Source organism: Sphingobacterium tabacisoli, from assembly GCF_017908035.1.
In the GTDB taxonomy this organism is placed as follows: Bacteria; Bacteroidota; Bacteroidia; order Sphingobacteriales; family Sphingobacteriaceae; genus Sphingobacterium; species Sphingobacterium tabacisoli.
In genome coordinates, this window is record NZ_JAEQMU010000004.1 from 403699 (window position 1) to 461369 (window position 57671).

The following is a 57671-nucleotide window of genomic DNA, read 5'->3' on the forward strand; positions in this document are numbered from 1 at the left end:
CAATACGTAATCTCACGATTGGTCTAAGTAAAATTGCGGCATGGTGGGACAAACATATCGTAGATGGTATTGTTAATACTATTGCAGGCCTGGCTTACTACTTAGGCCATCTCCTGCGCTGGGTACAGAATGGGCGTATCCAAAACTACCTAGGATTTGCGTTTACTATTGTTTTAATTGGAATACTTTATTTGATATTGCGATAGCATGGGATTACTATCATTACTCATATTTTTGCCCTTGGCAGCCACATTATTGATATTGTTGCTCCCTGCCAACCTACAAAAGTCTTACAGATACATTGCTCTTGGCATTACTTTGATCCAGTTTTTTATCACAGGATCACTCTACCTACAATTCGACCAATCGGCAGCAGGTATCAACACGGTGCAGGGCTATCAATTTGTCGAGCAGATTCCATGGATAAGATTAGGTCTCGGTAATCTGGGACAATTGGAAATTGATTATTTCCTTGGTGTGGACGGCGTATCCCTCCCACTGCTTCTGCTGTGTGCCTTTGTGATGTTGATGGCGATAGGTGCTTCATGGAATACCAGTAAAAGCCCTAAAGGTTATTTTGCATTGATTATGCTTCTCAATATGGCTGTAATGGGAATATTCACAGCTTTGGATTTCTTCTTATTCTATATATTCTACGAAGTAATGCTCCTTCCGCTCTACTTCCTGATTGGTATATGGGGAGGAGCCAATCGCGAGTATGCCGCGATTAAATTCTTCATCTATACGCTATTTGGCTCGGTATTCATGCTTTTGATTATTGTAGGGCTCTACTTTTCGGTCATCAATCCGGACACCGGAGCCCACACGTTCAACATGTTGCACATGATGAACCCCGACAACTATGTCGATGGGTCATTCTTTGCGTATTTAAATAATTACAATGAGGTATTGGGAATTCCAGCACGTATGATTGGCTTTATAGTCTTATTTATCGCATTTGCCATCAAAATCCCTATTGTACCACTACATACCTGGCTACCCGATGCACACGTCGAAGCGCCGACCCCAGTATCTATTATCCTTGCAGGGATATTGTTAAAAATCGGAGGATATGGCATCATCAGGGTATGTTATAGTATATTTCCGGACGCGGCGGTCGATGCCAATTGGTGGCTAGGCCTCATCGGGATTATCTCCATTTTATATGGCGCATTAAATGCCTTGGCACAAACAGATTTAAAACGCTTGATAGCTTATTCTTCTGTATCCCATATGGGCTTTGTCCTGCTGGGGCTCGCATCTATGACTGCTGAAGGTATGGCTGGTGCTGTATTTCAAATGATAAGCCACGGATTCCTATCTGCAGCACTATTCTTTTTGGTAGGGGTGATTTATGACCGTGTTCACGACCGCTATATTTATAATTTTAGGGGACTTGCGAGCCTAATGCCTGCTTACACGGGCTTTGTAGCTGTAGCTTTCTTCGCTTCGCTGGGCTTGCCCGGATTTTCCGCATTTATTGGGGAAGCCTTTGTGATCATAGGTACGTTTAATGCTGAAAGTGTAGGAACAGGTATCCCACGCTGGATGGCAATCGCTGGCTCTTTAGGCATATTGCTTAGTGCAGTCTATTTTTTATGGACGCTACAACGGATGTTCTTTGGACAGACACGGGTGAAAGGTGGTGAAGAATGGCTTACTGCGCTGAAAGATGTAACGATAAGAGAACGGATTGTCTTATTCCCGACACTGACATTGGCTCTATTGCTTGGTGTCATGCCCTCGTTGGTATTTGATACGGTAAATAGCAGTGTGCTGAATCTAGTTTCTTTATTGTCGCCCTACTTTTAATAAACATGGAAGGATTGACAACACAGATTAGCACACTATTGGACCACATCATGGTCTCTATACCGGTATTCAAGCCGGAGCTTATCTTGATAACGGCTTTTATCGCAAGCATCTTCTCAAGCCTGTTTATCGACCAGCGGTGGAAACAGGGTTCTTTAAGTTTTGCCTTAGTGGGAATTATGCTTTCAGCCTATTATGTGCATGCGCAGTTAGGCCAAACACAGACTGGCTTCTTTGGCATGCTACAGATAGATGCGCTCTCGGTCTATGCACGGTTGATTATCCTTGGGCTACTATTACCTATTCTGTTTTTAATCCAGCAATATGCCAAAGATAATGGTATAAAAAATCTCGGGGAAATCTATAGCATCCTATTGGCCGCAACAGTAGGCATGAATCTATTGACGATCAGCACAAACTGGCTCATGGTATTTATCGCGATAGAGACGCTTTCGATAAGTTCCTACATTCTGGTAGGCTATTTTTCGGAAAACAAAAAAGGCACAGAAACAGCTAAAATACAATCCGAAGCAACGATGAAGTATGTATTGTTCGGCTCAGTATGTGCCGCAGTCATGCTTTATGGGCTTTCACTAATTTATGGTTTCACGGGAAATCTTGATTTCATCAGCATTGCCCATATCCAAGGGCTCATAGCCGCACCAAAGGTGATGAGCAGTATTGCGATTTTATTTGTCTTCGTAGGGATTGGTTTTAAACTGGGCTTTGTTCCTTTTCACCTGTGGACACCAGATGTCTATCAGGGCGCACCAACACCTATTACGACCTTTCTTTCGACAGTCCCGAAAGTGGCAGCACTGATATTATTCCAACGTCTATTCGAATCCTGGACATCGACCTTATTTTATTTCAGCGAACTGACGATGCTTTTCATTACGGTAGTCGGCATCGTAACTATGCTGGTGGGTAATCTAATCGCTCTCCGCCAATCGGATACCAAGCGCATGATGGCCTATTCCTCGATTGGACACACAGGATTCCTCCTGATGGCTATCATCAGTAGTGCTAGCGCAGATTATACCACGCTACTCTTTTACGTGACAGTCTACGCCATAATGACTATTGGGGTATTTGCCATTATACAGTTTTTAGAGAAGAACATTGGCTCAACAGAGCTAGCCGCCTATAGCGGGCTTGGGAAAAGCAATCCTTTGTTGTTTACCGTTTTCACACTGCTCGGTATCGCACTAATAGGCCTCCCCCCGACAGCAGGCTTTATCGGTAAGCTTTTGGTTTTTACAGCGACCTTCGACCTCTATCAGCACACCAAAGATATCCCAATTCTCCTACTCTTAATAACAGGGGCACTCACTTCGGTGATATCACTGTTTTATTATTTCAAGATCCCCCTATTTGCTTTTTTACGAAAAGGAGAATCTACAGCACCAGTCCTACCTGTGAACTCTGTAGCCTATTTTATCGCAGTAGGATGCGGAATTGCAATGCTTCTTTATGGACTATTCCCTAACTTATTGTCGGGATTATTCTCCTGATAAACCTATAATTGACCAGAGGCTAGGATAGACGATTGAAAAAGTACGGCTTAATATAATTTATGTACCTAATTGGTGAATATAAACCATTTTATCTAAGTTTGTAATATGATTAGTGCAATTGCAAATGCTATTTTCCAACGTGTAATCAATGATTATCACGTTCAGGATGAGATTGACCATCCGATTGAAAATCCATACGAAGGGAGCTCCTTAGAGCACCTGTTGTATTTGAAATGTTGGATAGATACCGCCCAATGGCATATGGAAGATGTCGTACGAAATCCAGATATCGACCCTAAAGATGGGCTCTATTGGAAACGACGGATTGATAAACAAAATCAAGTGCGTACAGATACGGTTGAATATATAGACAGCTACTACCTGACGAAATACGCGGATGTAATACCAGCGACTGATGCACGTATCAATACGGAAAGTCCGGCTTGGGCAATTGATCGACTCTCGATATTGGCCTTGAAAATCTACCATATGGAGCAGGAAACATTGCGTACAGACGTTGACAAAAACCATATCGACACCTGTCAGCAAAAACTGGACATCTTATTGGAACAGCGCAAAGACCTATCAAAAAGCATCGATGAGCTACTGGAAGATGTAGCATCAGGGCAAAAATACATGAAGGCATACAAGCAAATGAAGATGTACAATGATCCTTCATTAAATCCCGTTCTTTACGGAGCTCAGAAATAAAACTTAGATGAAGCGTATTATAGTTACTCGTTTTTCTGCGATGGGTGATGTGGCTATGGTCGCTTCAGTACTCTCCGAATTCCAGCAACAGCATATGGACACCGAAATCATTATGGTGTCCAGAAAGCTATTTGCTGCATTTTTCGAACATATTCCTCGATTGGTATTTCATCCAATGGACCCCATGGGAAAACACAAGGGCCTGATTGGACTATTTAAGCTATTCAAGGAATTAAAAAAATATAACGCCGACTTTGTAGCGGACCTACATAACAATATCAGGTCACGAATATTAGGAAGCCTATTCCGTCTATCCGGAACAACAACAGATACGTTGGACAAAGGCCGCGCAGAAAAGAAGGCATTAACCCGTCCCAATAATAAGGTAAAACGTCAGTTAAAACTAACGACGGAACGTTATGCAGATGTATTCCGTAAGCTCGGTTTTAAAATCCAATTAAGCCACGCCTTAAAAAAAACAGAGCGATTACTTCCGGAAGGACTATCTGCAGACTTTCCTAAGGCAAAAAAGAGGATTGGAATCGCCCCATTTGCACAACATAGCTTTAAGGTGTTGTCACTCTCTAAAATGAACGAAGTGATCGCCCGTCTATCCCAGCTCGACTACGCCGTCTATATTTTTGGAGGAGGCCCCCAAGAAAAGGCAATAGCTGAAAAATGGGCCAAGGAGTATACCAACGTAAAAAGCCTTATTGGCCAATTCAGCGTAAGTCAGGAACTCGATATCATCGCCAATCTAAATCTGATGATCAGTATGGACAGTTCCGGTATGCATATGGCCTCGTTGGTAGGCACACGATGTGTATCTGTTTGGGGAGCAACACACCCATTTGCCGGATTTTTGGGATATGGACAACAGTATGATGATATAATACAGATAGAACATCCCAATCGCCCAAGTTCTGTCTATGGCAACAAACCCTGCGATTGTGATGGTACCGAAGCCATAGATTTAGTATCTTCGCAGATGATAATAGACCATATCACCAATATATGCGAATAGGATTTGATGCCAAACGTTATTTTTTGAACCAAACAGGCTTAGGCAACTATAGCCGGGACTTGGTACGTATCCTCGAACATTATTACCCCAAAAACGATTATATCAAATACACGCCAAAGCTTCGTGGAGCATGGTTGGATTCAGAAGAATTCAGAAAGACAACCAAACTTCCTGAAGGGAGATTCAATAACTTTTTCCCTAGCCTATGGAGAAACAGTGGCGTTGTTAAAGATCTAAAACGAGATAATATTGATATATTCCATGGGCTCTCCGGTGAAATCCCAATGGGTCTAAAAGAGAACCATATCAAATCGGTAGTGACAATCCACGACTTGATTTTTTTGAAATACCCTAAGCTTTATAAAGGTATCGACCGATACATCTATAACAAAAAGTTCAAATATGCGGTCAATAATGCCGATAAGGTCGTAGCAATAAGTGAACAGACGAAGCGTGATATCGCGGAGTTTTATGGTATCCCGGCAGAAAGAATCGAGGTAATCTATCAAGGATGCCATCCAGCGTTTAAAACAATAAAAACGGAAGTACAAAAAGAAAATCTCCGCAAAAAGTACAATCTCCCGAACCAATTCATATTGAATGTAGGTTCGATAGAACCCCGTAAAAACGCCTTTCAGATTGTTAAAGCGGTAGAAAACTTAGATATCCCGTTAATAATTATTGGAAAGACAACGGAATATGCAAAACAAATCAAAGCTTATATTGCACAAAAAGGCCTCGAAAACAGAATTTTTCTAATGCAGGGATTCACAATGGAGGAGCTTTCCGTAATTTATGCAATGGCGGATGTTTTTGTTTACCCTTCCCTATACGAAGGTTTTGGGATTCCGATTATAGAAGCTCTCTACTCGGGAACTCCAGTGGTAAGCACAAACTCGGGGGTATTTCCAGAAGCAGGAGGGCCATTTTCTTACTATATCAACCCTCAAGATATAGGAGAAATCCAATACGCAATATCATCTATACTTAATAGCTCTAATATGCGGGATGAAATGGTGGCAGAGGGGATAACGTATGTACAGCGATTTAACGACCAGACCATTGCTGAAGAATGGGACAGTTTATATAATAGTTTGCTTAGGTAAATTGATTACTTCTTATATAAATAAAAGTCTCCTTCTTTTTTAAACATATAGGCAATACGTGATTTCAATATCAATGGAGTACGTTGTATCTTTCTAGATATCGATGTCCAATAATGTGCTAGGTTTCTTTTTCGTGCACCCCAAGAATCTTCCCACCAATGAATTGCGATAGTATTGTCCGTGAGACAACTCTCATGGTAAGACTCCATCCAAGAAAAAGGATAGAAATAGTCTTTGGTCAACACCAGCACATCTTCTAGCTGTTGGGTCTCATAAGTACTGACACCATATTTCCCCAACAAAATGTCACTCGATACATTGGGCGCAGCCATCGGATGGTATTTCATACGCTGAAGCTTCTCCGTCTCTCTCAAGCAATCTTCGACAAAAGCATTCCCTTTTTCACATCCAATTACAGCAGTATTAAAAGGAAATTTAGATACACCTATTTCTGTTTGAAAAGCAATAAACGACTTCGCCCCCAAGAGATGATCAAAAGTTTTAATAACTTCTACATCTGTATCTAAATAAATTCCTCCATGCTTAAAAATGGCGTAAAGCCGCATATAATCAGCGATAAAAGCCCACCTTTTCTGCTTATACAGTATTTTTAAAAAGGGCATTTCATCAAAAGGAGTATTGGATTCATCCCACCGTCTGATCTCGTAACCTGGTAAATTTGCTTCCCAAGAATTTATACACTTTCTTATAGTCTCACTATATCCTGCTCCTCCATACCAACAAAAATGAATAATTTTAGGAATCATCGTTTTACTTTATTATTTATTTATCTTTGCTCAAAGATAGATAAATTGTAACATATTATATGGGAATAAGCGGACTTGTTATTACATTTAATGAAGAGAAAAACATCAGAAAGTGTATTTTAAGTTTACAAGAAGTTTGCGACGAAGTTATTATTATCGATTCCAATAGTAAGGACAATACGGTTGCCATCGCCGAGTCTCTAGGTGCAGTAGTTATTTCTCAAGATTTTCTTGGCGATGGCCCTCAACGCATTTTTGGACTACAATTCTGTAAAAACGACTGGATATTAAACCTAGATACAGATGAGTTTCTTGATAAAGATTGTTTTTCATTCTTTAAAAACAAAGAATACGAAAATCAATCCTACGACGCTTATAACTTTCGAAGAAGAAATTTCCTAAAAGACAAGGAGATACGTTTTACAGAATGTTATCCTGATTATACATGTCGGTTCTTTAACAAAAAAACAGCTATCCCCTCGGCACAAAAAGTACATCAACACGTTATAGCTACGAATATGTATAAATCAAAAATGCATATTTTGCACTATGCGTGGGCCGATTTTCATCAACTGATAGCAAAAAAAAACCAATATACAGACTGGCAAGTTGAAGAACTCCTTAAGAACGGTAAGCGTATTAATGCATTCTCTCCTATAATACATGGAACAGCAACGTTCTTTAAGGCTTACTTTTTAAAAAAAGGTGTATTTAATGGCATCGATGGTGTAACGTTTTCACTTATTCAATCGTTCTTCTCTTATATGAAATATGCAAAACTGTTAGAAGCACTACGAAATAAAAAAAAAGGCAGTACTAGTGTCGGCATGTAATTTGCAGTTTTAAAGCTTTGAAAGAAATATAATACGTTAATGATGTACACCGTTCCTACAATTACGAAAAATTCTCGCCCTTCACACTATAAAAAAGCAGTTGCATTCTGCGTAGACAAGGCTTATCTGCCTTATGCGTCGTTTGTTGCCAATCAAATTTTAGAAAAAGAAAAAAATAGGGACTTTGATGTTATCATCTGCGTGCCGGAAAGGGATTTATTATTTCCGATTCCCGACTCTGAGATTCGCTATTGCTCCATAGATTACTCATGTATGTTAAATCTTCCTGTGGGAAGACTTTCTATGGCAACCTATCACAAGATCTTTTTACCGGCAATTTTTAAAGAGGAATACGAACAAATCCTTTACCTAGACGCTGACGTCTATTTAAACAGTTCCTGCATATCTTCTTTAATGAGTAGCTATAAAGAAAATAAAGGTCTGGCGATGGCCGTAGATATATCGGAAATCGAACGTAAGTCTGGTCTAAATTTCCACAATAACTACTTGAACCGATATGCCAACTTAAATCATCAATATCGCAATGCAGGTGTTATACTTTTCAATACTAAGAGATTAGCAGAAATTAACTACTTAGAGCAATTGATGAACTATGCGGAAAAGAATAAACAAAAGCTCTTACGACATGACCAAACGCTTATCAATACAGTGCTGAGCAATGAAATTAGTTCTTTATCCTTTTTATTTAACTACCAGCTTATCGACACAACTATACCTCTCTTAGACGAATTCAAGCCAAAAATCCTTCACTTCGTTGGCGAACTGAAGCCTTGGAATACAGAATTTGGTTTTATCGGTTCTTTTCATGCCGAATACGATAGTTTTATCCGTACTCACTTTCCACATCATCAACTTCATTCCAAATCTGAGTTTGAATTGAAATATGAAAGCCGCAAGAAAAAACGTAAATACAAGAATCCTGTACGTGAAAAATTGTCGCTAAACGTTTTTGTAGGGAAAGAAAGATTAAAAGGTATTATTGCTTATTTTAGCAAACCTCGAAATTCCGAAACTGTTGAAAAACGCAAAATAAGAAGGATAATTTCTCGCTTTCGTGCGAGCATTGATAGGTCGATTTGTGAATCTGACGTGCAACCTGCAAGAAGCTAACTATTCATTAAGTCGATTAGAAGGATGTTTCAAGGAAAGAAAATACTACTTGCTGTCCCTGACCATGTTGGTTTTCCAGAAGTTTTTAAAAGAAATTTAGAACATATAGGTCTTGAAGTTTTTACTCTTGCAGCACCACCTATTGACCATTTTAAATATAAAAACATTTTCCAGCGAGCACACAATTTCATACGTAAAAAATTTTTCAAGGATAGAGATTTTAAACGGAAGTTATTCCTTGAACAAAACAAACACGAACTTATACAGAAACTTAATGGAGTAGAAAAGATTGATTATACTCTATTTATTCGTCCCGATCAGTATGCTCTTGAAGTTGTAAAAATGGTAAGACAAAAGAGTGAAAAAATGCTCTGTTATCAGTGGGACGGATTAGAGCGATACCCAAACATCTATGAATATATACCTTTCATGGATAGGTTTTTCGTGTTTGACACGAAAGATTTATCTGTAGAAAACACCTTACCATTAACAAATTTCTTTTTTGACTTTTTCGAAACAAATAGTATAGTAAACAAAAATGAAGTATATTATATAGGGAGCTATTTGGAAGATCGTCTCGAATTAATAGGAGACATAGATCAAAAACTAGACATACTGGGCATTGACAGAACTATAAAAATTGTCTCTAATAGAAACCGTGTTATCGAACTCATTAATTCGAAGGGTCTTATCCCATATCCGAACACGATTTCTTACATGGAAAACCTAAAAGCCGTAGTCAACGCAACCGTGCTTATCGATATACAGAATCCTATACACAACGGACTTTCTTTCAGAATCTTTGAAGGGCTAGGATATGATAAAAAAATTATCACGACAAATACTGATGTTATTAAATATGATTTCTACCACCCTAACAATATTTTAGTATGGGACAATCAAACTAAAGAAGACCTTAGTTCATTTTTATCACTTCCATATCAGGTCTTACCTAAGCATGTCAAAAACAAATATAGTTTCACGAATTGGTTTTCCTATATCACTGAAGAAAAGCCTTATGAAGCAATTGACTTGCCATCTTAGATCAATGGTTACTAATCATTATGCTTAACCTAAATACCGTGTTATGAGTAAAAGAATCAAAAAGATCTGTCACTATCTCCAATATAAATATATTACTATTTTTGATAGTCTTGTAAAAAAGCAACGAAAGGATCCCCGTCATATCCCCATTATTATTATAAATTTCAATCAACTTGAAACGCTAAAGCAGCTAGTTTCATTTCTTTTAGAAAAAGAATTTCGGAAAATTGTAATTATAGATAATAACTCTACCTACCCTCCTCTAATGGATTACTATAAATCAATTAACGGGAAAGTAACAGTGGAAAGAATGCATGAAAATCACGGTCACATGGTATTCTTTAAAAATCGGAGTTTGTTAGAAAAATATGCAAAAGGCTACTATGTCGTCACAGATGCAGACATATCTCTTAACCCAGCGATGCCAAAAGACTTTATGAACAGTTTGCTGAAACTCATGGATAGGTATCATTATCACATTTTAAAGGCTGGTCTAGCCTTAGATCTAGAAACAATACCAGACTATTACCCGTTAAAAGAAAAAGTCAAAAATTGGGAAGCAAAGTTCTGGTCAGATCAATTAGAAGAGCACGTATTCAAAGCCGATATCGATACTACATTTGCACTCTACAAGCCCAACTATCCGTTAAGATTTAATATAAATAATCAGTTCTATAAAGCGGTGAGAATCGCTGGGAAATTCACTTGCAAACACATGGGTTGGTATCTTGATCCGGAGAATTTAACAGCCGAACAATTATACTATATGTCAACATCATCAATATCCAATTCTTGGAAGTTTGATGAAGAGGGGAAACTAAAATCTAATGAAGACTATTAAGCACTAATGCTTCAGGATATAATTTAACCAATTTGCAAAACTGTATTTCATCCTTATATTTTCATCAATCTTATAATATGGACGTTCAATGAAATCCATAATTTCAATTTTATCATAGTCACCTTCTTTTAGAATAAAGAAATTATCTGGATGATAAAAATCATAATTCCGAACATTAGAATTCGTTGTTATGACTTTCTTTCCATACTTTAAACCTTCAAAAATTCTAAATGAAAGACCATTATGCTCGCCTATTAAAAAATCTACTATAATTTTTGACTTCTTTATATACCCCAAGTATTCTTCAAATGGAATCGAACCGTCCCTACAATGAATACCTATTTCTCTATAATTAGGCTGAAAATGTTTATTAAGAGGTGTAAACGCTATTTCAAAATGAATCTTAGCTAGAATTTCTTTTACAAATTTATAAAAACTCAGAAGGGCTTCCTCTCTTCCTTCATTGTAATAGCCTAAGAAGAACATATCATAAATAGGTTCTTCCATCCAATCCTTTAATTCAAAGTCATAATCAAAGAAGAAATTATAAGCCAAATGAGTTTTAAACCTATCATTACTTACCAGGTCAACTTTATCAAAAACAAAGAACCTATCAAAATAGGGTATCAATGCCTTTACTTCTGGATTTCTCTCGATACCATCATAGTGATAGGACACGAAATGATCACTCTTCACTTTTGCCAACTTTAGCACCTCTTGACTAAAAAAATCTGCTCGAAAAACAAGTCCATAATCGAATGCTTTCTCTTGATTAATAACAGTGAGATTATGTTCCAGATTATATATATCGATAAGACTACGTTTATAGCTGTTATCCCTGTCAACAATTTTCCGCCACCTACTATAAATACGTTGAAAAAAACTCTTGTATTGAAACCCAGCTGGTTTGTTGATAATGGTTACAACTTCATAGCCTAAGTGCAACAAATTTCTTTCAACTAAAACAAATAACTGATAATCATCTGGAGCCAATAACAAGATTCTCTTTCCCATATATAATTTACAAATTAACAAGTCTATCCAACTATACTTAATTACTACCGTGCGTAGCTCCCGATTTGACTACTCATTACTCGCAAGATATTCCTAAAAATACAGTAAAACATCTGGACTTTTTAATAAGATTATTTCTGCAATATAAGTATATTTTATTACCAAAGGATTTGTGTCCGACAAAAGATTGATAAACATTTTTTTCAAGAATCCAGAAAGGAAATCGCCGATATACTGTAATCAGAAATACTTATCTTTACAATTCTGACTAACGGTTTATTTACAATAAATAAAGCATTTGCAATGAGCAAAAAGTCGGAACTTACTCACTAAAAAGTATGAATACACCCAAAATAGCTATCATCATTCCGTGTTATCTTCAAAGCGAATATTTAGACACATGCTTAGATTCTATTTACAAGCAAAAATATGACAACTGGGAATGTATAATTATTAATGATGGTTCTCCTGATAAGACAGGAGAAATAGCCCAAAACTGGACTTTAAAAGACTCTAGATTCAAATATTATGAAAAAGAAAATGGAGGATTAAGTTCAGCCAGAAATTATGGGCTTCAAAAAACCCAAGCAGAATACATTCAATTTTTAGATTGTGACGATTTTATTCATCCCGACAAATTTGAGCATTTTGCCAATGAACTTAATACAGGATCACACGATATCTTGTTGTCAAATTTTCAAATGTATGCAAACAATAAATACTCACCTGCTTTCTGTGAATTAAAAGAACACCACTTTAGCTATAATGCCATCCTGCTTCAGTGGGACATAGACTTCTCAATACCAATACATTGCGCTATTTTCAAGAAAAGATTTATTTCGGCTGGAGGTTTCAACACAGAATTAAAAGCCAAAGAAGATTGGTTGTTTTGGATACAGTTTTTTGAAAATAGACCTAAAGTAGTTTGGAAGGATGACGTATTTAATTACTATAGGCTCCATCAAAGTAGCATGACTCGAGATCGCTTACTCATGATGGAAAACACTAAAAAAATCAATCAGTTTCTAGTAAAATACATTAAAGAAGATCAGCTTGAAGATTTCATGTCTGCTACTCATGAAAGATATATGGTCCTTTTAAAAAGTATGAATGATGAAATACTAAGTTTGAAAAAATCATTTGAATCTCCAAACTTCAAAAAGGTTTCAAGAGTATTTAAACAATACATAAAACGCCGTTGGAGAAAAATAACAAATTCACATTCAACAGCATGATATTATCTGGTATATTTTCTTCAAGAATTTTATCAGGATATATTAACAAATCAATATAAATGAAACTATCTATAATAACAATAAACCTCAATAACAAACTTGGCCTAGCCAATACAATAGAATCTGTAGCAAACCAAACTTTTCAAGCATTTGAATATATTGTGATAGACGGTCAGTCTAAAGATGGTAGTGTATCCTTATTAGATTCAGCAAATAAACGAATTGATAAGTGGATTTCTGAAAAAGATTCAGGAGTTTATGAGGCTATGAACAAAGGTATACAACTAGCTGACGGGGAATATTTATTATTCTTAAATAGTGGAGACCTTTTGCATTCGGCAAAAAGTATAGAAAATATGATCTCCAATTTAACAGCTGATATTGTGTATGGAGACCTTGTATTTGCTAACGAGGGATCCTCATCTACTTACTATTATCCAGAAAAGCTCACTATCGAATTTCTTTTCGAATCGACTTTAGGGCACCCTTCAACATTTATTCGACGCGACTTATTTAAGCAATTTGGAAACTATAACACAAACTACAAAATAGCTTCCGACTGGATGTTCTTCTTAACTTGCATCTTAAAAGGACATGTCAGCACGCGACATGTCAACCAAGTTGTATCTGTCTTTGACACAAATGGAATTAGTTCAGACCCTAAAAACCAACCAATGATAAGGGAAGAAAGAACGGGCTTCTTAAAGGAAGAATTCCCACTATTTTACGAAGAACATCTAAAGCATATGAAATGCAAAAACACGCTAGGACGAATACAATCTTCGAAGGGTTTTCGTATATTAAAAAAACTTGGTGTTAAAAAATTTCAGTAAAAAAATAGGCCCAACCAAATTACAATCTTTAATCTTTCCTGGTCAATGAACAAGATAATATACCTACTTATGGTACACAAAAACCCTAAACAGGTCAAGCGACTGATTGCAAGGTTAAAGTCTGATCATTCGTTTTTCTATGTACATGTAGACCTTAAATCTTCAATCCAGGAATTTAAAGCCGCAATAAACGATAGCCGTGTGTCTTTTATTGAATCAAGAGAAGATTGCATTTGGGGAGACTTCAGTCAGGTGAAAGCAACATTAAACCTCATTGACGCTGCATTAGCAGATCATCAATCAGGTTGTTTTGTTTTGCTGAGCGGAGAAGATTATCCTGTAAAATCGACAAATTATATTGAGGACTTTTATACAGAAAACGCATTAAAGAATTTTATAGAATTAGATCCAATAAAAAAGGTCTGGAATGAAAATGAACGGACTAGCAGAACTGATTATTACAAAATAAACTATTCAAACAAAAGAGGTAATTTTATACTACTAAAACCTCAAAGTTATAAGAAGGCATTGAGACTCTTACTAAAACGAAAAATCAATTTCTCAACCTTTTTTGATATCATACGGAAAAGGCATATTCCATTCCCATTATATGGGGGATCAAACTGGTGGTCATTAAACTATGAAATATTAAAGGCCATTCAAAGTTTTGTAAAAGAAAATAGGACAGTACTCTTCACCTATTTTAAATATGTTAAATGCTGCGACGAACTATTTTTTCAAACCATCATTAAGTTATTAGAGAAAAATAATTCTAACATTAACTACCAGCCTATACTTACCTATGTGAACTGGACAAGAGAAAACTACGACAATCTACCCGTCATATTTAATCAGGATGACTTTGCAGAACTCACTAGCCAAGGCGACAACAAACTTTTTGCTCGAAAATTTGACTGTACTTATGACGAAAAGATATTGGATCTACTAGATGAGAAATTTCACAATGTAAACTCTCTAAAATAGATTACAAAAGTTACACTGCAAAAAACTAGGCCAGCATCTTGTAAACAGCCGCAGTACGATCAATACAAGATTCCATAGGATATTCCTGTATCTTTTCCTTTCCCAACTGTATCAGTTGATTTCTATAGGTAGAATTTTCTAACAACAAATCCATTTGTTCTACAAGAGATTCTACCGAAAAGGTTTCAAAATAGGCGGCGGCTTCGCCTGCAATCTCAGGGAAACAACTTGCATTACTTAATAAAACAGGACATTCATTTTTATAAGCTTCCAAAATTGGAAGACCGAACCCCTCATACGTAGAAGGATAAACGAAAAAAAGTGCATTTGTATATAGCGTATTTAGCTGTCCATCACTAGCCACAAAAGAAAGCACTTTGTCTTGAATACTATTTCTCCATAACAGTTCTTCTTCCGCTATCCCAAGAGGACTTCCCGCAACAACAAGTTTTAGACCATCATATTTTTTAGAAATACTGGAAAAAGCCTGCACTAAAAGATCGAAATTTTTATACCCACTGCGGCTACCCACATACAAGATATATTCTTTAGGTAGATCTTCTACACCTTCATAAGATAATGGTACGTATTGATCTATACCATGATGTACAACAGTAATTTTATCATCATCGACATCATAATACTTCAAAATATCGTCCTTAGTCCTATGAGAAACGGCAATAATCTGATCTGCTCTATCAATATGTAACCGTTTTTGATGGGCAGTTGGTTCATTGGGAGAAAACAGGCTGGAAAAATTTTCATAGATCATATCATGAATAGTAATAACTAAAGGCTTTTTGATCTGATCAATAAAATAAGAATCATAATACGTCGGATGAAATACATCTATATCTGCGCCATCAAGCATCTCTAACGTAGTACGTTGGTTTTTCACAAAGGCTTTATGCTCTTTCCTTGGATATTTCTTTAGCTTTTCAACTAAAGAAAACTCTTTAAAATAACGCTCCGGCAGATAGTAATTTTTATTCCCCACAACTTCCAAGTGGGTAGAAAATCCGGGTAGATCCTCTATTCCAGCCATCAGGTCCACAAAATACCGAGATATTCCACCGAACTTTTGAGCCACGAAAATCTGATAATCATACAAAATATTCATCCAAAGAAATTTATAAAGCTTACCTTTTTACTAAAGAAGAGCAAAGGTAAGCATTACAAATAACTTAGAACTTATTCAATATATCGATTACTTGAAGGATCTCGTCTTGTGTATGAGCAAACGAAATGGGTAAACTTAAAACGGTATTCTGGATTTCTTCTGCAATTGGAAATATCCCTCCCGTAAATACTCCCTTCACAGCCTTCTGTTGATGCGGAGAAATAGGGTAATGAACCTCCGTTTTCACTCCATTATCTAACAAATATCCCCGCAGGCGATCTCTATCATGATGCCTAATTGCAAAAATATGATAGACATCTTCATACCCGTTGCTGACTACGGGTAGAATAAACCGCTCTTTTAGCTCGCTCAGATAAATACTTGCCAACATCCTCTTATGTGCATTAATAGCATCGAGATATTTTAGCTTTACTCCCAGAAAAGCGGCCTGAACTTCATCCAGTCTCGAGTTATACCCCACCTCGTCGTTTACATACTTGACAGAAGATCCATAGTTACGTAACACCTTAATCTGTTGAGCCGCTGGGGTACTATTGGTAATCAATGCACCTCCATCTCCTAATGCGCCTAAATTTTTCGTGGGATAAAAGCTGTAAGCCCCAAAATCACCGATTGTACCGGCCATTTCTCCCCGATACTTGGCGCCGTGGGATTGCGCACAGTCCTCAATAACGCGTAGGTTATACTTAGCCGCCACAGCCATAATAGCATTCATATCACACATCTTGCCATACAGATGGACGACCAATATCGCTTTGGTTTTCGTTGTGATAGCCGCCTCGATCAAGGTAGGATCTATATTATAACTATGTATATCGGGCTCTACCAATACAGGCTTTAATCCCGCATGTAGCACGGACAACACGGAAGCGATATAGGAATTAGATGGCATAATAACTTCATCGCCTGCTGAAAAGGAAAACTGCTTCAGCGCCAATACCAAAGCATCGAGTCCAGACGCAACACCTACACAATGCTTTACCTTACAATAATGGGCAAAATCAAGCTCAAACTGAGTTACCTCTTGCCCCAGAATGTACCAGCCACTATGCAAAACCCGCTTGAATACATCAGAATACTCGTCAAAAAAACGGGAATTTACTTTTTTAAGATCTTCGTAGGCTATCATTTACTATAAGGCTCATATATGTAATCACTGGGGTCAAAATACTCCGAAGCCAGTACCATTAATATCGCGTCGGCAGAGAAATTGTACATTTGATGCCAGTCATTGGTTTCCAAGATAAGACAATTGTGAGGCTGATCTAGTTCAAAAACCTGTTCATTTATACCATCACAATTGTAAATACTGCATCGACCGCGAATACTGATCGCTGCCTGACGGGTCAAATGATGCCGATGTCCACCCCGTATGGCTTCATTCACTCCATATATATAAAAAATGCGTTTTACATCGAAAGGGATGACTTTTTCAATAACAGTCAAATTTCCACGATCATCAGTAAAGGTTTTTAAATCGATCTGATGTGCCATAACCCTAAAAAATAAGACTGATGATAAAATTTCTTGAACCTCCCCCTAAAATACAAATTGAACTTTCGCCTTAAGGACACTCTCATACGGGGAATGACTAAACGCTCATGAAAAACCTGTATGAATCCAGCCTTTTTTATTTCTTGAGCGGCTCTATATAATGCTGTAACATAGGGCTTATAGATATAGCGCATGTCATTTTCAGAAAGATGATAAGCCTCAGAAGGGAGATAAGCATTGGACACGGCATACTTAAAACCATGATAATGATAAAATACCAACTTAAAAATTGTTGAGGTCTCAACTTCTCGGCCAGATACAGCATCTGCATTTCCTTCAAAATCGTACTGTTGCACATTCCAAGGGGCCACCCCTCCACCAAGATGAATCAATTCATGTACACCAGAGAACTTCGTACACCAATCATCTAAATACTTCTGATCTCCAAACCGTCCTTCCTCGAGCCTATTGTAACACCAATCAAGGCAAGCTGACCGCCACCACTTTAACACCTCCATTCCTTCGTCTGTATTTTTAAAACACACAAACTGCACACAATATATCCCACTAGCAGCGGATTGGTCATACTCTGGTGTATAACGATGTGGGGTAATCAATACTGAAGCATCTCCCATCTCGTCCAACAAAACATCGGGATTGCTAAAAAATAACAAATCAGCATCCAAGTAAGTACAACCTTCTAACCTATAAGTCTCAATCGCATGCAAAATAACTGCTGGAGTACATGTCCAACAATACTCAGCCGAAGTACGTATACATTTGACAGCCAAAAGATCCTGGTCCTCAAATTCGTCAAGTCTTAGTACAGTAGCTTTAGATAGCCCCATTGCCGATAACACGGTATAGCATGTATCATCAAAAGCATAGATATAAAGATGAAAATCCGGACAATACCGCTCCAGTGATCGATACATGGCTATCCCTCGAGTGAGATATACCGAATTAAATAGCGTACAGAAATTATTTTTCATACTTCCTACACAGTAAAAAACCCTTATCATAACCTGCCAGTTTTCCATCGATTTGTAAATCGGACTCTCCTTCGACATAAGACATAAAGTCTGCCATCACATAATAGTCTGAAAAATGATGGAAAAACATTTCTTCATTAAAAAACCAAGAAGGATAAGATGCCTCATAAATAGATGGGGGCACTTTCTGAACGGTCAATCGATCTGGTCCCGATTTAATAAATGCAGTTCTATCAAACAAGATATAATCTACATTCAAAGAAGAGAGAGACGCTAGAAACTCATGGGGGTTAGGTAAATATTGCACGACGCTAGAAAGAAGAATAACATGAGGACGAACCTTCTCCATACTATCGGCTATTGTATAAAAAAAACCGAGTTGTTGATTTTCAAACTCATGCTTCCCTATCTCTACATATCTAGACTGCTCAACAATATGCCAAGTCAATGCGTCCAAAGGTTTCATGAAATCCGTTACCTGGAAATAAGTACTTCCAAAGGCCCCTCCAAAATCTAAAACGTGTAACCTATTATTGTGTTGAGCTGCGACATACAGTAATGACGCTATTAACGGAAAAGGGTATTGCTTCTTATCAAAAAGGACGGAATCACGCTCGTATACTGCCTCACCGTCTCTTACCTGCGCTAAAGCTGCTCGGGTTTTTTGCAAAATATTGTCTCGATCATAACCTGTTGTCTCCTGACAGGCAGATTCCCAACTATCATAGTCCCCAAACCAACCGTAGGAAGGAGGTGCAATAATAGCCTTTTTTTTAGAAAAAAAATGCATAAAATAATTCTAAACGGATAATAAAACATCTTACCAACACCCCTTACCAGGGATGTTATTATTCTATGGTTAATAGTTTATATTGGTTTCATTGCTATCGAAGTCTATCGCTTTTATCTAAGCAAGCCTGCTACCCAATCATGAGAAGACTTTCTTTTAACGCAGCTGATGGTTAATCCATAATTTAAAACAATTGAAAAATGTGTTACCATTTTTAAACTTTGCTTACATCAATTGCAACAAATATAATACAACAATCGATTTAAAAAATATTTAATTTACATTTATTTACATTAATTAACACTTCTCGGCAAACTCCGTGTTTAAATACTTCCTTTCCTATCTTATAGATGCTATCCTATTGGATATAACATACCTAAGGTTAAATAAGACTTCTAAAAAATTCAGATGCAATATATACCTTAACACATTAAGCAAGAGAAAACTACTCGTAGATTGTTAATAGAAAAGAAAATCCGTAAAAACTAAAAATTTATTAACTATATTTGGTAGAATAACTTTAAACTATGAAATTTCTGATACCAACTTTCCTCCTCTTCTTTGCGATATCGTGGGTATCTTGCCAGAAAGATGGCGAAGAAATTTCAACGGAAGAAGAAAACCTAGCACTCGACCCAATAAATAGAGATAGTATTTCGTTTACGTTGAACGAAAAAAACTACAGTTCTAAAGAGATGGATGGTTTTGGATTTGCAAATAAACAAACTAATATTAAGCCATATGCTGATCCAATGAGCGCTAGAGTACCAGCCTACATTACAGGCGGGCATTGGTGGTATGGCGAAAAAGATTCGCTCTTATTCGAGCAGACATTCTCATTCAAATCTTCTGAATTCACGAACATCACGATTGGTGTAAGTCAAAAATATGCTAGCGCCGACCTCATAAAGAAAGACAACCTATTGGTTCCCTATAAAAATGACACAACTTTTCTAGTAGGGCCAAAAGACTTTGCAACAGACAATAACTTAGAAAACAAAACACATGGTGTCAGCTTAGAGTTAAACCCAATACTGACTACAGAGAGATTGACAACATCAATACCTGCTTTGTCTATATTAGTGAGGTCACAACTCGACAACCATCTACAAGATGACTCTTACTTTCATATTATTAACATTGACACCTTAACAAATGATGCTTTACGAGTGGAAGCGAGATTCGAGGTCAATGTCTATGCTGAAGATGGCACAGCTTATCGGATTAAAGATGGATTCGTTCGCTTTAAAACAAAACTCAAACAGTTAGATGTCAAATAAAAAACTCTATATCATTCGGCACGCTAAAGCTGAAATACCAACTTGGGAGAAAAAAGATTTTGACCGGAATATAATGGACAAAGGAGCCGTCCGTGCACAATATATCGCCAACAAATTAAAAGGTATACTCACCGTTGATGATAAGACTGCTGTAATCTCGTCGACAGCCAATAGAGCAATACAGACCGCACACATTTTCTGTGCATCGTTAGGCTTCCCTTTACAGGATATAATACAGACCAAAGCCATATACGAGGCATACTATCAGGATATATTGTACATTATCAATCAAATACCTGAACATATTAATACTGTTCTCGTTTTTGGTCATAACCCTGGCCTATCCGATCTGACAAACTATATCTGTAACAGCTATATAGAGCTAAAAACATCCCATGTCGCTGTTGTAACACTAGAGGAGGGAATTGATTTCCCTAGCTTATCCGGAGGAACAGGAAATCTTACGCAAACAGTTACAGAATAAATCTAAACAGATTCATCCCATCTTCTTTCCTCCCTCTAGGAAATCCAAAAAGGAACAACCTAACGATTCTTGGCGCAAACTTTTCAGTATCTTTGTAGTATGGCAAATCAACTCCAAAACGAGACATCTCCCTATCTTAAGCAACACATGCACAACCCAGTACATTGGATGCCCTGGGGAGAAGAAGCACTGACAAAAGCGAAACAGGAAAATAAATTAATCATCATCAGTATCGGTTATTCGGCCTGCCATTGGTGCCATGTCATGGAACGCGAAAGCTTCGAAAACGAAGCTATTGCTCAAACAATGAACAAATTTTACGTATCCATCAAAATAGATAGAGAAGAGCGTCCGGACATCGACCAGATTTATATGATTGCAGTACAACTGATGACTAAATCTGGAGGCTGGCCGCTTAATGTCATCTGCCTGCCTGATGGGCGTCCTATCTACGGTGGCACCTATTTCAAAGCACAGGACTGGCAAAATATCCTGCTACAGATTGCTCAGATGTGGGAAGAAACACCACAAATAGCACTCGACTATGCCGAAAAACTAACGGCTGGAATACAACAGGCTGAACGCCTACCTATTGCGGAAATTCCAGAACAATATAGTCTAACGGACCTCAAGTCGGTCGTATTACCTTGGAAAGAACTATTTGATTACCGTGAGGGAGGCTACCGTAGATCACCGAAATTTCCGTTACCCAACAACTGGACTTTTCTCCTACGATATGCAACATTGACAAAGGACCAAGAAATTCTTGCACATGTACATTTTACATTAGAACAGATTGCTAATGGGGGTATATATGATCACATAGGCGGTGGTTTCTGCCGATACTCCGTAGACGAGAAGTGGCACGTACCCCATTTCGAAAAAATGCTATATGATAACGGACAGTTGATATCGCTTTACAGCGAAGCTTATCAACGGTCCCCAAATCAAAACTATAAAAACACAGTACAAGAGACTATTAATTGGGTTATCCGCGAAATGAGAGCCCCAAACGGAGGTTTTTACAGTGCGCTGGATGCAGATAGCGAAGGCGTAGAAGGCAAGTTTTACACCTTCGATTCGGAAGAATTTGATTTATTGGGCGATGATGCAGAGATCGCTCGAAATTATTTCAATATCACGAAGGAAGGCAACTGGGAGGAAGAAAAAACAAACATCCCATTTATAAGCAACAAAAACAAACATCTGATCGTTGAAGCAGGTTTTTCTCAAGAAGAATGGAACACTTATATTGCCGAGATAAAAACAAAATTACTACAATACCGCGCGTCAAGAATACGGCCAGGATTAGACACCAAACAGCTGACAAGCTGGAATGCATTGTTATTAAAAGGGCTTATTGATGCTTACCGCACTTTTAACGATCCGCTGTACTTATCCACAGCCTTAGGCATAGCCGATTTTATAGTTCAAGAATGTACTATAGCCGACGCTCTGCTCCATCAACCGGAAGATAATAATAGAAAGATAGCTGGCTTTTTAGATGACTATGCTTTTACTATCGAGGCCTATATAGCCTTATATGAAGCAACGTTTGATGAATCGTGGCTTTATAAGGCGAAAGCATTGGCCAACCGTGCTATTGACTTATTTTACGAAGTAGATACCGCGACCTTCTATTATACACCTAATGATGGGGAGGAACTCATTGCGCGGAAAAGCGAGATCATGGACAATGTCATTCCTGGATCGGCATCAAGTATCGTGCGTCAGCTTTACAAATTAGGGATTCTTTTTGATGATGAAAACTTCACTGCTATAGCCGATCAGGTATTTGCCAATGTCTTTCCCCATATCGCCAGCTATGGATCCGCTTACTCCAACTGGGCGATACAACTCCTAGAATTACATTTCGGAACCAATGAAATTGCTTTGACCGGCCCTCAGGCCAACCAATGGCGCAAAGAATTGGAGCAGAACCTCTACGTTCCAAATAAAATAATATTGGGAGGAACAAATTCTACACTTCCTTTGTTAGTAAATAAACAAGAATTCGATTCAAAAGCATACCTTTGTCGGAATAAAACCTGCAGTCTGCCCCAGCTGTCGATTGCACAATTGATTGAATTAATAAATAAGAACGAGGCTTAAACCTCTTTAAACAGTAAAAAATGGCAATAGAAAACAACAACGTAGTAACGTTGAATTACACACTTCACACTATTGAAGAAAACGGAGAGAAAACGTTTGTAGAGCAGACAACAACTGAAAATCCACTTACATTTCTATACGGTGTAGGAATGATGTTACCAAAATTTGAAGAGAACATTGCTGGTCTTCAGATTGGTGACAAAACATCTTTTGCATTAGACGCTGTTGATGCTTACGGAGAGAGAGATGACAAAGCAATGGCACAATTGCCTGCTGATATGTTTAATGAAACTGGATTGCCTCCTGTTGGTGAAGTATTACCATTACAAGACAACCAAGGAAATCAATTCCGCGCGGTAGTAGTTGAAGTAACTCCAGAAGTTGTGGTAGCTGACTTGAACCACCCAATGGCAGGTAAAAAATTAAACTTTGACATTGAAATTCTTGCAATGCGTCCAGCAACTGAAGAGGAGCTTTCTCATGGCCATTCTCACGGTATTGACGGTACAGAAGGTCACTAAATAAAACTTTCATTTTTTAGGCTATCACCAAAGATAAAAGTTCTTGATAGCCTCTGAAAAACATACACTTTCAGAAAAAAGGAGCAAAGATTAAGGATTAAAGACATCCAACAATCTTTGCTCCTTGCTCTTTAGCCTTGGTTCTATAACTTTACGGCCCGAAGCATTTCTCTTTTCCCTGGCGCTCCTGGAGCCTTCTCAATCTTAAATCCTAATGCTTTCATCGACCGTTTCAGGTTGCCTGTGATCGCATAGGTAACAAATACCCCACCTACACGCAGATATTGACACACATGAGCTAAGGTCTCATCGGTCCACATTTCGGGTTGATGTATCGCGGCAAAAGCATCAAAATAGATAACATCAAATAATTGATCGCTCTTAAATTCCAACACCTTACAATGAGCGACATGCCAATCGATGCCATCTGTAAAATGAACCGACTTAGTCAAGGCATCCACATATTTATCCTTAAAAGCAGTCCACACTGTTGGTACAACATAATTGTCATAGCCTGTACCGAATATAATATCAGCCGTCAATGGATAGGCCTCTATACCACAATAATGCAATTTAAGTCGTTCATTAATGCTATAATCTGCTGACTGCAAAAAGTTGAGCCCCGTACCGAAACCAACTTCCAAAATAGAAATGGAATCTGTGTTCTCCTTTTCGATATAATGTGCTAAGCCGGAATGGACAAATACATGCTTACTCTCTTGCAATGCACCGTGCTTTGAATGGTAATGCTCGCCGACTTCGGCATGATATAAGGTACTTGAACCATCGGCAGTAACAACAAAATCCATATTAATCTATTTTTTGAACAAACTTACATAAATTCAAGGCAAAGACCCCAGCAAAAAAAGATGAAAATACAAGGCTTTAGAAACGAAGACCTGCTTGAATTCGAGCGTACTGATGATTACCAAGCATTTCCTTTCCTTCCCTTGTATTAAAAAGAAAAGATCCCTCAATAGAAAACTGTGCCCGAGAATAGGCAAAACCGACTCGCTGTGTCAATACATGGCTGGAAATATGATAACGTTCGTCTTTTCTGCGAGCAAACAATGCTCCTTCTATCGTCGCATCATAAAACTGATACATATAGCCTGGAGAATAAAAAAAATAATACTCTGCGGCATCAGAAAAAAATCCACCATTTCCTGTAAAATGACTTTGTCTATAAGGAGCCAATTTGCCTGCCCGAAAATACACCTGCCCCGAAAGATGGGAGAAGTTCATTCCCACTCGCCCCATAGCACCTCCAGAAATTTCAAAACGGTCAGCATGATTTCGCCATAGCTTCTTCAGAAGTCCTCCCTCTAAATCTAAACCCAGCGAACTTCGGAGATTAGACTCCCAGCTTTCCACTTCATACATATGAAATAGTTTATGAATAAAACGCTGTATCTCCTTCCCTCCTCCTGCTCCCCCCATAGCTCCGGCTTCGGCTTTAACAGCCCACAACCACTCACTCGCATATGTACGCTGGAATTGCCCATTAAGAAAAAAACGCCCTGTTGATGGACGATCCCATTTAATATCTTCGCGACCATACACTTCGCTGCCATTAAACAACTGATGTCCCAACTGCAAACGTAGTAAATCACCTTTATATGCCTCTTGTTGTAGTAATTTATCAAAAGTCATGACCAATCCATTTGTATAGTACTGATCCTGTCCTGTCATAAGATAGGAATCATTGTCAGTCTGTAGGCTGAAGGCATAACGCCTGTTCACTTGAGCGAATACAACATGTAGGGCTAGGAAGGACCATCCTAACACAAATATTGTTTTCTTTATGAAGGGAGAGATAAAACGTCTACCCATTTATGATCTTACAACCCATGATTCAATATTACCGTCTAAAACAACAAAAACCAGAGAGTCCACTCTTTACAAATTATCTCTGCGCATAATCGATAAAAGACTCCTCTATCAAACTTAAGCTTATTTAGATAAATAAATAAGGTCCAGACCGATCTATTATTAAAAAAATACATTTTGAATACATTTTCATTTCCCCTCTTTAAAGAACACCTACTTTGTGCGTTTGCATTTTTTTGCATCAAAATAAAATACTTAAGATAAAATTGACAAAAAAATAAGCTATTTTAGCTTAAGACTAATCGTTATGCAATCTATTCTCAAAAACTACAGTAGCATAATACTACTTCTGATTGGCATCAGTGTAGGGAGCCTGATAGGCCTATTCCTTCCTACGGTGGTTCCTTATATAAAACCTTTAGGAGATATTTTTCTTAACCTACTTTTTGTAGCAGTCATCCCCTTGCTGTTTTTTGCAATTTCTTCCGCAGTAGCCAATATCGAAGGTAATAATCGTCTTGGTCGAATATTGACCACGATGTCTTTCGTCTTTATCATCACCATTGCTATTGCTGCAGTATTGACCATCATCGGTCTATGGGCTTTTCCTGTCACGGCCATAAGTGATGGACAAGGCGCAGATGAAGCCATCCTCAATGCCGCCAATGATGGCTGGGGAGAGAAAATCGTTCGATTTGTCACCGTAGGCGAATTTGTCAACCTATTATCCAGACAGAATATACTCGCATTTGTCATTTTTTCCTTTCTTGTTGGTATATCAGTGAGAAAGAGTGGCGAAGTAGCTCAACCTTTCTTACGCTTCCTAATAGCGGGAAATGAGGTTATGAAAAATATGCTGGATATCGTCATGAAATTGGGTCCTGTCGGCTTAGGTGCTTATTTTGCCTATCAAGTACATGAATTAGGGCCGGAATTGTTCGGATTTTACGCCAAACCTTTAGGGTTTTATTATGTTTTCGGAACTGTCTTCTTCTTTGTTGTCTTTTCAGTTTACGCATTTATCGCTAGAGGGGGCAAAGGCGTACCGCTTTTTTGGAAAAACAATATTACACCATCACTGACCGCACTGAGCACCTGTAGCAGTCTTGCAACTCTTCCATCTAACCTACTAGCTGCAAAAAGAATAGGTATACCTAACAGCGTTGCGAATGTTGTAATCCCCCTTGGTAATACCTTATACAAAAATGGGTCAGCAATTTCCTCCATCCTTAAAATCTATGTCGCATTCTCCATTCTAGAGTGGGACTTTTTTGAACCATCCACACTCTTGATGGCAGTAGGAATCACCTTATTGGTCAGCATGGTTGCTGGAGGAATTCCTAACGGAGGTTTCATCGGTGAAATGTTAATGATATCGGTATATAGCATCCCCAACGAAGCAATACCAGCCATCATGATCATCGGTGCTCTAGTCGACCCACTCGCTACCATACTGAATGCAACAGGCGATACCGTTGCTTCAATGCTAGTAACTCGATTTGCTGGAGAGAAGTTCACAAAAAGTGAAGAAGACCGTGTAGATAGTACTGCTATTTAAAATCTGCTTCATTTAATGCCAAGATTTCAAGGCAGTGAGTATTGTGCTTTGTTTTTTTACGCCTTGATTTGTAATATTGATGATGCAATGTCCTAACCTATCACTAGGTGATAAAAAAGAGGCATACAAGAACATTTAACATCTATCTATCAAGTATATAGCGATTGCTACAAAACTATTTAGATTTGCTCTAAATAATGAGCTAAGCTTGCTAAATTCCTTCTTTCATTTCTCATTTCGTAATTTTGTGGTTGATTATACTGCGATTAGAAATATAAAACAAAGACTTGGCATTAAGACAACCTTCATTGCCATAACACAACACAATAAATGAAAAAAAGTTCAATCATCTTAATTGTAATCATAGCAATCGCTATTGCCATGATTTTGGTTATCTACACAGATTCTAGTACGTATTCTACTTTTACAGAAGCAAAAGAAAAAAACACAGAGCTTTATGTAGTCGGCGTATTGAATAAGGAAAAGGACTTACACTACGACCCGGTAAAGGATGCAAATCATTTCTCGTTCTACATGTACGACAACGATAGCACAGAATGTCAGGTTGTATTCAACGGCTCAAAACCACAAGATATCGAGCGGTCGGAACAAATCGTATTAACAGGTAAAATGGAGGGTAACACATTCCACGCGAGTAAAATCTTAATGAAATGTCCTTCAAAATACAACAAAGACCAAGTTGAGGTAATTGAAGCTACAACTACGGCATCGCTATAACTTCTGACTTCTAATTTCTTACTCAATAACAATGGATATTACTTACGTAGGCGAGCACCTATTGCCAGGAAAGATAGGGCAATTTTTTGTTATACTATCTTTTGGTGCCTCTTTACTATCACTTATCAGTTATTTCTTTGCGACCAAAAATCCTGAAGAGAAACATTGGAAAAAATTAGGACGTATCGGTTTTTTATTGAATGCCATTTCAATTGTAACTATTGGCTCAATTTTATTCTACTTGATATATTGTCATTATTTCGAGTACCATTATGTCTGGGCCCATTCTTCGAAGTCCCTTCCTACACATTACATCATTTCTTCTTTTTGGGAAGGACAAGAAGGTAGTTTCTGGCTGTGGATGTTTTGGCAGGTCGTATTAGGAACTGTTCTTGTTTTTAGAGCTAAAAGCTGGGAAACTCCAGTGATGACGTTTGTCATGCTATGTCAGACCTTTTTGGCGAGTATGCTAATCGGTGTGGAGATATTTGGGAGTCGTCTCGGAAGCTCCCCTTTCATACTGCTTCGTGATGCATTAGACATCCCTGTACTAAAAGACCCGAACTATCTAGCCATGATTGCAGATGGTAACGGATTGAACCCTCTCTTGCAGAACTACTGGATGGTCATCCACCCACCGACATTGTTCCTTGGATTCGCATCCATGATCGTCCCTTTTGCTTATGCTGCAGCAGGACTTTGGCAAAAACGTTATAAAGAATGGATGACTCCAGGATTACCTTGGGCTTTATTCGCCGTCATGATTCTAGGAGGCGGTATCATAATGGGGTCGTTCTGGGCGTATGAAGCACTAAACTTTGGGGGCTTCTGGGCATGGGATCCGGTAGAAAACGTATCCATCATCCCCTGGTTTACGCTGATTGCAGCAGTACACGTTATTCTAGCCTACAAACATTCAGGACATGGCTTCTTTACAGCAACCTTATTATCGCTAATAAGTTTCGTTTTGGTGATTTATGCTTCTTACCTCACAAGGTCTGGTATATTGGGAGAGACATCAGTACACTCTTTTACCAGTCTGGGAATGTCTGGTCAATTGATTTGGTTCAATCTGACCTTTCTATTTATCATGATCGGACTCTTAGTGTGGAGAAGAAAGGACTTTCCACGTACGCAAAAAGAAGAGGATATCTATTCCCGCGAATTCTGGTTGTTCATAGGCGCATTGGTATTAACAGTAGCTTGTGTACAAATGATCGCAACAACATCTATTCCAGTATTCAATGCATTATTTGGCACCAAAGTCGCTCCTCCTATCGATCCAATCGCTCACTACAATAAATGGCAGGGTGCCTTTGCAGTGGTGATATTATTGCTTACTGCCGTTGCTCAGTTTCTGAAATACAAACGCACAGACAGTAAAAAATTCTGGGCTGCTACATTAGCCTCTTTGATAATAACGATTCTAATAGCAGGTATTACCGTATACTTCACTAAAGTATACACCAACGTGATGTATGTTCTGATTACATTCACTGCTATATTCTGTATCATATCTAACATTCGCATACTAGGCGATGCTTTCAAAGGGAAGTGGAAACTAACTGGTTCTGCAGTATCCCATATCGGATTTGGATTACTTGTGCTCGGAGCTCTGATCGCAGCTGCAACGAACGAGGTAATATCTGTAAATGACAGTGGTTATATCGGTGTCCAAAATTTTGGAAAAGAAGGAGACAAATTTACGGACCCAGGAGAGAACTTATTCCTTACAGAAGGAGAACCGGTTCAAATGGGCGATTATAAAATCACCTATATAGGCGATAGCATAGCGCCTCCTAATGTTTATTACCACATCAAATACGAGCGTCTAGATGAAGAGAGTGGAAAAGTGAAGGAACATTTCGTATTAAGCCCATTCGCACAGAATAACCCTGACATGGGAGGCCTTATTGGTACACCTGCAACGAAGCATTACTTAACACATGACGTATACACGCTAATCACCGCCGCTGCTGCAGATTCACAAGCTCCGATGAGTAAAATCAAAGACGAAGAGAAAACCGGATTTGAAGACTACGATGAGCCAGCAACCTACCAGGTTAACATTGGAGACACACTCCGCTATAGAAATGGTGTGTTCGTCATAGAGGGCATAAACAAAAACGCTAAACTGGAAAAAATCCCTTTAAAACCTAGCGATGTAATTGTCGGTCTTAAAATAAAAGTTATAGCTGCAGACGAAAAAACATATGAAGCAGAACCGACCTTCCTATTGAAAGATGGTAATGCTTATGACTTTAATAAAGATGTGAGTGAGCAAGGGCTAAAATTCAGATTTACGAATATACTACCCGAAAAAGATAAGCTGGAAATTATGGTTTATCAAAAACCACTCCCTGAGAAAAAATGGATTGTTTTTAAAGCGATAAAATTTCCATACATAAACTTCTTCTGGCTCGGTACTATCGTAATGACTGTGGGCTTCTGTATGGCTATATACAGAAGGATTAAAGAAGGTAAAAAAGGCAATGTAAAAACATCGATATGACAATCGTAATAATAGGAAGTGGAAATCTAGCAACTCATCTTGCCCAAACACTCCACCAAAACGGTCATCAGATCATACAGGTATACAGTCGACAATCAGCCAATGCAAAAGCATTGGCTGATGCCGTTAACGCTATACCAATTTCAAATCTAAAAGACATTGATTCCAGTGCCGATTTATATGTTATTGCAGTATCCGACACCGCAATACCTCAAGTTACTGCTGATATGCCGGAAATTATTAAGGGAACCGTCGTACATACCTCAGGAGCAACCCCATTGGATATACTGAATCGCTTCACCAAATGTGGTGTGATATATCCGGCACAAAGTATAAGTAAGCAAATTGAAATCGACATGACGTTGATTCCAATTGGAATTGAGGCGAATTCTAAGGAAACCTTCCAACAGCTTATGGATTTGATGGAGCCCATAACTCCTGGTGTATTCGCCTGTAACACCCAACAAAGACTGGCATTACATGTCGCGGCCGTACTTGTGAACAACTTCTCTAATGCGCTCTTTAGTATGGCTCAGAACATCCTAGAACGTGAACAGTTGAATTTTTCACTTCTCCGTCCGATCATTTTAGAAACTGCAAATAAGGTACAAAACCACCTACCTTCAGAGGTACAGACAGGCCCTGCTTCTAGAAATGACCTCAGTACGATAAATAAGCATTTGCAATTCCTAAGCTATTCAAATGAGCTAACTGAAATCTATCAACATTTGTCTACTTTCATTACTAAAAGCAGACAGAAATAACCCATTGTTTACGAAAAAACTAAAAGTTTAAACCTGTATCATAAAGCGCAAATTACTTGTTAATTTTGCTGTAAATTAAAACAAACGCGCTTAACAAACGTTTGTTCATAGAATAACTTCATATGTATCATGGCAGTTAGAAAATTAATTCTTGTATCCATTATTCTTGTAAACTTAATTATCATTTCATTTGGAATTATTTTTACACCTAGTTGGTTTTGGCTTCTAATCATCCCAATTCCCCTATTGATCGTCGCAGTCTACCATAGTGTGCAAACCAGCCACGCCATACTGCGCAACTACCCTTTGGTCGGTTATTTCAGGTATATCTTTGAATCTATCCGCCCAGAATTAAGACAATATTTCTGGGAATCAGACACCGATGGTCGTCCCTTCAACAGAAGACAACGTTCTATTGTCTACCAAAGAGCAAAGAATCAACGTGAGACCGTTGCATTCGGCATGCAGACTGATCCACAAGCGATTGGAAATGAATGGATAGCACACTCAATATTCCCAACACACATCGAAAATCATGATCTTCGGACGGTAGTCGGTAACAGCGAGTGTAAACAACCGTACAGCTTAAGTATCTATAACATATCAGCAATGAGTTATGGAGCTTTGAGTAAAACGGCAATCACGGCATTAAATAAAGGTGCTGCTTTACAAAATTTTGCACATAACACAGGTGAAGGTGGTATCAGTAACTACCATATCAGTGGCGGTGACTTAATTTGGCAAATCGGTACAGGTTATTTTGGCTGTAGGGACGAGCATGGTTATTTCGATGCAGATCTGTTTACAGAGAAAGCGAACAGACCATATGTCAAAATGATTGAGTTAAAAATCTCTCAAGGTGCTAAACCTGGACACGGAGGTATATTACCAGCTGCTAAAAACACACCTGAGGTTGCTGCAATCCGCCACGTTGTACCTGGTACAGATGTAATGTCGCCTCCGGCACACAGTGCATTCTCATCACCATTGGAAATGATGCACTTCATCCAAAAACTAAGAGATCTATCTGGAGCTAAGCCAATCGGTTTTAAAATATGTATTGGTGATAAGCAAGAGTTTATTGAAATCTGCCATGCGATGCAAACAACGCAGATATTCCCAGACTTCATATCAGTAGATGGTTCTGAAGGAGGTACAGGAGCAGCACCACTAGAATTTACCGACAACTTGGGGATGCCACTATACGATGCATTGACCTTTATAACAAAAACATTAATAAACTTCGGTTTAAAGAAACATATCAAAATCATTGCTTCAAGCCGTATCGTTACAGGCTTCGACCTCTTAAAGGCGATTGCTCTAGGTGCAGATGCGTGCTATAGTGCAAGGGGTATGATGTTCGCTCTAGGCTGTATCCAGGCCTTGAAATGTAATGAAGACGTTTGTCCAGTGGGGGTAGCAACACAACGTCCACACCTTTACAAAGGACTAGATGTTGAAGATAAATATGTCCGCGTGGCCCAGTTCCACAGGAATACGTTACGTGCCACAGTAGAAATCATGGAGGCCTGTGGTTTCAAGACCTTAGACGACGTCACTGCAGATAAATTTTTCCGGAAGACAGATAATATCACAACATTAAGCTTTCAGGAAATCTATTTTAAAGATACGGGTCGATTGAATAAAAAAGAAAATGCATTTGCAAAGGAAGAGTTCTTAAATCATTAAAAACATTCCTTTTATAAAAGAAAATGCCTCCGTGATATCACGGAGGCATTTTCTTTTATATATTGTATTTCAAAAGCTTACTTGAGATTTTGAAATACCTTCTCCAAAATTTCTTGCGCTATCTTTAAATTAATTTCGTCAACACCCTCCAAAGCTTGCCTAACGGTAAGTGAAGCCTGCTCCATACCAGCTTCCTTAAGCTTTCTTCCATCTTTGGTCAGATAGATCAAGTTAGAACGTCGATCTTGCTTATCATTCACACGTATCACCAGTCCCAAGCGTTCCAAATTATTAATCAATCGAGTAATACTAGGTTTGTCACGAAAGGTAAAATTGGCCAATTCCTGCTGTGTAAGCCCTTCTTCCATCCAAAGATAGTAAAGGATGCTCCATTGCTCAGCAGTGATATTTAATTTTACTTCCTTCAAATTACGCTGTAATCGACGCGAAATAGCGGTCGATGCTTTACCCGATAAGAAGGAAAAAAACTCCTCCGAAATTACTGTAGATTCGTTCATTAGTTAGTTATAATTTTAGGTTGTTTATGCAATTAAGCAATTCCTTATACAATATCCAAATTTTATTTCAACATTATAACTTTAACGTCAAAATTCACTATATTTATTCGTATGGAAAATCTATTGGTCGTATTGATATTTGTGGGCTCTATTGTTTACAAGATTTATTCAAATTATAAAGAAGAAATGGAGAAATCCGCCAAACGCGGACCGCAGCGCCCCCCTATTGCCAAGAATCAGCCAGCTAGCATTCCTACTAAACCCTATCAGCATACCGCCACACCACCTCCGATTCCGGTTGCACCAGCAAGAAAGGTAGAGCAAGAGTTTGTAACAAAAAGCAACATCATACAAGATGTACCAGAAGAAGTACAACGTGTTAAAGAGTTCCGTAAAAAACATGGAAAAACGGAAGTGGAGAACACAAAGGAAGCCAGCGAGTCTATCTCTTTTGACCTTCGTCAAGCAGTGATACAAGCAGCAATCCTAGAACGCCCCTATAGATAGTGGTAGGCACAGGATAAATCATAAAAAAGTATATCGGAACAATCTATAATAAGGAAAAATCGTCTCTATCTTGTAAAAAAGGGAATCGATCACGCGTATTTTCGAGGTCTTTTGGATTTAGGGTAAAAGTATACAAATCTTCGTCTTCTGGTTTATAATACACCACATCACCTAATGGGGAAATACACATAGACCCCCCTGAGTAATAAACCTCATTACCATCGTGTCCGACCCTATTAACACCTATTACAAAAGCTTGATTTTCAATAGCGCGAGCAGGGATTAAAGCTCTCCAATGGGCAGATCGCTTATCTGGCCAACTAGCTGTGTACACCAATAAATCATACCCATTCTCCTGATTTCTGGACCAAACAGGGAATCGTAAATCATAACAGATCATCGGGCATATTTTCCAGCCCTTTAACTCGACGATCACACGAGAATTACCTGCCGTAAAGGATTTATCCTCCCCCCCCATTGCAAATAGGTGACGCTTATCGTAATGAACATAGCTCCCATCTGGAGACATCCAGACAAATCGATTATAATACCGCCCCCCCTCTTCAACAATAAGGGTACCAGCGACTACACAATCGAAAGAAACCGCTGTGTCATACATCCAACGCATGGTCATTCCATCCATACGTTCGGCGCATTTCTCAACGTTCATCGTGAATCCAGTATTAAACATTTCAGGCAACAGAATTAAATCTGTCTTCCCTTTAAGAGAAGACAAACGCAGTCTTAGATTTTGCAGATTCTTCTCTGCATTCTCCCAAAAAAGGTAAGCTTGAAATATTGTTATTTTTATCGGCTCCATGAATGTTTACAACTCAGTTATTAGTAAGAAACAACCAATTTAGTAAAATTACGAGTAAATTCCTAGGCAATTAATTACCGTGCCCTATACATCAAATGATCAGCTAAGCTAAAAAGCTCTTCTTTTCGCTTATCCTCTACATCTATTTGCCCCAAACTCGTATAAGCACACTGTGTATAATACTCTTTTAGCGCATTTGCTTTGCTCAGCACATCATATTTCTCATACAATTCCTTCATCTGTGCAATCTTTTCACTAGATTCGGATGATGTCATCTTTAAAATAGAAGCAAAGATCTCCGAATCTGTTGCACTTAGCTCTTGTTTTAATAGAATATGAAGTATCGTCTTCTTATTTACGATAATATCTCCACCTATTTGTTTACCAAACGTAGCAGGATCACCGAAAGCGTCCAGTATATCATCCTGCAACTGAAAAGCTATCCCGAGATTTTCACCGAAATTGTACAGCTTATTCCGCTGTTCACTTGTCGCTGCCGCAATAATAGCTCCCATCTCCAAAGCCCCACCTAGCAGCACAGATGTTTTCAATCGGATCATATTGACATACTCTTCTTCAGAAACGCTCTCCACAGTCTCAAAATCCATATCCATCTGTTGTCCCTCGCATACCTCGAGAGCAACTTTATTGAAAGTAGTCAACAGCGATGGTACAAATACGGCTGGACATTTGGCTAATTGTTCGTAAGCTTTGATTAGTAAGGCATCACCAGACAGTATAGCTACATCGTCATTCCACTTTTGATGTACAGTCTCCTGTCCCCTTCTCAAAGGTGCTTTATCCATAATATCATCATGGATCAACGTAAAATTATGGAAATACTCGATAGCCACAGACGCAGGAACCACCTCTTCAATATTCGAATGGCCAAACAAATCGGCACCTAAAATAACCAACTGGGGACGGATACGCTTCCCTGCTAAAGAGAGTATATATTTTATAGGTTGGTATAGATTCGTAGGTCCATCTGGAAACTGCACATTCCCTAGGGCCTCACTAATTTTATCTGAAAAATCTGCGTTGCCAAAAACACTTTTCGTAATCATACGCTAAGATACATAATAATCCGCTTTTAAAGAGATAAACGCGAAAAACCTGCTTGATTGGTTTTATCTTCTAATAGAACCATATCCAGCTAATCTGCAACATTTATCCCCACATCCATAGAATACAAAAGGAAAATGATAATTTTGTCTGTATATTTCACTCATGCGTATTCTCATAATCCATAATTTCTATCAGCACAAAGGCGGGGAAGATGTCGTTTTTGCACAAGAAACCGCAGTTCTGAGAGATAAAGGGCATCAAGTCGAAACATTATCCTTTCAGAACAAAAAAGGAATAAAGGGATTATTTCAGTTTTTACTATATCCATGGAATAGTTTTGCAGCACATAAGGTACTGAAGAAAGTGAACGACTTTCAGCCAGACGTCGTCCACGTACATAACACGCATTATGCAATTGGTCCTTTAGTCTTTCGGAGTCTATGCAAAAGAAAAATCCCTGTTGTGTTGACTCTGCACAACTTCCGTTTACTTGACCCGTCGGCCAATCTCTTTCACAATAATGAGGTATTTACAGACACAATAGACAAAGAATTTCCCTGGAAATCCATAAAGAACAAAGTACTGGATAACTCTTTATTGAAAACTTTCTGGACGGCTTTTACCATTTATATCCACAAAAAACTGGGCACCTGGAAAGACATAGACAGGATACTTAGCTTCTCCGAATTTGGAAAACAGCTATTATTACGTTCTACGCTCCAACTAAGCCCCCAAAACATTGTGATAAAGCCTAATTTTGCTTTAGAAAGTTCGGAAAGCAAACACATAGAAAAGAAGGACTATTTCGTCTACATAGGTCGCTTATCAGAAGAAAAGGGGATTGAATCTTTACTTAAGGCTTTTTCAGAATGTGAGCATATTATTCATATTTTTGGTGACGGTCCTTTAGTAGAAAAAGTCAAGCAGGCCTCACAGCTCCATCCCAATATCATATATGGTGGTTTTCAACAAAAGGAAACACTGGACTATTATCTATCTTCCAGTCAGGCGCTCATTGTTCCCTCGATATGGTTCGAAGGTATGCCTATGACCGTACTAGAAGCTTTCGCATGCGGCACGCCTGTCATGGCCAGTAAGATTGGCATATTGGAAGAAATGATTCAAAATGGTAAAAATGGATTTCTCTTCGAGCCCAACGACGAAAAAAGTATCATAGACACTATCCACAACTGGCAGGCGTTGTCTATTGATGACAAGAATGTAATATCTGAAAATTGTAAAAAAGATTTTTCAGACACATATTCTTCCCAAAAAAACGTATTATTATTGGAAACAATATATAAAGAAGCAATTCAACAAACAAATAACAAATGAGTATTATAATCATGGATCCGCTAGGTTTAGCGCCCAAAATACAAGAAGCACTAGAAAGTGTTTATGATCCAGAACTAAAACCTGCAAACATCGTAGATCTTGGTTTGGTATATGAAATAATCACTAAAGATGCTGGAATAGCAAAAGTAGTAATGACGCTGACTGCCCCGGGATGTCCTGTGGCTGGAGAGATCATGGATGAAGTCCAACGCAAAGTAGCGGCAATCGATGGCGTAAACGAATCTTTAGTCGAGCTTACATTTGATCCACCTTGGAATAGAGATATGATGAGTGAGGAAGCTAAATTAGAATTGGGTTTTCTTTAGTCCTTCCTCGAAGCGACACCTGCTTCTAATGCTTCTAAAGTCTTTTTCGGCTTCGCCACGTTTTCCTCTTTGCCAAACAAGGCATTCCATATCTTCCTAGACTCTTTCGTCAATAAAGGGGAGACTATGGACAGAATAAGCACATACACAACAACAAAGGACTGTAATATAGGCAAAAGGCCTCCAGCCTTACCTATATTGGCCATAATAATAGAAAACTCACCCCGCGCTGACAAGGTAAGACCAATATCAAAAGAGGCACGGGGTTTCATTTTTGAGAAGTGTGCTGCAAAATATCCAGAAGCCACGTTACATACTACGGTGACTACCGCTGCAAGTGTAGCCCATCCTATGGCTCCTCCCAAGCTATAGATATCTATTGACAACCCAAAACTGAAGAAAAACATCGCCCCAAAGAAGTCCTTATAAGGTAGAACCATTGCTTCAATCTTTTTAATATATTTTGAATCCGCAAATACCAGTCCGGCCATGAGGGCGCCAATCGCTTCGGCAACATGGATGGTCTCTGAGAAACCCGCAATGACAAAAAGCAAACTAAAGACTATAAGGATAAAAAGCTCAGATGACTTTTCTTGAAGTAAACGATCAATAAATGGAATCAGCTTTCTACCTAAAATCAAGAAAGCAAGAATAAAACATAATGCTAACAGTGATGTACCCAAGACCGCCCATACGGAAGTACTACCGGTTAAGATTAGTCCAGAAAGAAATGATATATGCATCGCGATAAAAAGATCATCAAACATGATCATCCCCATGATGACTTCCGTCTCTGGATTCGCGGTACGTTTTAAATCTGTCAAGACCTTCGCTACGATGGCAGTAGAAGAGCTCGTCATAAGCCCACTTAATACCATTACTTCCTTAAATGGAAGATCCATCAACCATCCGATAAACAATCCAGAAACAAAATTGAGCAACACATATAAGGATCCACCTGCTAATATAGATTTGCCCGACTTTATCAATCGACCTACGGAAAACTCAAGCCCTAGATAGAACAGCAAAAATAAGACCCCCAGCCTACCCATGAATTCAATAAAGGGCTTGCTTTCTGAAAAAGTAAAAAAACTCCAGACTTTCTCAACACCAGCTGTCAGTGCAGGGTTATCAGCTTGTTCTAAAAAAGACAGTAAGAAGTTTGGGTACTCCTTATTGCCCAAAAACATTCCTATAATAATAAAAAAGGGAATCACAGAAAAACGCAATCTATTGGCTAATAAACCAACCGACGCAACCAGTAAAACAGCAATTCCTATTTCTAATATTATAATATGCGACATAGAATTATAACAGGATTTCCTTCAAAAGCTTTATATTCTTAGATTTACCAGCAATAACCAAAGTTACTCCAGTCGTTATAACATACTCTGGTCCGGGGTTAATGATTGTTTCATCTTCTCGAATAGCCGCAATGATCGTGGCTCCTGTTTTTTGCCGCACGGCTAGGTCTCCAATACTTCTATTGGCCCAATCATCAGAAACATCTATTTTATACCACTCAATACGCAAATCGTCTAGTGCGACTTCCATGGTCTCCAGTGCCTTAGGCTTATACGAAAGCCCTCCAAGGATACCAGCTATTTGTCGAGACTCCTCATCAGAAAGAGTCATTACACACTGCGTATCGTTGTCCTCTTCATCACGGCGATACAGCTCGCGCCGACCATCATCATGAATCACTACAACCATATTATCACCAGCTTCAGTCTCGATCTGGTATTTTTTGCCAATGCCAATAAGATCACTTTCTCTAACTACCGACATGATTACTTTTTATTAGTTATAAAATAGACATTAATCAAACTTAACTAAAATTACCCTCATTTACAACTGATAGGGCTCTAATTCGTTAAGCTTCTTTGGATGCATCTATCAGAATATAAGCACCATCCTCTTTCTGTTGAGGCCGACCTATCGCAATAGATTTACCATGATAGAACATAAAAACCCATCCTTCTGGAGCCCCTTCTTGCCAATACTCCTTACGTCGATCGCGAGCGGCACGACCATCGTAATCGTATTTAGCAATAAAGTTTTTAAACAATTCTTCTGGCTCAGGCAATACATCTCCTCCAAAGAAAAAATGCTCGCCTCCAGTTTCTATATGGAAAGCTTGATGAAACTCTGTATGTCCCCCGTTAACGGCATAGTGAATCTCATTATTAACCGTGCCATCTCCTTCTACAAGAGTCAGGTTACCACTGCGCTGCAGAACATCAAACACCTCAGTACGATAGGATGCGGATTCTGAGCTATACGCATTTTCCCATTCACCACGTTGTACGATGTACTCCGCTTCGGAGAAAGCAATCCGCCCCACACCGTCTTTAAAATCTACCATTCCACCGGTATGATCTTTATGAAGGTGCGACATCAACACATACTTGACATCGTTAGGTTCGAAACCCAACTTACGAATATTAGCATGTATCAACAGCTCATCGTCAGGCGTGCGTGAACCTAATCCCGTATCACACAGAATCAAACCACAACTCGCTACAATCAAAAATGGATGCACATGAACGAATAATGAGCCGGGACGGCTCTTGGGATCATCTTTCAATGGATCAAAAGGAATGAATTTTTTTGTTCCATCAACTGAAAAAGAACCTTCAAAAAGGGAATATGCTTGTATCATCTTTTATAATCTTGTAAATATGACAGTTAGGCTTATCGCTCGTGAAATACCCCAGTCAACATTAGGTAACGACACCTAGAAAATGTATATTTACATACAAAATATAGTGCAAAGATATGCAAAAAAGGTGGGTCCTGAAACCGAAAAATGACAGCAACGCAATCAATAAACTACAATCTGAACTAGGAGTAAACCCTATTATTGCTCGGCTATTGGTCAATCGGGAAATCCACACATTTGAACAATCTAAAGCCTTTTTCAGGCCTTCTCTTGAACAATTACACGACCCCTTCCTGATGAAAGATATGGATATTGCCATATCCCGAATTGAACGGGCTATCGGAAATAACGAGAAGATCATGATCTATGGCGATTATGACGTCGATGGGACAACTGCTGTAGCAGTGGTTTATAGTTTCTTTCGTGCCTTTCATTCCCGAATCGAATATTACATCCCAGACCGCTATGCCGAAGGCTATGGTATCTCCACGCAAGGAATCGACTATGCTGCAGACAACGATTTTTCGCTGATTATTGCGCTCGACTGTGGTATCAAAGCATTAGAAAAAGTTGAATACGCCAATACACGCGGTGTAGACTTCATCATTGGCGACCACCATCTCCCAGGAGATACAATTCCTGATGCCTGTGCGGTACTCGACCCTAAACGCTCAGACTGTCCTTATCCGTACAAAGAACTATCCGGTTGTGGCATAGGCTTCAAAATCATTCAGGCATTTATACAAAAGAATGATATGGACATGGAGGAGGCCTATAAATACTTAGACCTAGTGGCCGTAAGTATAGCTTCTGATATTGTCCCAATCACTGGGGAAAATAGAATCCTGACCCACTTTGGTTTAAAAAAACTAAACTCTAACCCTTCCGTAGGTCTTCAGGCATTGATAGATCTATCTTCCAATAAAACAGGTGTTTTTTCTATTAATGACATTGTATTTCAGATAGGTCCCCGTATAAATGCCGCAGGTCGAATAGACCATGCAAAAGGAGCAGTCAATCTTTTGATTTCCAAATCAAAAGAAGAGGCTTCCACCTATTCTGCTGCTGTAGATGACCAAAATAATCTACGTAAGGACTTTGACTTAAGGATAACCGAAGAAGCACTTTCTATTATTGAAAACAGCGAAAGCAATCAGCTTAGAAAATCAACTGTCCTTTATAAATCAGACTGGCACAAGGGTGTTATCGGCATTGTAGCGTCAAGATTGACGGAACGGTATTATCGCCCCACCGTCATACTTACACAGACCAATGGACATATCGCCGGATCGGCACGTTCTGTCATCGGTTTTGATCTTTATGAGGCTCTCAGCGAGTGTAGCGACCTCTTGGATCAGTTTGGAGGCCATAAATATGCTGCAGGTCTCACCATGCAAGAGAAAAACATAACGCTATTTCAGAGCAAATTTGAAGAGGTCGTACAGCGTTCGATCAAGCCGGAAATGCTACAGCAGGAGGTTTCTATCGAAGCAGAGATTGAACTTAAAGATATAGACACCAAATTCTATCGTATCCTTAAGCAATTCGAACCTTTTGGCCCTCAAAATGAAGCGCCTATATTTATTTCAAAAAACCTTAAACTACACGGTTCAGCATATGTAGTAGGTAGCAATCACCTCAAGTTCACCTGTTTTCAGGACGGTTCTCCCGCTTTTGATTGTATCGCATTTGGTTTGGCAGAACATATTAGTCATCTTAACAGCAAACGACCGTTCGATATATGTTACAGTATTGAGGAGAATAATTGGAGAGGCAAAAAGAACCTACAGTTGAATATCAAAGGAATACGCTAGTCGATAGTTATTCTTTTGTGCACAACGATTCTTTATAAGAAAAAAAGCATTCCCTGAAAATGCGTATTCCCGAAAGTATCGGAAAGTCCTGTTAAAATCAAACAAATGAATGCTCAATTCTATTATAGTAGGTAATTGGTCATTTTTTAAGCAATAAGCATTCGTGAATACAAAGCATTTTATTTAGGTTTGCAGTAAGCGAATAATAAATCGATGATACTAAGAGCAGAACACCTAGTTAAGAAATATAAACAACGTACGGTAGTAAACGATGTCTCCTTTCACGTTGAACAGGGGGAAATTGTCGGTCTTTTAGGCCCCAATGGAGCAGGAAAGACAACCTCTTTTTATATGATCGTAGGTTTAATCAAACCAAATGATGGCCACGTCTATCTTGACGATGAAGAAATCACAAAGGACGCGATGTATCAACGTGCTCAAAAAGGGATTGGATACCTTGCACAGGAAGCTTCAGTATTTAGGAAACTATCTGTAGAGGACAACATACTCGCTGTATTAGAGATCCATCATCCAGACAAAGAATCACGAAAAAACAGACTTGAGGAGCTCTTAACAGAATTCAGCCTACATCGTGTCCGTAAAAACAGGGGTGATCTACTCTCCGGAGGTGAACGCCGACGTACGGAAATCGCCCGAGCTTTGGCTGCTAATCCAAACTTCATTTTATTAGATGAACCATTTGCCGGTGTTGACCCTATCGCCGTAGAAGAAATCCAAACCATTGTCGCTAAATTAAAAGCAAAGAACATTGGCGTACTGATCACAGACCACAATGTACAAGAAACACTGTCTATTACGGACCGTGCATACTTATTGACTGAGGGTAAGATTATGCTCACAGGTACACCTGAAGAAATTGCAGATAGTGAAATGGCCAGAAAATTCTATCTTGGTCAAAACTTCGTCTTAAGACGCAAAAAATTATAACCAAAAAAGACTCTTATGGAACTATTGAATTCTATCTTCACATGGATCATGAAAAAGCGCATACACCAAATTGAGCTATTCATGAAATATCCACATGATGTGCAAGAAGAATGGTTCCAAAACCTGATATCCGCAGCAGAAGCAACAGAATGGGGTAAAAAATACGACTACAAAAGTATATTAACTCCCGAAGAATACAGAAACCGAGTTCCAATTAGTGACTACGATGACATCAAAGTCTATATAGACCGTATGATAAAAGGAGAGCAGAACATCCTTTGGCCTTCGGATATTAAATGGTTTGCCAAATCTTCAGGTACAACCTCAGACCGTAGCAAATTTATACCAGTTAGTATTGAAGCATTAGAAGAATGTCACTTTCAAGGCGGAAAAGATATGCTTTCTATCTATTGCCATAACAAGCCAGACAACAAAGTATTTACAGGAAAATCAGTAGTAATTGGTGGCTCCTCCCAAATAAACAATTTTAGTCCGGACTCTTACTATGGTGATTTATCTTCTATCTTGATTCGCAATCTCCCTTTTTGGGCTGAATTCAAACGCACCCCCAATCTGGAGGTTACCCTGAATCCAAACTTTGAGGAAAAAATAGAGCAGATTGCCCAGATTACGATTAAAGAAGACGTCACAAGCTTAGCAGGGGTACCAACCTGGAACATTGTGATGGCTAATCGAATTTTGGAAATCACTAAAAAAGATAATCTCCTGGAGGTGTGGCCCAATCTCGAGTTTTATGGTCATGGCGGTGTAAGTTTCAAACCTTATCGCGAACAGTTCAAACAGCTGATTCCTTCAGATGAAATGTATTATCTTGAGAATTACAATGCTTCAGAAGGGTATTTTGGTCTTCAAGACCAATCAGACTCCGATGACCTACTGTTGATGCTGGATTATGGTATATATTATGAATTCCTCCCGATGGAGTTCCTCGATGATGAAAACCCTAAGACTATTGGTCTAGACGAAGTGGAAGTAGGTAAAAACTATGCCATGATTATATCGACTAACGCAGGATTATGGCGTTATAAAATTGGGGATACAATTCGTTTTACCTCTCTTTATCCCTATCGCTTTCAAATATCTGGTCGCACAAAGCAATACATAAATACATTTGGAGAAGAGATAATAGTCGATAATGCAGAGCAGGCGCTACATGCTGCATGTATTGAGACAGGCGCTAATATCCGAGATTATACAGCAGGCCCCGTATACTTCAATGCTGGAGAGGCAGGTGCACACGAATGGGTTATAGAATTTGACAAAGCTCCTTCTGATTTTGAAAGGTTTTGTGAGATTTTAGACCAAAAATTACGTGAAATCAACTCCGATTACGACGCTAAGCGTTTTAAAAATATGGCTCTGAACAAACCTATTGTTCATCATGCTCCCGTTTCAACATTTTACAATTGGATGAAATCGAGAGGCAAACTAGGAGGACAGAACAAAGTGCCACGACTATCAAATAATAGAGAGTATCTTGACACACTTCTTGAAGTAATGCGTAACTCTTAATCCATTTTTTTACGCAATTTCGACGCCTTTTCTCCAGTTTCTCCTTCTGCAGGAATTTTGTTCAAGCACATCTTTGCGTTGTCTTCATCGCCTTTTGTGTAGTAAGCCAATGCCAGATAATAATTAGAGTCTGTTGAAAATACAGAAGGTCCGTTTGCTATAGGCGCCAACAGGTCAATCGCTTTTACCCATTGCTTACTCCCAATATAGGTAAGTGCCAAGTAATATTGATATTGAACCTGCTCCGGGTCGGACTCCAAAAGCACAGACAGAATAGCCGCTGCTTCCTTATACTTACCCGCATTAAAGGCCTGTACCGCATTCTCATAAGAGGTATTTTCCATCTTACCGCGCACAATCTCTGACCGCATCATTGGTAATTCATATAATTCGTTAGAACGTTGGAAAAAAAACAAAGACCCAACCAATAATAAACAGGCTGCAACAACAACAGGCAACCATCTTTTCACTGTCGACTTGGATGAACTTGATGAAGATCGATAACGTTGATTGACTTCTGCTAAAGTCATTTTTAAGGGTTCATCCTCTATATGAGTCCTTCTATTTAAAATATCATATACTTCCCGTTGTAATGCCACCATATTTCTGAGCTCCTTATCTACAACAAGCTGAGCTTCAAACGACACGAGTTCTTCTCCTGCTAGAAGCCCCTCAATATAATCCTGTATTTTCTCTGAATGGTTTTCCATTACTTTAAACTTTTGAAAATATTACTTTCTTTCACCTTTTTTATCAAGGTCGACATACATTCACTTTTTTTCTTACGCAGATAAGCATAGGTTATTCCCAATGATTCCGCTATCCTCTCCTGCTGTTTTTCAACTAAACAGCGTCTTATGATATCCTGACAGCTCTGTCCCATTTCTCCCAATATCTCCATCACATGATTTTCCCTATCTACCTGCAACAACATCTGCTCCCACTCATCATACGACTTATCTTCAACATATAATAACTCTTCTTCCCCATTTGTTACCTGTTCGCGTTGCTTTTTCTTCAAAGCATTCAACCACTTACGCTTACAGACTAAGGATAAGAAAGAACCAAAACTCGTCGTTAATACAAAATCGCGTTGATGAGCCATGTGATAAATATCCATTAGAGACTCTTGCAAAATATCATAACCGTCATCCTCAGAACCATTGTTCTGCTTAATTAGTATAACAATCTGTTTTGCATATTTGTTATATATAAGCTGTATACCTTTGCTGTCATTCTCTTTGAGATACTGAATATATATCTGGTCTATGTGCATTTAATTGGCCATTACATTGTAAATGTAAAAATATTTCGGTGATAATAAAAAAATCATGAAACAGGAGTATATTTTCCTATTTACATTATCTACACAGACAATTTTATTGCATATAAAAAGAATTTTATTTATGTTTATTTACATTTTGAAATGGCCGAATGTGACAAAGTAAAAACATCCCGATTCGTTTTATTATGAATCAATTAGGCTAATTATTAATGAACCAATATACCTTTAGGTAGACCGCTATGAAAACACCTTGGATTATCCCCCTAATATTCCTGTTGATTACCTCTTCTGGCTTTGCGCAACAGCAAGATAGTAATGTGGTACCTATAGACACCTTCGAAAGCAAGATCGATATTCAGCAGCTCTCGAATGCCGTATCGTTCAAACCTATATTACGACCTCTGGTCCAGGTTCCCGGAGGGCGGGCACCTTATTACAAGTATTTATGGGATTTTGGTGATGGCCACTTTAGCACCCAAGCCGAGCCCACACATCAATATGCTAGACCAGGGGATTACGAAGTGTCACTCTATGCGGTCAATAATTACGATAATGGCCCCAAACCTAAACGACCGACGCGAAAGATAAAAAACACAGCACCACCTTCGGCTTTAGCCAGCTTACCTGCCCATAGTTTCGAAGAAAATTTTTTCGCTTCTAATGGTACTTTTCAAATCTTCAAGCTATCTGATGCAAAACCGGGTGAAGATATCACACTTGTTGTCGGTGTAAATACTGGAGGTAAAAAGGGTAAAATATACCTATTGTCCAATGAAAAAGTCGCCGGATTGGATGGATTCAAATTCGCTCATCAAACGGCCTACTATCAGGAAAGTATTGACACGCTGGTTCCAGCGGACAAATTGCAGAGCCTCTGGGCTGGTGTAAAACAATCGACTTTTACAAAGACAGGTTCTCCTGATTACGGCATCAAAGAGGTATCTACATTTCAAAATCAACAACAGGCGATCAACTACTTCAAAGAACTCTACGGCGCTTACAACTCGCTATCGTCTTATGACATAGAAAGCTCAAATGGAGAGCAACAGTTTTCATTAATCAATCTAGATGTCACCTCGGACATGCTGGTGGACACCAACGCCATTGTTACGATCACAGGGGTATTTATCCCGGAAGATGGACTAGCTAACGTACATCAGGTAGACATTCCAATTGTAAAATCTCACGACCCTAATAAAATGTCGATTAGGCCTGCGCGTATGAATTATCGTTTCCAAAAAAAGCGAAAAACGATGACCTATAAAGTACAATTTCAAAATGATGGCGAAGGTGATGCTAAGAATGTACGGTTAGAGATGCGCATTCCAGACGAAATCGTGAAAAACACATTCAAGTTGAAAGCGCTATACCCCAAATGCGACAGTTGCGAAGTGAACAATAATACAGGTTGTTACCGATATTATATAAAAGATGATGGTACGCTGGTCTTCCATTTTAAAGACATCGCGTTACCTGGGACAGCGGCCAAAGATATCACCGATATGGATAGCACCAAAGGCTTTATCCTATTTGAAGTGGAAACGCAGAGAAAACTAAAGAACAAATCTTTTGATGCATACACCAATATATACTTTGATAATAATCCGCCTATAACGACCAACACCGCCACGACACGTTTCTTAAGAACGCTATCTCCATTCATCACCATAGGTGCTGCGCATACTTTTGGCACGCCTCGCGAAAATGAGCTCAGTCATAAGTTTAAAACTGGATATCAAATTGGTATCGGTATCGCTCCAACAGCACCTTACCGGAAGCCCTATTGGCAGGTTGAGCTCTATGCCAGCTATTTCAAACGCAAAAGCGAATCTGGTCGGAGGGCCGAAAAAGGAGAGCACTCCTACCTTGTTGATGGCAAGCCTAATTATTTCGCTTACAGTGCAATTAGTGACTTTGAAAAAAGGGATTACCTTACATTACAAGTACCTGTACAGATTCGTTACAATTTCAATTCCTTTATCTCCATGGGAATCGGAGCTAGTATGCGTAAAGATTTTAACATCAAGAGCTCAGGAGAAACAACCTATTATTTTCAACGGGATGGTGCCAATGGCGTAATGCAGGACCTAACATATACTGAAGCAAAAGAACTATCGAAGATGAACAGTGCTATAAAGGTAAATCCTTTTCTCGACCTAAACATAGGCAGTATCAATCTAGGCCCGGCATTAGGATTACGATTCGCGTATGATAAAGACCAAAAATCAAGCGGTGGTATCTACGGTATATTTCGATTTTAAAACATGACACTTCGCTCGCTACCGATATACATCTTTTTGTTCTTATCCTGCAACAGACCGAGCTCAACAATTGATAACCATTCTCCACTTGTGCATAGTGAAGAACAGCTGGACTCCATTTTTGAGTCCTTTGAGAGCATTGCTTACGAACAGCCTAAGCAATATGTGAGTGACCCTGATTCATTCTTCAATAGCCTAACGGTTCAGGCCAACAGCCCTTACCAAAGGGAGATGTATGCCTATGGCCTCTTATTTATGGGCTATGGTCTTCTCCAGCATGGAGATAATTTCGAAAGTGTCAAATACTATGAAAAAGCCTACAACTACATAAAAGCGAACCAGGTTCCAACGGAAAATATAAATACCGAAATTATAACTCCCTTAGCCAATCTATATATACAAATCAATGATATACAAAAAGCAATAGCGCTATTACAAAAGGCACTTTCCGAGACAACGGATAATAACGAGACGGTACGGCTGAGTAATAACCTAGCAAATGCCTATTTATACAATGCAGAACTAGATAGCGCAAAAACAATTCTCCTTCAGGCCATAAAACGTCCTAGTAATACCTTATCTAGCGCATTACTCTACAATACACTGGCTTCGGTCTATGACAAGGAGCAGAATTGGAAAGAAAGCACATATTACAATAATCTAGCCTTACATAATTTCGAAAAGAGCCCTTTGGAAGGAGACACTTTACTCTGGTACACCGCTGCTCTAGGATTAAAAGGAAGTCTCGAAAAGGACAACAGCTATGTCAATAGAGCAATCGCTATTGCTGAAGAGCACTTCCCTAATGCACAGAACAGATTCAAAGCTAAATTAACTTTGATCAAGGGAGATATCTTAAAAGAGCAACATCACCTCGACGCCGCGCTAATTGCGTATGATAATACACTGTCCTACTTCAAATCAGAAGACAGAGCATACGTTCTAGATTACACCTATACTCAGGCACTAATAGGTAAAGCACACCTCTACACCTCGTTACAGCAATTAGACTCCGCACTGTATTACTATGAATGGGCTGTAGAAAACGATTTTAGAACACAACAACTCATTGTCAGCAGTAGAGACCAGCTAAGCAACAATATATTCAATAAGCAAACCATCCAGAACATCATAGACCTCGTACAGAGTAAGCCTGACCTAATCCACAAAAAGGAAATTGTACAGCAGCTACTCTGGTGCATTGAATTAAGTAAAGCCCGGCTCTTGATTAATGAAATCAATCGTTCGGAAAGTTGGAGTAGCTCATCAGACAAAACGAGAATCGGAATGCAGACGATCCGGAATCTCTACCATAAAATAGACATCTCGGTCGATACGATCGAGAAGAGAAAGCTATCACAGCGGCTCAAGAAGACAATGATTGAGTTTGAACTTTCTGAAAGACACTTCGAAGCAACACAATTTGAACCTCAAAAGGCAAGATTTCTAAAACACTTGAATAGGCCTAATAGTGATTTTTACGCTTATTTTGTCCATAACGATAGTAGCGTTACGATTATACACAAATCGGGGCAAGAATTTTCTTTCAAAAGGAATCCGGCATCCGTTCCTTTACTGAACCTTCTATCTTTCAAAACCACATATTTTGGAGATACCCCCAATAATTATAATCAGAACCCAAAAGAGTATCGAGAGAAGGCACAGTACCTCACAAGCGAACTACTTCCGGGGATAAGAAGTGCTCAGCGCAATGTCTTCATTTCTTTAGATGCGCAACTCTATGGTTTCCCATTTGATGCGTTGTATGATGATGACTTTCTAGTCAAGAAACACAACTTCGCTTACTTGAACTCATTTTTGCTTTTTGATTTCTTAAGCAACAAAACAATAGAGGAATCAAAAATAAGTGTATTTTATCGATCAGAATACCCTTCTCCTCTCCCCAACCTACAATTTGTAAACACAGAAGTAGAACACATCTACGATAATTTTTCAGCGCGAAAAATTGGTCCTGACGAACAGAATGACTCCACTATCCGCCAGCAATTTGCCCTACCGAATATTATACATATCGCCGCCCATACCATTTTGGACACCACAGCCCCGCCAATTATATATTTAAATCAAGCTATTTCAACCAACCAACTACGTTTTTACGAGATGAAAACGCCTTTGGTGTTTTTGTCGGCTTGTAATACAGGTTACGGAAAGCCTCTCCCTTCAGAAGGTACAGAAAGCATACAACGGGTATTTTTAAGTAAAAATGTCCCCTCGGTTATATCTACTTTTTGGTTTGCAAACGACCAGACTATGCTCGACCTCACGACCTCATTTTATCAACAATTAGATCAAACTGCAGATCCCATATGCGCTCTGGGGGAGGCGAAACGAACCTATCTGCAATCCGCTGGATCAGTAGAACAAAACCCCTGGTATTGGGCCAACATCAACTACACTGGGATAGGAAATGAAATAGGTTTGAAGAAATCTTCAAACCTATCGTATTATATCTGGGGTATGGCTATCCTAATCTTGTTAGGTCTCCAATATCCTTTTATATTATGGCTTTACAAAACGGTCAAATATAAAGACAAAAAAACCTATAATAAATCCAAATAGACTAATTTTCTTGTAGTCGTCATCGCTATACATAGCATTTTCTTCTAAATCTTCTTTCATAGGTATATAATTATTTCATGAGCTCGCAAACTCGGTTTGATTACTGATTGTCATGTAGCTATCAGAGTTCGCTCAGAACCTGCCTATAAACTACATGCATATATAGATACTCCTTATAACGTATGTCAAGTTGGATTCGCTACTTGACATACGCTAACACTTTTATTTCTGTCCGTCTATTCTCTTGATGCTGCTCCTCAGAACAATCCACACCATTGCTACAACCATTCACTAGCTTCGACTCCCCATAACCTTTTGCAACCAGCCTAGACTTAGTGATACCATTGTTTACTAAATAAGCTACAGCTGCATCCGCTCGACGTTGCGATAGTTTCAAATTGTAATTACCATCACCTCTACTATCGGTATGACTGGACAACTCTATTCGCAAACTCGGATTTTGCTTCATGATAGCTAAAACATTATCCAATACCAAAGCAGCGTCCGGACGAATATCACTCTTGTCAAAATCATACAAAATGTTTTTCAGCACCCAGCTCCCATCCTTTTCCAAATCGCACACTCCCAGTTTTAAGGTGACATACAGTGTTTGACTACGATCTAACCCCTTGGTGGTTACCAACTCGGTTTGCGAATATTGACCTTGTTGATTAGCCATCAGTGTAAAATCAGACTGCGCATCCAACTGGTATATAAACTTTCCTTCTGCATCCGATATTTGACTAGAATTTACCCTACTCTTACTATTAGTCAGAACAGTATTAATATTAGGCATGTTACGTGCTAATGTACAGTCAAAAGTCTCCCCTATCAACGTAAAACGGGGATCATCATGGAATATCTCTTTAAAAATAACAGCACTGCTTGTGTTAAAGTCAGCATCCGTTAATGTCAGGATCGGTGTTTTAACGCCATTCTTTTCGCCTACAACCTGATAAACACCGCTTTTAATCCCTGTTATCTTACTAGCCAAACCATTCGCATCTGTAGTTGACTTTTCGGCAGTATTTAATCCCTCTATAGACACAATAACACCACTCAGGGCCAGATCAGTTTGCTTATCACGGACCATAATCTGTAAATCTTTAGCTTCGACTTTGGTTTTCACCACTTCATCATACTGATTTCTATCAGGTGCGATTAGTGCCCTATTTTCAGATTTTGCTTTTGCAAACACGTATTTAATACCGGCACCAACTTGTAGGCTTTGGTGGAGTGTAGTCTTTACAACGGGAACCTCTTCGTAGTGATCAAGATATCCGTTTACTGTAGTAGAAGTAGCAATTGATATTGCTGTAGCAACACTCTCTTTTACCGTAAACTGACTCGGCTTACTGCCGAATTTTGTTCCAAAAGTCTGTACATAGTCGATATGGGCAAACAATGCAAGGTGAGGATTCAACATATAATTAACCCGTAAACCACCCAAACCAGCCCAACTATTTGCCTTATTCGTAATATCGTTCTGTGTTGATTTAATACTATAGTCATAGGTTCCTTTTACGTCCGAATACGTCAATGTTCGATCATATTCGGGAAAATATTGCATCATAATCCCCCCTCGTACATAAGCTTCAATATGCAATCGATCTTTTGTGAATTTATAGCTTGGGCCTAGCGTAAAAAGATAATCTTGAAAACGAGCGTTATTTTTATAGGCTGTCGAGATGTGCCCATTGGTAAAATGAAAGCTATCTATTTTAGATAGGTTATTACGGATGTAGCGTGCATCAATACCTAATCCGAACATATTACCATTAAAATACTTATCGATAAATAGTCCCGAATAAAACCCGGTCTTCGCTTCGCCAATTTTCTTATAATCATTAATCGGAAGGCTAGTCCCTCCCTGAGCTCCAATCTGGAAATCTCCCTTTTGCCTATCCTGGGCAATTGCTAAAAATGTAATTCCAAATAACATTAATGCGAGTAAAAGTTTTTTCATATGTCTTTGTTTTTAGTTTACAATTAGGGTTTCTTCCTTCTCGGATTTGTCCCGTATATTGTTATATCACTACCATTTCTTTTTTGTTACCCCCGAAATGAAAGAAAATCCACTTTTTTTTTAATAACTTGCGACTTTCAAAAACTATATCATTGATATGAGCGCGACAGATCAAATTTCAATTCGCGTAGAGCCAACTAAAGAATCAAGACTCTCGCAAGTAGACTTTAACAATTTAAAATTCGGACAGATTATGTCTGACCACATGCTCGTGGCCGAATACAATAATGGAACATGGACTGATATCAGCATCCAACCATACGGCGATATCTCGGTAAGCCCATCGATGTCTGCCTTACACTATGGTCAAGCAATATTTGAAGGGGTAAAAGGCTACAAATTTGAGAATGGTACAGTAAGCATCTTTCGTCCCGACAAAAACTGGGAGCGTTTCAACAAATCGGCTTCGCGTTTGCAAATGCCAGAAGTTCCTGAAGAAATATTCTTAGGCGGATTAAAGAAACTATTGGATATTGACCGTAATTGGATTCCTTCAAAAGAAGGTACCGCATTATACATACGTCCATTTATGTTTGCTACGGAAGCAGCATTAGGTGTGCACCCTTCTATATCGTACAAATTTATTATTATCACTTGTCCGGTAGGTGCTTATTACAGCAAACCTATATCTCTAAAAGTAGAAACACATTATACCCGTGCTGCAGAAGGCGGTGTTGGATTCTCGAAAAATGCAGGTAACTATGCACTTTCTTTATATCCTACACAATTGGCCAACGATGAGGGATATGACCAAATCATGTGGACTGATGCTGCGGAGCACAAATATATCGAAGAAGCAGGAACGGCCAATTTGATATTCCGTATTGGAGATACCATAATAACACCACACGGTGACACGATTTTGCACGGTGTAACACGTCGTACGATCATGGAGCTAGCCGAAAAATGGGGATACAAGACCGAACAGCGTAAGGTATCCGTCGAAGAGCTGATCGAGGGGATTAAAAATGGTACAGTGACGGAAGCTTTTGCAGCCGGAACAGCAGCAACTATTACTCATATAGATCGTATTGGTTTCAATGGACAGGACTACACATTACCTCCAGTAGAAGGTCGTGAGTTCTCTCTAAAAGTCTTAGACTATCTAAACCAATTGCGTTATGGCAAAATTGAAGATCCATTTGGATGGAACTTTATTGTCTAGACAGACAGGACATTAAATTATAAAGAAAAGCCGAAGAAAATTGATTCTTCGGCTTTTTTATATCCAAACAACAGAGCTTTTCCTATTATAACACAGCAATAGTCAGTCACATTAACCCAGATAGACTTACTACAGTACAATTTGTCCATTTCAATAAATTTATAGATATTTGGCCAGGTCTTGAGTCATCTATTTAAAACGTGAAGAAGACTTTAATTGTTTAATTTTAAATAAAAAAAATTTCTTCAACATTCAGATTTGATACATAAGATAACTGACAATTAGTCAAAAGATTATCAACTGTAGTTTTCACTATACTTTCGAAAGTAATACACTCGAGATAGCTGTCTAAACCCCAGCAGTGCTGAACTAAAATCGAATGCTTATTTAAGAAATATTGATTTCGACTATATGGGGTTAAAAAATAAAATAAATAGTTTCAAGAATCGTGCAGAAACTATTGTCACAGATCGACGCTTTGTTATTGGCTTGTACATCCTAGTAGCTATCCTAGCTGCGACAAAACAATATTTACGGGGCAACTTTAACAATTACCTAATTTTCAAACAAGTATACTGGCACAGCAAGGAGTTTTTGGATTTATATGCGTTGTATCCCAACGAATATTTTGACAGCAACCACTATGGACCGTTCTTTGCCCTCCTAATAGCGCCATTTGCACTATTGCCTGATGTCGTTGGGATGATTAGCTGGAATATTGTCAACGTCATTGTCCTATGCTGGGGCATCTACCAACTACCCATATCTGAGAAAAATCGATCATGGATTGCCATTATAGGTCTCCATGAAACCTTAACAGCATTGTTCGGGTTTCAATTTAACATTGCGTTAGTCGGTCTAATGCTATTATCCTTTTCCTATATCGTGAAAGGCAAAGATATCTCGAGTGTTGTCGTGATACTAATCGGTTTTTTAGTCAAACTATACAGTATCGTTGGGTTAGCATTTTTCTTCTTCTCAAAAAACAAAATACGTTTTGTAGTTGCCGGACTAATTCTTTTGCCCATTTTAGCCTTTTTACCTTCAATTATTTCTACGCCAACCTATGTCTATGATAACTATATCGGTTGGTATGAATCCTTAGTAGAAAAAAATGGTCAGAACATCACCTTAAACTCCAGGCAAGATATCTCGTTGATGGGTATTTTCCGTCGTATCAGTGGTGACACAACCATCCCCAACACCCCATTTATTGCAGTAGGTCTATTACTATTTGCACTTCCTTACTTGCGTATTAGTCAATACAAGACCCAGGGGTTTCAGCTCGCCCTGCTTAGTTCTGTACTGATATTTCCTGTGATTTTCAGCAGCAGCTCGGAATCGCCAACCTATATCATCGCGATGTTTGGCGTAGCGATATGGTTTATGATGAAATCGGCACCCCGCAGTTCCGCACAGATTGCACTGTTTGTGTTTGCCATGTTATTAACGAGCTTTTCACCTTCTGATCTTTTTCCAAAGTTTGTGCGTGAGCAATATATCAACCCTTATTCTTTAAAAGCATTGCCTTGCGTATTGATTTGGTTTACGATTGTCTATGAAATGCTAACGATAGACTACAAAAAATTGGCAACAGTATGATCGAAAAAAAACTAATCTCTGTCGTCATACCTGCCTATAATGAGGCCGAGAATATCCCAATAATAGCAAGAGCTCTAGAAGATACCTTTGCTACACTTCCGGACTACGGATTAGAAATAATTTTTGTTGCAGATGGTTGCACCGATAATAGTATTACTGTTATTGAAAACCTATCTCAACATTCAGAGCATATTTTTTTCCTAGAGTTTTCTCGTAATTTTGGTCATCAACTAGCTGTAAAAGCCGGTATGGATTACTCTCGTGGCGATGCTGTCATCTGTATGGATGGGGATATGCAACATCCACCATCTTTAATACCTGAACTCATCAGAAAATGGGAAGAAGGCTATGAAGTCGTTTATACCATTCGAAAAGAGGACAAAAGGCTACCTTTTAAAAAGCGCTTCACTTCCCGGATTTTTTACAAAGTATTAAATAAGCTCTCTTCGGTACAACTAGAAGCTGGAGCAGCAGATTATAGACTTTTAGACCGTTCGGTTGTCGATGTTATGAAACAGTTTCATGAAAATGAGCCTTTCCTTAGAGGTCTTGTCAAATGGGTCGGCTACCGTCAGTTTGCAATCTCTTATAACCCTGCTGAACGTCATTCAGGACAATCAAAATACTCGCTCAAAAAGATGTTACGTTTTGCTTTGCAGGGAGTAACATCTTTCTCGACCAAACCGCTATATATGGTTGTATATCTGGGCTTTTTGTTCTCGGGTCTATCCGTTTTATATTTACCCTATGTCGTGTATGCATTCTTAAGTGGACACGAAGTCTCAGGCTGGGCATCATTGATTATGACCATTGTTTTCTTTGGAGGTCTACAACTCATCATGCTCGGAATTATCGGTATATATATCGGTAAGATGTTTACACAGGTCAAAGTGCGACCTAATTATATTGTACGCTCTACAAATATCAACACTCCCAAAAAGCCATGATACTATTAAGTTTTGACATAGAAGAGTTTGACATGCCATTCGAATACAATAAGGATATCTCATTTGATGAGCAGATCCGTCGTTCTATTGAAGGCACAGAAGCAATTCTGGACATACTAGCGAAGCAACAAGTAAAGGCAACATTCTTTAGCACAGTCGTGTTCGCTCAGCATGCTCAGCATACGATACACCGTCTGTTGCGGGAGGGGCATGAATTGGCATCACATGGTTATTATCATTCAGATTTTAAACCGGAACATCTATTAGCCTCAAAAACGGCCTTAGAAGAACTGTTCGATGTATCTATCCAAGGATACCGGATGGCGAGAATGCAACCTGTCGACGAAGAGGAAGTTGAAAAAGCCGGGTACATATACAATAGTTCTATAAATCCAACCTGGCTTCCTGGAAGATACAACAATCTCCACATCTCGAGGCGCTACTTTTGGCAACAAAATGTCTTACAAGTACCTGCTTCAGTTACACCTCTCGTACGCTTTCCCCTGTTCTGGTTATCCTTCCACAATCTGCCGCTATGGTTATACAATAGCTTGTCCCGGTGGACACTCAACAAGGACACCTACTTAAACATCTATTTTCATCCTTGGGAATTTACAGATCTAACAGACAAAATCAAATTTGGCTTCCCATTCTATGTCCGCAAAAACACAGGAAAAAAGATGATCCATCGTATGGACAGCTTTATTACTAGTATGAAGAAGAGCAAAGCTGACTTTGTAACGTTTAAAGAATTTATCCAACGCAAAAAAATAAATAATGGGAATATGGACTAAGGCATGGCCTATCCTTAAAGTTGTATTCAAACTATCTTTCACTATCGCTGCCCTGACTTGGGTCGTATATAATGTAGATATGTCTGCTGTCAAGACAATTTGGAAGAACTCAGATCCTCTTATGCTCTTTGCCGCATTTATTGCATTTTTTATTTCACAAATCTTTGCTTCGACTAGGATACGTTCTTATTTTTTGGCTACCGGTTTAAAACTATCCGAATGGAGCAACTATAAGCTCTATCTCTTGGGTATGTTCTATAATATGTTTCTACCTGGTGGTGTAGGTGGAGATGGCTATAAAATCTATTACCTTCGGAAGGCACACCATGCAGATACCCGCAAATTGATTTTAGCTACTCTCCTTGATAAAGCGAGCGGGTTATGGGCATTATGTGTTATATCTTTAGTCCTTCTTCTAAAACTACCCCAACTCCATATACCTTCCATTTGGATCTGCCTATTGATGATTGTAGGAACTATTGTCTATTACTTGATATACCGCATCGGCTTCAAAAGCTTTTTGTCTAGTTTTGTTACGACCAATGCCAAAGCAATGGGCGTACAACTCTGTCAAGTCTTATCTGTCGTTTTTACGTTGTACGCATTAGGTATCAAAGAAAGCCATACTCCTTATCTAGTCCTCTTTATGGTGTCTTCACTTGTTGCTTTATTTCCATTAACAATTGGTGGATTGGGAGCGAGAGAATTAGTATTTATGTATGG

Annotated in this window: 53 protein-coding genes (2 of these 53 only partly in view); 35 read left to right on the top strand and 18 right to left on the bottom strand. The window is 38.8% G+C overall.

The window, feature by feature from the left end:
• From JKG64_RS16100 to JKG64_RS16125, 6 genes are all read left to right on the top strand, one after another.
• Positions 1-206: the 3' portion of an NADH-quinone oxidoreductase subunit 5 family protein gene (locus JKG64_RS16100; protein WP_210355322.1), read on the top strand. It extends 1879 nt beyond the left edge of the window; 206 of the gene's 2085 nt are visible here — the last part of the coding sequence; its start codon lies off the left edge, out of view; the stop codon is at positions 204-206.
• Between the two features lies 1 nt (position 207).
• Positions 208-1812: a complex I subunit 4 family protein gene (locus JKG64_RS16105; RefSeq protein ID WP_210355323.1), complete on the top strand. Its 1605-nt coding sequence runs from the start codon at positions 208-210 to the stop codon at positions 1810-1812.
• Positions 1813-1817: 5 nt separating this feature from the next.
• Positions 1818-3326 carry an NADH-quinone oxidoreductase subunit N gene (locus JKG64_RS16110; RefSeq protein WP_210355324.1) on the top strand — a complete coding sequence of 503 codons (1509 nt, stop codon included), beginning with the start codon at positions 1818-1820 and terminating at the stop codon, positions 3324-3326.
• Between the two features lie 108 nt (positions 3327-3434).
• Positions 3435-4040: a DUF4254 domain-containing protein gene (locus JKG64_RS16115; protein ID WP_210355325.1), complete on the top strand. Its 606-nt coding sequence runs from the start codon at positions 3435-3437 to the stop codon at positions 4038-4040.
• A gap of 7 nt (positions 4041-4047) precedes the next feature.
• Positions 4048-5064: a glycosyltransferase family 9 protein gene (locus JKG64_RS16120; RefSeq protein WP_210355326.1), complete on the top strand. Its 1017-nt coding sequence runs from the start codon at positions 4048-4050 to the stop codon at positions 5062-5064.
• Entirely contained in the window at positions 5055-6170 is a 1116-nt protein-coding gene (locus JKG64_RS16125) for a glycosyltransferase family 4 protein (protein WP_210355327.1), read from the top strand. Before JKG64_RS16120 ends, JKG64_RS16125 begins: the two co-directional genes overlap by 10 nt.
• A 5-nt stretch (positions 6171-6175) precedes the next feature.
• On the opposite strand, the gene JKG64_RS16130 is transcribed toward JKG64_RS16125, so the two are convergent.
• Entirely contained in the window at positions 6176-6937 is a 762-nt protein-coding gene (locus JKG64_RS16130; protein WP_210355328.1) for a glycosyltransferase family 32 protein, read from the bottom strand.
• A gap of 59 nt (positions 6938-6996) precedes the next feature.
• Here JKG64_RS16130 and JKG64_RS16135 point away from each other — a divergent pair, with 59 nt between their 5' ends.
• The 4 genes from JKG64_RS16135 to JKG64_RS16150 are packed head-to-tail and all read left to right on the top strand — an operon-like array spanning position 6997 to position 10786.
• The gene (locus JKG64_RS16135; RefSeq protein ID WP_210355329.1) at positions 6997-7770 is read left to right on the top strand and encodes a glycosyltransferase family 2 protein; all 774 of its coding nucleotides are present in this window, start codon (positions 6997-6999) and stop codon (positions 7768-7770) included.
• A gap of 39 nt (positions 7771-7809) precedes the next feature.
• Positions 7810-8901, top strand: coding sequence for a glycosyltransferase family 8 protein (locus JKG64_RS16140; protein WP_210355330.1), 1092 nt, complete (start codon positions 7810-7812; stop codon positions 8899-8901).
• A 24-nt stretch (positions 8902-8925) separates the two neighbouring features.
• Entirely contained in the window at positions 8926-9945 is a 1020-nt protein-coding gene (locus tag JKG64_RS16145) for a hypothetical protein (protein ID WP_210355331.1), read from the top strand.
• Between the two features lie 43 nt (positions 9946-9988).
• On the top strand, positions 9989-10786 hold the full coding sequence (locus JKG64_RS16150) for a glycosyltransferase (protein WP_210355332.1): 798 nt from the start codon (positions 9989-9991) through the stop codon (positions 10784-10786).
• 3 nt (positions 10787-10789) lie between these two features.
• On the opposite strand, the gene JKG64_RS16155 is transcribed toward JKG64_RS16150, so the two are convergent.
• A complete protein-coding gene (locus JKG64_RS16155; RefSeq protein WP_210355333.1) occupies positions 10790-11800 on the bottom strand; it encodes a CgeB family protein in 1011 nt (336 codons plus the stop codon).
• Between the two features lie 338 nt (positions 11801-12138).
• Here JKG64_RS16155 and JKG64_RS16160 point away from each other — a divergent pair, with 338 nt between their 5' ends.
• The 3 genes from JKG64_RS16160 to JKG64_RS16170 are packed head-to-tail and all read left to right on the top strand — an operon-like array spanning position 12139 to position 14852.
• Entirely contained in the window at positions 12139-13035 is an 897-nt protein-coding gene (locus tag JKG64_RS16160) for a glycosyltransferase family 2 protein (protein WP_210355334.1), read from the top strand.
• Between the two features lie 59 nt (positions 13036-13094).
• On the top strand, positions 13095-13868 hold the full coding sequence (locus JKG64_RS16165) for a glycosyltransferase family 2 protein (protein ID WP_210355335.1): 774 nt from the start codon (positions 13095-13097) through the stop codon (positions 13866-13868).
• 45 nt (positions 13869-13913) lie between these two features.
• Positions 13914-14852: a beta-1,6-N-acetylglucosaminyltransferase gene (locus tag JKG64_RS16170; RefSeq protein WP_210355336.1), complete on the top strand. Its 939-nt coding sequence runs from the start codon at positions 13914-13916 to the stop codon at positions 14850-14852.
• Positions 14853-14877: 25 nt separating this feature from the next.
• Here JKG64_RS16170 and JKG64_RS16175 read toward each other — a convergent pair whose 3' ends face one another.
• From JKG64_RS16175 to JKG64_RS16195, 5 genes are all read right to left on the bottom strand, one after another.
• Entirely contained in the window at positions 14878-15972 is a 1095-nt protein-coding gene (locus JKG64_RS16175) for a glycosyltransferase family 4 protein (RefSeq protein ID WP_210355337.1), read from the bottom strand.
• A gap of 64 nt (positions 15973-16036) precedes the next feature.
• Entirely contained in the window at positions 16037-17122 is a 1086-nt protein-coding gene (locus JKG64_RS16180) for a DegT/DnrJ/EryC1/StrS family aminotransferase (protein WP_210355338.1), read from the bottom strand.
• Entirely contained in the window at positions 17119-17487 is a 369-nt protein-coding gene (locus JKG64_RS16185) for a sugar 3,4-ketoisomerase (RefSeq protein WP_210355339.1), read from the bottom strand. Before JKG64_RS16185 ends, JKG64_RS16180 begins: the two co-directional genes overlap by 4 nt.
• Positions 17466-18479, bottom strand: a complete 1014-nt coding sequence (locus tag JKG64_RS16190; RefSeq protein WP_210355340.1) for a glycosyl transferase — start codon at positions 18477-18479, stop codon at positions 17466-17468. The genes JKG64_RS16185 and JKG64_RS16190 overlap by 22 nt, the downstream gene beginning before the upstream one ends.
• Positions 18469-19269, bottom strand: a complete 801-nt coding sequence (locus JKG64_RS16195) for a methyltransferase, TIGR04325 family (RefSeq protein WP_210355341.1) — start codon at positions 19267-19269, stop codon at positions 18469-18471. The genes JKG64_RS16190 and JKG64_RS16195 overlap by 11 nt, the downstream gene beginning before the upstream one ends.
• A 527-nt stretch (positions 19270-19796) precedes the next feature.
• Between JKG64_RS16195 and JKG64_RS16200 the strand changes: the two genes are divergently transcribed.
• From JKG64_RS16200 to JKG64_RS16215, 4 genes are all read left to right on the top strand, one after another.
• A complete protein-coding gene (locus JKG64_RS16200; protein ID WP_210355342.1) occupies positions 19797-20549 on the top strand; it encodes a hypothetical protein in 753 nt (250 codons plus the stop codon).
• Positions 20539-21033, top strand: a complete 495-nt coding sequence (locus JKG64_RS16205; RefSeq protein ID WP_210355343.1) for a SixA phosphatase family protein — start codon at positions 20539-20541, stop codon at positions 21031-21033. The genes JKG64_RS16200 and JKG64_RS16205 overlap by 11 nt, the downstream gene beginning before the upstream one ends.
• A 99-nt stretch (positions 21034-21132) precedes the next feature.
• Complete coding sequence (locus tag JKG64_RS16210) at positions 21133-23145, top strand: thioredoxin domain-containing protein (protein WP_210355344.1); 2013 nt, start codon at positions 21133-21135, stop codon at positions 23143-23145.
• Positions 23146-23165: 20 nt separating this feature from the next.
• Positions 23166-23666 (top strand): FKBP-type peptidyl-prolyl cis-trans isomerase, encoded by a 501-nt coding sequence (locus tag JKG64_RS16215; protein ID WP_210355345.1) that lies wholly within the window; start codon positions 23166-23168, stop codon positions 23664-23666.
• 143 nt (positions 23667-23809) lie between these two features.
• On the opposite strand, the gene mnmD is transcribed toward JKG64_RS16215, so the two are convergent.
• Together mnmD and JKG64_RS16225 are read right to left on the bottom strand one after the other, a co-directional pair.
• Entirely contained in the window at positions 23810-24475 is a 666-nt protein-coding gene (gene mnmD / locus JKG64_RS16220) for a tRNA (5-methylaminomethyl-2-thiouridine)(34)-methyltransferase MnmD (RefSeq protein WP_210355346.1), read from the bottom strand.
• 76 nt (positions 24476-24551) lie between these two features.
• Positions 24552-25499, bottom strand: coding sequence for a lipid A-modifier LpxR family protein (locus JKG64_RS16225; RefSeq protein WP_210355347.1), 948 nt, complete (start codon positions 25497-25499; stop codon positions 24552-24554).
• 304 nt (positions 25500-25803) lie between these two features.
• Between JKG64_RS16225 and JKG64_RS16230 the strand changes: the two genes are divergently transcribed.
• The 5 genes from JKG64_RS16230 to JKG64_RS16250 all read left to right on the top strand — a co-directional run bounded on the left by JKG64_RS16230 (position 25804) and on the right by JKG64_RS16250 (position 32757).
• Positions 25804-27054: a dicarboxylate/amino acid:cation symporter gene (locus JKG64_RS16230; protein ID WP_210355348.1), complete on the top strand. Its 1251-nt coding sequence runs from the start codon at positions 25804-25806 to the stop codon at positions 27052-27054.
• Between the two features lie 330 nt (positions 27055-27384).
• Positions 27385-27792: a cytochrome c maturation protein CcmE domain-containing protein gene (locus JKG64_RS16235; RefSeq protein ID WP_210355349.1), complete on the top strand. Its 408-nt coding sequence runs from the start codon at positions 27385-27387 to the stop codon at positions 27790-27792.
• A gap of 31 nt (positions 27793-27823) precedes the next feature.
• A complete protein-coding gene (locus JKG64_RS16240; protein WP_210355350.1) occupies positions 27824-30304 on the top strand; it encodes a heme lyase CcmF/NrfE family subunit in 2481 nt (826 codons plus the stop codon).
• Positions 30301-31068 (top strand): Rossmann-like and DUF2520 domain-containing protein, encoded by a 768-nt coding sequence (locus JKG64_RS16245; RefSeq protein ID WP_210355351.1) that lies wholly within the window; start codon positions 30301-30303, stop codon positions 31066-31068. The genes JKG64_RS16240 and JKG64_RS16245 overlap by 4 nt, the downstream gene beginning before the upstream one ends.
• Positions 31069-31197: 129 nt before the next feature.
• Entirely contained in the window at positions 31198-32757 is a 1560-nt protein-coding gene (locus JKG64_RS16250) for an FMN-binding glutamate synthase family protein (RefSeq protein WP_210355352.1), read from the top strand.
• A 77-nt stretch (positions 32758-32834) separates the two neighbouring features.
• Here JKG64_RS16250 and JKG64_RS16255 read toward each other — a convergent pair whose 3' ends face one another.
• Positions 32835-33275, bottom strand: coding sequence for a MarR family winged helix-turn-helix transcriptional regulator (locus JKG64_RS16255; protein WP_246512632.1), 441 nt, complete (start codon positions 33273-33275; stop codon positions 32835-32837).
• Positions 33276-33386: 111 nt separating this feature from the next.
• On the opposite strand from JKG64_RS16255, the gene JKG64_RS16260 reads away from it, so the two are divergent.
• Positions 33387-33782 carry a hypothetical protein gene (locus JKG64_RS16260; protein ID WP_210355353.1) on the top strand — a complete coding sequence of 132 codons (396 nt, stop codon included), beginning with the start codon at positions 33387-33389 and terminating at the stop codon, positions 33780-33782.
• 43 nt (positions 33783-33825) lie between these two features.
• On the opposite strand, the gene JKG64_RS16265 is transcribed toward JKG64_RS16260, so the two are convergent.
• A complete protein-coding gene (locus JKG64_RS16265) occupies positions 33826-34602 on the bottom strand; it encodes an amidohydrolase (RefSeq protein WP_210355354.1) in 777 nt (258 codons plus the stop codon).
• A gap of 74 nt (positions 34603-34676) precedes the next feature.
• On the bottom strand, positions 34677-35669 hold the full coding sequence (locus JKG64_RS16270) for a polyprenyl synthetase family protein (RefSeq protein WP_210355355.1): 993 nt from the start codon (positions 35667-35669) through the stop codon (positions 34677-34679).
• 163 nt (positions 35670-35832) lie between these two features.
• On the opposite strand from JKG64_RS16270, the gene JKG64_RS16275 reads away from it, so the two are divergent.
• Together JKG64_RS16275 and JKG64_RS16280 are read left to right on the top strand one after the other, a co-directional pair.
• On the top strand, positions 35833-37005 hold the full coding sequence (locus JKG64_RS16275) for a glycosyltransferase family 4 protein (protein ID WP_210355356.1): 1173 nt from the start codon (positions 35833-35835) through the stop codon (positions 37003-37005).
• Positions 37002-37331 carry a metal-sulfur cluster assembly factor gene (locus JKG64_RS16280; RefSeq protein WP_210355357.1) on the top strand — a complete coding sequence of 110 codons (330 nt, stop codon included), beginning with the start codon at positions 37002-37004 and terminating at the stop codon, positions 37329-37331. Before JKG64_RS16275 ends, JKG64_RS16280 begins: the two co-directional genes overlap by 4 nt.
• On the opposite strand, the gene JKG64_RS16285 is transcribed toward JKG64_RS16280, so the two are convergent.
• The 3 genes from JKG64_RS16285 to JKG64_RS16295 form a co-directional block, all read right to left on the bottom strand.
• Entirely contained in the window at positions 37328-38635 is a 1308-nt protein-coding gene (locus tag JKG64_RS16285) for a cation:proton antiporter (RefSeq protein ID WP_210355358.1), read from the bottom strand. The genes JKG64_RS16280 and JKG64_RS16285 overlap by 4 nt on opposite strands.
• Before the next feature lie 4 nt (positions 38636-38639).
• Positions 38640-39119 carry a cation:proton antiporter regulatory subunit gene (locus JKG64_RS16290; protein WP_210355359.1) on the bottom strand — a complete coding sequence of 160 codons (480 nt, stop codon included), beginning with the start codon at positions 39117-39119 and terminating at the stop codon, positions 38640-38642.
• Positions 39120-39204: 85 nt separating this feature from the next.
• On the bottom strand, positions 39205-39993 hold the full coding sequence (locus JKG64_RS16295; protein WP_210355360.1) for an MBL fold metallo-hydrolase: 789 nt from the start codon (positions 39991-39993) through the stop codon (positions 39205-39207).
• A 116-nt stretch (positions 39994-40109) separates the two neighbouring features.
• On the opposite strand from JKG64_RS16295, the gene recJ reads away from it, so the two are divergent.
• The 3 genes from recJ (at position 40110) to JKG64_RS16310 (ending at position 44288) form a co-directional block, all read left to right on the top strand.
• Complete coding sequence (recJ, locus tag JKG64_RS16300; protein WP_210355361.1) at positions 40110-41807, top strand: single-stranded-DNA-specific exonuclease RecJ; 1698 nt, start codon at positions 40110-40112, stop codon at positions 41805-41807.
• 213 nt (positions 41808-42020) lie between these two features.
• A complete protein-coding gene (gene lptB, locus JKG64_RS16305) occupies positions 42021-42755 on the top strand; it encodes an LPS export ABC transporter ATP-binding protein (RefSeq protein WP_210355362.1) in 735 nt (244 codons plus the stop codon).
• Between the two features lie 15 nt (positions 42756-42770).
• Positions 42771-44288, top strand: a complete 1518-nt coding sequence (locus tag JKG64_RS16310) for a GH3 auxin-responsive promoter family protein (RefSeq protein ID WP_210355363.1) — start codon at positions 42771-42773, stop codon at positions 44286-44288.
• On the opposite strand, the gene JKG64_RS16315 is transcribed toward JKG64_RS16310, so the two are convergent.
• Together JKG64_RS16315 and JKG64_RS16320 are read right to left on the bottom strand one after the other, a co-directional pair.
• Positions 44285-44998, bottom strand: a complete 714-nt coding sequence (locus tag JKG64_RS16315) for a tetratricopeptide repeat protein (RefSeq protein ID WP_210355364.1) — start codon at positions 44996-44998, stop codon at positions 44285-44287. The genes JKG64_RS16310 and JKG64_RS16315 overlap by 4 nt on opposite strands.
• On the bottom strand, positions 44998-45564 hold the full coding sequence (locus JKG64_RS16320; RefSeq protein WP_210355365.1) for an RNA polymerase sigma factor: 567 nt from the start codon (positions 45562-45564) through the stop codon (positions 44998-45000). The genes JKG64_RS16315 and JKG64_RS16320 overlap by 1 nt, the downstream gene beginning before the upstream one ends.
• Before the next feature lie 248 nt (positions 45565-45812).
• Here JKG64_RS16320 and JKG64_RS16325 point away from each other — a divergent pair, with 248 nt between their 5' ends.
• Both JKG64_RS16325 and JKG64_RS23260 read left to right on the top strand, forming a co-directional pair.
• Positions 45813-47834 (top strand): PKD domain-containing protein, encoded by a 2022-nt coding sequence (locus tag JKG64_RS16325; RefSeq protein ID WP_210355366.1) that lies wholly within the window; start codon positions 45813-45815, stop codon positions 47832-47834.
• A 90-nt stretch (positions 47835-47924) separates the two neighbouring features.
• Positions 47925-50414: a CHAT domain-containing protein gene (locus JKG64_RS23260; protein WP_210355367.1), complete on the top strand. Its 2490-nt coding sequence runs from the start codon at positions 47925-47927 to the stop codon at positions 50412-50414.
• Between the two features lie 199 nt (positions 50415-50613).
• Here the strand turns inward: JKG64_RS23260 and JKG64_RS16335 are convergent, their stop codons facing one another.
• On the bottom strand, positions 50614-52380 hold the full coding sequence (locus JKG64_RS16335; protein WP_210355368.1) for an OmpA family protein: 1767 nt from the start codon (positions 52378-52380) through the stop codon (positions 50614-50616).
• A 157-nt stretch (positions 52381-52537) separates the two neighbouring features.
• On the opposite strand from JKG64_RS16335, the gene JKG64_RS16340 reads away from it, so the two are divergent.
• The 5 genes from JKG64_RS16340 to JKG64_RS16360 all read left to right on the top strand — a co-directional run.
• Positions 52538-53605: a branched-chain amino acid aminotransferase gene (locus JKG64_RS16340; protein ID WP_210355369.1), complete on the top strand. Its 1068-nt coding sequence runs from the start codon at positions 52538-52540 to the stop codon at positions 53603-53605.
• Between the two features lie 411 nt (positions 53606-54016).
• The gene (locus tag JKG64_RS16345; RefSeq protein ID WP_210355370.1) at positions 54017-55207 is read left to right on the top strand and encodes a glycosyltransferase family 87 protein; all 1191 of its coding nucleotides are present in this window, start codon (positions 54017-54019) and stop codon (positions 55205-55207) included.
• Positions 55204-56154 (top strand): glycosyltransferase family 2 protein, encoded by a 951-nt coding sequence (locus tag JKG64_RS16350; RefSeq protein WP_210355371.1) that lies wholly within the window; start codon positions 55204-55206, stop codon positions 56152-56154. Before JKG64_RS16345 ends, JKG64_RS16350 begins: the two co-directional genes overlap by 4 nt.
• Positions 56151-56948: a polysaccharide deacetylase family protein gene (locus tag JKG64_RS16355; protein WP_210355372.1), complete on the top strand. Its 798-nt coding sequence runs from the start codon at positions 56151-56153 to the stop codon at positions 56946-56948. The genes JKG64_RS16350 and JKG64_RS16355 overlap by 4 nt, the downstream gene beginning before the upstream one ends.
• Positions 56932-57671 carry the 5' portion of a lysylphosphatidylglycerol synthase transmembrane domain-containing protein gene (locus tag JKG64_RS16360; RefSeq protein ID WP_210355373.1) on the top strand. The gene runs 142 nt beyond the window's last position, so only the first 740 of its 882 coding nucleotides appear in the window; the start codon lies at positions 56932-56934; its stop codon lies beyond the right edge, outside the window. Before JKG64_RS16355 ends, JKG64_RS16360 begins: the two co-directional genes overlap by 17 nt.

Bases quoted from the DNA above. Each gene is read 5' to 3' on its own strand.
- JKG64_RS16155 (WP_210355333.1), bottom strand. From the start codon at position 11,800: ATGGGAAAGAGAATCTTGTTATTGGCTCCAGATGATTATCAGTTATTT.
- JKG64_RS16185 (WP_210355339.1), bottom strand. From the start codon at position 17,487: ATGGCACATCAGATCGATTTAAAAACCTTTACTGATGATCGTGGAAAT.
- JKG64_RS16210 (WP_210355344.1), top strand. From the start codon at position 21,133: ATGGCAAATCAACTCCAAAACGAGACATCTCCCTATCTTAAGCAACAC.
- JKG64_RS16165 (WP_210355335.1), top strand. From the start codon at position 13,095: ATGAAACTATCTATAATAACAATAAACCTCAATAACAAACTTGGCCTA.
- JKG64_RS16320 (WP_210355365.1), bottom strand. From the start codon at position 45,564: ATGCACATAGACCAGATATATATTCAGTATCTCAAAGAGAATGACAGC.
- JKG64_RS16335 (WP_210355368.1), bottom strand. From the start codon at position 52,380: ATGAAAAAACTTTTACTCGCATTAATGTTATTTGGAATTACATTTTTA.
- JKG64_RS16235 (WP_210355349.1), top strand. From the start codon at position 27,385: ATGAAAAAAAGTTCAATCATCTTAATTGTAATCATAGCAATCGCTATT.
- JKG64_RS16170 (WP_210355336.1), top strand. From the start codon at position 13,914: ATGAACAAGATAATATACCTACTTATGGTACACAAAAACCCTAAACAG.
- JKG64_RS16115 (WP_210355325.1), top strand. From the start codon at position 3,435: ATGATTAGTGCAATTGCAAATGCTATTTTCCAACGTGTAATCAATGAT.
- JKG64_RS16345 (WP_210355370.1), top strand. From the start codon at position 54,017: ATGGGGTTAAAAAATAAAATAAATAGTTTCAAGAATCGTGCAGAAACT.
- JKG64_RS16190 (WP_210355340.1), bottom strand. From the start codon at position 18,479: ATGAAAAATAATTTCTGTACGCTATTTAATTCGGTATATCTCACTCGA.
- JKG64_RS16325 (WP_210355366.1), top strand. From the start codon at position 45,813: ATGAAAACACCTTGGATTATCCCCCTAATATTCCTGTTGATTACCTCT.
- JKG64_RS16290 (WP_210355359.1), bottom strand. From the start codon at position 39,119: ATGTCGGTAGTTAGAGAAAGTGATCTTATTGGCATTGGCAAAAAATAC.
- JKG64_RS16195 (WP_210355341.1), bottom strand. From the start codon at position 19,269: ATGCATTTTTTTTCTAAAAAAAAGGCTATTATTGCACCTCCTTCCTAC.
- JKG64_RS16355 (WP_210355372.1), top strand. From the start codon at position 56,151: ATGATACTATTAAGTTTTGACATAGAAGAGTTTGACATGCCATTCGAA.
- JKG64_RS16260 (WP_210355353.1), top strand. From the start codon at position 33,387: ATGGAAAATCTATTGGTCGTATTGATATTTGTGGGCTCTATTGTTTAC.
- JKG64_RS16130 (WP_210355328.1), bottom strand. From the start codon at position 6,937: ATGATTCCTAAAATTATTCATTTTTGTTGGTATGGAGGAGCAGGATAT.
- JKG64_RS16350 (WP_210355371.1), top strand. From the start codon at position 55,204: ATGATCGAAAAAAAACTAATCTCTGTCGTCATACCTGCCTATAATGAG.
- JKG64_RS16270 (WP_210355355.1), bottom strand. From the start codon at position 35,669: ATGATTACGAAAAGTGTTTTTGGCAACGCAGATTTTTCAGATAAAATT.
- JKG64_RS16215 (WP_210355345.1), top strand. From the start codon at position 23,166: ATGGCAATAGAAAACAACAACGTAGTAACGTTGAATTACACACTTCAC.
- JKG64_RS16140 (WP_210355330.1), top strand. From the start codon at position 7,810: ATGATGTACACCGTTCCTACAATTACGAAAAATTCTCGCCCTTCACAC.
- JKG64_RS16205 (WP_210355343.1), top strand. From the start codon at position 20,539: ATGTCAAATAAAAAACTCTATATCATTCGGCACGCTAAAGCTGAAATA.
- JKG64_RS16255 (WP_246512632.1), bottom strand. From the start codon at position 33,275: ATGAACGAATCTACAGTAATTTCGGAGGAGTTTTTTTCCTTCTTATCG.
- JKG64_RS16110 (WP_210355324.1), top strand. From the start codon at position 1,818: ATGGAAGGATTGACAACACAGATTAGCACACTATTGGACCACATCATG.
- JKG64_RS16200 (WP_210355342.1), top strand. From the start codon at position 19,797: ATGAAATTTCTGATACCAACTTTCCTCCTCTTCTTTGCGATATCGTGG.
- JKG64_RS16125 (WP_210355327.1), top strand. From the start codon at position 5,055: ATGCGAATAGGATTTGATGCCAAACGTTATTTTTTGAACCAAACAGGC.
- JKG64_RS16225 (WP_210355347.1), bottom strand. From the start codon at position 25,499: ATGGGTAGACGTTTTATCTCTCCCTTCATAAAGAAAACAATATTTGTG.
- recJ (WP_210355361.1), top strand. From the start codon at position 40,110: ATGCAAAAAAGGTGGGTCCTGAAACCGAAAAATGACAGCAACGCAATC.
- JKG64_RS16175 (WP_210355337.1), bottom strand. From the start codon at position 15,972: ATGAATATTTTGTATGATTATCAGATTTTCGTGGCTCAAAAGTTCGGT.
- mnmD (WP_210355346.1), bottom strand. From the start codon at position 24,475: ATGGATTTTGTTGTTACTGCCGATGGTTCAAGTACCTTATATCATGCC.
- JKG64_RS16240 (WP_210355350.1), top strand. From the start codon at position 27,824: ATGGATATTACTTACGTAGGCGAGCACCTATTGCCAGGAAAGATAGGG.
- JKG64_RS16120 (WP_210355326.1), top strand. From the start codon at position 4,048: ATGAAGCGTATTATAGTTACTCGTTTTTCTGCGATGGGTGATGTGGCT.
- JKG64_RS16295 (WP_210355360.1), bottom strand. From the start codon at position 39,993: ATGATACAAGCATATTCCCTTTTTGAAGGTTCTTTTTCAGTTGATGGA.
- JKG64_RS16180 (WP_210355338.1), bottom strand. From the start codon at position 17,122: ATGATAGCCTACGAAGATCTTAAAAAAGTAAATTCCCGTTTTTTTGAC.
- JKG64_RS16310 (WP_210355363.1), top strand. From the start codon at position 42,771: ATGGAACTATTGAATTCTATCTTCACATGGATCATGAAAAAGCGCATA.
- JKG64_RS16245 (WP_210355351.1), top strand. From the start codon at position 30,301: ATGACAATCGTAATAATAGGAAGTGGAAATCTAGCAACTCATCTTGCC.
- JKG64_RS16230 (WP_210355348.1), top strand. From the start codon at position 25,804: ATGCAATCTATTCTCAAAAACTACAGTAGCATAATACTACTTCTGATT.
- JKG64_RS16275 (WP_210355356.1), top strand. From the start codon at position 35,833: ATGCGTATTCTCATAATCCATAATTTCTATCAGCACAAAGGCGGGGAA.
- JKG64_RS16145 (WP_210355331.1), top strand. From the start codon at position 8,926: ATGTTTCAAGGAAAGAAAATACTACTTGCTGTCCCTGACCATGTTGGT.
- JKG64_RS16285 (WP_210355358.1), bottom strand. From the start codon at position 38,635: ATGTCGCATATTATAATATTAGAAATAGGAATTGCTGTTTTACTGGTT.
- JKG64_RS16135 (WP_210355329.1), top strand. From the start codon at position 6,997: ATGGGAATAAGCGGACTTGTTATTACATTTAATGAAGAGAAAAACATC.
- lptB (WP_210355362.1), top strand. From the start codon at position 42,021: ATGATACTAAGAGCAGAACACCTAGTTAAGAAATATAAACAACGTACG.
- JKG64_RS16105 (WP_210355323.1), top strand. From the start codon at position 208: ATGGGATTACTATCATTACTCATATTTTTGCCCTTGGCAGCCACATTA.
- JKG64_RS16265 (WP_210355354.1), bottom strand. From the start codon at position 34,602: ATGGAGCCGATAAAAATAACAATATTTCAAGCTTACCTTTTTTGGGAG.
- JKG64_RS16150 (WP_210355332.1), top strand. From the start codon at position 9,989: ATGAGTAAAAGAATCAAAAAGATCTGTCACTATCTCCAATATAAATAT.
- JKG64_RS16160 (WP_210355334.1), top strand. From the start codon at position 12,139: ATGAATACACCCAAAATAGCTATCATCATTCCGTGTTATCTTCAAAGC.
- JKG64_RS16280 (WP_210355357.1), top strand. From the start codon at position 37,002: ATGAGTATTATAATCATGGATCCGCTAGGTTTAGCGCCCAAAATACAA.
- JKG64_RS16315 (WP_210355364.1), bottom strand. From the start codon at position 44,998: ATGGAAAACCATTCAGAGAAAATACAGGATTATATTGAGGGGCTTCTA.
- JKG64_RS16250 (WP_210355352.1), top strand. From the start codon at position 31,198: ATGGCAGTTAGAAAATTAATTCTTGTATCCATTATTCTTGTAAACTTA.
- JKG64_RS16340 (WP_210355369.1), top strand. From the start codon at position 52,538: ATGAGCGCGACAGATCAAATTTCAATTCGCGTAGAGCCAACTAAAGAA.